Origin of the sequence: Mesorhizobium sp. M8A.F.Ca.ET.181.01.1.1 (assembly GCF_004792025.1) — a bacterium.
Taxonomy (GTDB): domain Bacteria; phylum Pseudomonadota; class Alphaproteobacteria; order Rhizobiales; family Rhizobiaceae; genus Mesorhizobium.
In genome coordinates this window covers 562,040-618,127 of record NZ_SRTV01000002.1, presented here as the reverse complement: position 1 = coordinate 618,127, position 56,088 = coordinate 562,040, and the positions used below count along the sequence as shown (strand labels likewise).

The following is a 56,088-nucleotide window of genomic DNA, read 5'->3' as shown; positions in this document are numbered from 1 at the left end:
GTCATGTCGATCTTGACCGAACGGTCGTCCTCGATGTCGATCTTGTAGACGAGGCCGAGCTCGTAGATATCGGCCGGGATTTCCGGGTCGTAGACCGTCTTCAGCGCCGAGACGATGTCGTCGGTCAGTCGCGCCAGTTCGTCCGCGGGGATGGCCGAGGCGGAAACGACGCTGTTGCCGGCCGATACGGTCTCTGCGGTGGTGCTCACATCATCCATGGTCGTCACCCGAAAAACTTGCGCGCTTTTTCAAGCGCCTCGGCCAAAGCGTCGACTTCGGCCCTGGTATTATACATGCCGAACGATGCCCTGCATGTGGAGGTTACGCCAAAGCGTTTCAACAGCGGCTGCGCGCAATGGGTGCCCGCGCGGACAGCCACGCCTTGCCTGTCTATCACCATCGAGACGTCATGGGCATGAATACCTTGCAGCTCGAAGGAGATGATGGCGCCCTTGCCAGGCGCATCGCCGAAGATGCGCAGCGAATTGATGGCGCGCAGCCGTTCATGGGCATAGGTCTTGAGGTCTTCTTCGTGAGCCGCGATGCGCTCACGGCCGACAGAGTCCATGTAGTCGAGCGCCGCACCCAGCCCGATCGCCTGGACGATCGGCGGCGTACCCGCCTCGAAGCGATGCGGCGGCTCGTTGTAGGTGACGATGTCTTCCGTGACCTCCTCGATCATCTCGCCGCCGCCCATGAAGGGCCGCATGCCGGCGAGACTATCCTTCTTGCCGTAGAGCACGCCGATGCCCGAGGGGCCGTAGACCTTGTGGCCGGTGAAGACGAAGAAATCGCAATCGAGATCCTGAACGTCCACGGCCATGTGCACGGCGCTCTGGCTGCCGTCGACGAGTACGGGAATGCCGCGCGCATGCGCGATCCGGACAATCTCCTTGATCGGCGTCACCGTGCCAAGCGCATTCGACATCTGCGTGATGGCGACCAGCTTCGTCCTGTCGGTCAGGCGCTTTTCGAATTCCTCGATGTGGAAGACGCCGAGGTCGTCGACCGGCACCCAGACCAGCTTGGCGCCCTGCCGTTCGCGGATGAAATGCCAGGGAACGATGTTGGAATGATGCTCCATGATCGACAGCACGATCTCGTCGCCCTCGCCGATATTGGGCATGCCATAACCATAAGCAACGGTGTTGATCGCCGAGGTCGTGTTCGAGGTGAAGACGATGTTGTCGGTGCTTGGCGCGTTGATGAAACGGCGCACCGTTTCCCGCGCCTTCTCATAAGCGTCGGTGGCGGCATTGGAGAGGAAATGCAGGCCGCGATGAACGTTGGCGTATTCCTGGGAATAGGCGTGCTGGATCGCATCGAGCACGACCTGCGGCTTCTGTGCCGAGGCGCCGTTGTCGAGATAGACCAGCGGCTTGCCATAGACTTCACGCGACAGGATCGGGAAATCATGGCGGATCGCCTCGACGTCGTAGAAATCTCCGATCTTGCCTGGAGCGTTCATCAGGATCACCCGTGCGTCACAAACCACTCATCAAGCCGCGCTTCCAGCGCCTCGACGATCGCTTCGTCGTCCAGCTCCTCGATCACTTCCGCCACGAAGGCTTTGACGAGCAACCCCCGCGCGCTCTTTTCGTCGACGCCGCGCGCCATCAGGTAGAACAAATGGTCGTGGTCGATCTCCGTGACAGTCGCGCCATGGCCGCAGATGACGTCGTCGGCGAAGATTTCAAGCTCCGGCTTGGTCGAGAACTCGCCATCGTCCGACAAAAGCAGCGTGTTGCAGGCCATCTTGGCGTTGGTCTTCTGCGCATATTGGTGAACGTTGATGCGACCCTGGAACACGCCCCGCGCCTTGCCCGTCACCACATTGCGGATGACCTCCGTCGATGTCGTATGCGGCACGGCATGGTCGAGCACCATGGTGACATCGGTATGGGTGTCGCCGGCCAGAAGATTGATGCCGCGCAGCTTGAAGTCGGCGCCTTCGCCCGTCGTCTTGATCATGATCTCCTGGCGCACCAGCCTGCCGCCGGCGTTCATGACGAACAGCGTCAGTTTCGCATTCTTGCCGATATGGGCCTTGAACTGCGCCAGGTGTGTCGCCGTCTCCGGCTGCTCCTGGACGATCAACCAGGTCACCTCGGCGCCCTCGCCGAGCACGAGCTGGCTGACCGAGCTCGTCAGCGCAGCGCCCTCGCCGGCCTGACGCTCGACGATGACCGCCTTGGCGCCGGCGCCGACACGCACCGGCAAGCGCACATGGGTCTGGCCACCCGCCTGCAGGTTCTGCAGCTCGACCGGCCTTTCCAGTTCGGCGCCATCGGCGATGTCGACGAAAAAGCCGTCGGCGACGAAAGCGGTGTTCAGCGCACCAATGGCATCGTCACTGCCATAGGGGTCGAGCCCCGGCGCGATGCTGCCGTCGGTCAGCTTTTCGGACAGACGCTGGACGCTGACACCCTCGACGTCCGGCGCCTTGGCGCTCGACACGCCGTTCAACAGAGCGAGAACCGTCGAACCGTCGACGATTGGCGCGATGGCTTTCGCTGCGGCGGCCGGATCGAAGTCCGGCACCGCATTCAAAAGCCGGCGCAGATCGGTGTAGTGCCAGGACTCGATGCGACGCGTCGGCAGGCCGTGCTTGATCGCTTCGATGGCGTCGTCGCGCTTCAGCATCACCGCGCCGTCGCCCGGCAGCAGCGACAGCCGGTCGCCGAAGGCGTCGATCAACGCTGTCTCGGCCGGTGTCCGCTGCGGTTGTGTGTGCATATTCATCAGTCTCGCCTGTCTTTTGGAACAAAATGACTTGGCATCTCAAGCGGCTTCGCCGATCACACCGGCATAGCCATTGGCCTCGAGGTCGAGCGCCAGCGACTTGTCGCCCGACTTGATGACCTGGCCCCTGTAGAGCACGTGCACGCTGTCCGGCACGATGTGTTCGAGCAGGCGCTGGTAATGGGTGATGACCAGGAAAGCCCGGTCCGGCGAACGCAGCGCGTTGACGCCATCCGAGACAATCTTCAGCGCGTCGATGTCGAGGCCGGAATCGGTCTCGTCGAGCACGCAGAGTTTCGGCTCCAGGAGCTTCATCTGCAGGATTTCGGCGCGCTTCTTCTCGCCGCCGGAGAAACCGACGTTGAGCGGCCGCTTCAGCATCGCCATGTCCATGCTGAGCGATGCGGCGGCTTCCTTCACGCGCTTCAGGAATTCCGGGATTTTCAGCGGTTCCTCGCCACGCGCCTTGCGCTGCTCGTTCATCGCTACTTTCAGGAATTCCATGGTGGCGACGCCCGGTATCTCCATCGGATACTGGAAGGCGAGGAAGATGCCTGACGTGGCGCGCTCGGCCGGATCCATTTCGAGGATCGACTGGCCGTTGTAGAGGATGTCGCCCTCGGTCACCTCATAGTCCTCGCGGCCGGCGAGGATATAGGACAGGGTCGATTTGCCCGAGCCGTTCGGCCCCATGATGGCGGCAACCTCGCCGGCTTTCACCGTCAGGTTCAAGCCACGGATGATTTCGGTGCCGTCATCGACGATGCGGGCATGCAGGTTCTTGATCTCAAGCATTTTCGTTTCCTGAATATTTGTCTGGGCCGGTCAGCCCACCGAGCCTTCCAGCGAGATGCCGATCAGCTTCTGCGCTTCGACCGCGAATTCCATCGGCAGCTGCTGGATGACGTCCTTGACGAAGCCGTTGACGATCAGTGCGATCGCCTCTTCCTCTGGGATGCCGCGTTGCATGACGTAGAACTTCTGGTCCTCGGAGATCTTCGAGGTCGTCGCTTCGTGCTCGAATTGCGCGGTCGAGTTCTTGGCTTCCATGTAGGGCACGGTGTGCGCGCCGCACTGGTCGCCGATCAGCAGCGAGTCGCAGTTGGTGAAGTTGCGGGCGTTGGTCGCCTTGCGGTGCGCCGAGACCTGGCCGCGATAGGTGTTCTGCGAGAAGCCGGCGGCGATGCCCTTGGAGATGATGCGGCTCGACGTGTTCTTGCCGAGATGGATCATCTTGGTACCGCTATCGACCTGCTGGTAGCCGTTCGAGACGGCGATCGAATAGAACTCGCCCGAGGAATCGTCACCGCGCAGGATGCAGCTCGGGTATTTCCAGGTGATCGCCGAGCCGGTCTCGACCTGCGTCCACGAAATCTTCGAACGGTCGCCACGGCAGTCGCCGCGCTTGGTGACGAAGTTGTAGATGCCGCCCTTGCCTTCGGCATCGCCGGGGTACCAGTTCTGCACCGTCGAATATTTGATCTCGGCATCGTCGAGCGCGACCAGTTCGACCACTGCGGCGTGAAGCTGGTTCTCGTCGCGCTGCGGCGCCGTGCAGCCCTCGAGATAGGAAACGTAAGCCCCCTCCTCGGCGATGATCAGCGTGCGCTCGAACTGGCCGGTGTTCTTCTCGTTCATGCGGAAATAGGTCGACAGCTCCATCGGGCAGCGCACGCCCTTGGGCACGAAGACGAACGAACCGTCGGTGAAGACGGCCGAATTCAGCGTGGCGTAGAAATTGTCGGAGGTCGGCACGACCGAACCGAGATATTTCTGCACCAGCTCCGGATGTTCGCGGATCGCTTCCGAGATCGAGCAGAAGATGACGCCGGCCTGCGCCAGTTCCTTCTTGAAGGTGGTGACGACGGAGACGGAATCGAACACGGCGTCGACGGCGACGCGGCCTGATTTGTAGACGTTGTCGCTGACTTCCTCGAGGTCCGAGGCGTCGGTCTTCTGCACGCCGGCGAGGATTTCCTGCTCCTTCAACGGAATGCCGAGTTTCTCGTAAACCTTCAATATCTCGGGATCGACGTCGCTGAGCGAAGTCGGTCCTGGCGTGCTCTTGGGCGCCGCGTAATAGTAGATGTCCTGGAAATCGATCTTGGGATAGTCGACGCGCGCCCAGGTCGGCTCTTCCAGCGTCAGCCAGCGGCGATAGGCTTCGAGGCGCCATTCCAGCATCCAGGACGGTTCGTCCTTCTTGGCCGAAATGAAACGGATGATGTCTTCGCTCAGGCCCTTGGGAGCTTTGTCGACGGCGATCTCGGTCTGGAATCCGTATTTGTATTGGTCGACGTCGATCTTTCGGACCCGATCGATCGTGTCCTGCACAGCAGGCATATGCGTTCTCCATCCACGCCGGGGTCAAGGCCCGACAGTTTTCAAACTATGGCACCACCAAATGAACGCCCGAGCAGCGTCCGCGGCAGCGTAAGTTCCATATAGTGCGCCTCGACCGGAAATTCACCCGGCCAATATGAAACGCACGGCTCTACCAGGCCGAAGCCCAAATCCGTTTTTCTCAAGCATCGGATTCCGATGCTCCAACCGCTACGCGGCCTTCTCTCTGCCCGCCCTCCGCGCGGCGATGCCTGCCAGCGCGGCGCGGAACAGTTCGATGTCCTCGGCGCCGGTCTCTGCACCGACCGATACGCGCAGGGCGCCAAGGCTGTCACCGTGCCCCATGGCCTTGAGCACATGGCTCGGTCCGACCTTGCCCGACGAGCAGGCGGAGCCGGCGGAAAGCGCCACGCCCGCCAGATCGAAGGCGATCTGGGCGGTTTCGGCTTTGACCCCGGGAATAGCGAAGAATGTCGTGTTGGCAAGCCTTGGTGCGCCGGCTCCGAAGATTTCGACGTCCGGCACCAGGGTCTTGATGATGGTTTCAACCTCGTCGCGACGCTGACGCACGGCACCGATGGTGTTCAGCCCGGCCAGGGTTTCCCGCGCAGCGGCGCCAAAACCGACGATGCCAGGCAGGTTTTCGGTGCCGCCACGGTGGCTCTTTTCCTGGCCGCCACCATTGATCAGCGGCCTCGGCATCATCAGGTCGGCAGCGGCAACGAAGGCGCCAGCGCCCTTGGGGCCGCCGAGCTTGTGCGAGGACAGAACCACATAGTCGGCATATCCAGCCGACATATCGATGGAAACGCGGCCCGCGGCCTGGACCGCGTCGACGACAAGAATGCCGCCCGCCGCCCTGACGATCTCCGCGATGCGATCGATCGGCTGGATAACGCCAGTTTCGTTGTTGGCGGCGTGGATCGCGACCAAGGGCAAGCCATCGGCCTTGTCGTGACCGGCCAACGCCGCCATCAAGGCTTCGAGATTGACGATGCCATCAGCGCCGACACCGATCCGCGTCACCAGGTCTGCCGGGAAGCGTCCGCCATTCAGCAGGCACGGATGGTCGGCCTCGCACACGTAGAGCCGGCTCATGCGAATGGCGCCGCGCCCCATCTGCCAGTCCGGCGTCAGAAGCGTCGATGCGGCCTCGGTCGCGCCCGAAGTGAAGACGACATGTTCGGCCTTGCCGTTGACCAGCGCCGCCACGTCGCGCCTGGCATTGTCGATCAGCCTGCGCGCGGCGCGCCCTTCGGCATGGACCGACGAGGGATTGGCCGCATCAAACGCCGCGACCATGGCCTCGCGCGCCGCGGAAAGCAGCGGCGCACTGGCATTATAGTCGAGATAGGCGCGTATCGCGGCCATTTTCGTCCAGTTCTTCCCGTCAGAAGCCATTCCGCCGACGTATGGCGTTATTTCCTTGAAATTCCAAGGCAAGCCGTCCTATTTACGCGGCTTGCGGCGAGGCGATCGGGCGATTGCGTTTCGGCCACCCAGTTTTGAACAATTCTAAACTAGCTTCTAGGAAGACGCTCGCCCTGCGTCAAGGTCTGTGGAAGCGGAGCCAGAGGAAGAGTGTTCCGGGCGCCGCGCACTTGTATATGTCACGTGGAGTATTTCATGCCTGAGGTCATTTTCACCGGTCCTGCCGGCCGTCTGGAGGGACGCTACCAGCCCTCGAAGGAAAAGAGCGCGCCGATTGCCATCGTGTTGCATCCGCATCCGCAGTTCGGCGGCACGATGAACAACAAGATCGTCTATGACCTCTTCTACATGTTCCAGAAGCGTGACTTCACCACGCTGCGCTTCAATTTCCGCGGCATCGGCCGCAGCCAGGGCGAATTCGACCATGGCACCGGCGAGTTGTCGGACGCAGCGGCGGCGTTGGACTGGGTGCAGTCGCTGCATCCGGATTCCAAGAGCTGCTGGGTGGCCGGCTACTCCTTCGGATCCTGGATCGGCATGCAGCTCCTGATGCGCCGGCCCGAGATCGAAGGCTTCATCTCGATCGCGCCGCAGCCCAACACCTATGATTTCTCGTTCCTGGCGCCCTGCCCGTCCTCGGGCCTGATCATCCATGGCGATGCCGACAAGGTGGCGCCGCCGAAGGACGTGCAAGGCCTGGTCGACAAGCTGCACACGCAAAAGGGCATCACCATCACGCAGAAGACCCTGCCCGGCGCCAACCATTTCTTCGCCAACGACGCCGATATGCTGATCGAGGAATGCGCCGACTATCTCGATCGCCGGCTGGCCGGTGAATTGTCCGATCCGCGACCGAAGCGGCTGAGATAAGACATTGGGCGATCCGTATTCGCCGGGCTAAGGGCGGGCGGGCAATGCCCGCCTCCTCGACGCAAGGCTGCCGCGGCGCGGATTATCCGGCATCGGCCTATTTTTCCGGGGCAATAAGTCGGAACGATGCCTTGCGGACCGGCAATCCTGAAGGTGCCGGCCGGAAGATGAAGCCGAGCCTGGCAAAGACCAGTCCGCACGCCAGCGCGAAGGCGCAGCCGAGGCCGAAGCCGGCAACGGTGTCGCTCGGATAGTGCGCGCCGACGAAGACCCTGGTCGAGGCGATGCAGGCCGTGACCACCAAAGCGATGTACCAACGCCGCGGAAACAGAAGCATTAGGATACCGAACACGGCGCCCATCGTCGTGGCATGGCCGGAGGGAAAGCCGGCAAAGCGCGCATCGAAGGCAAAAGGGTGCAGCGCAAGGACGCCAAAATCCTGGAAGTAGAGCGGGCGGGCCCTGCCAATGGCATATTTCATGACATTGACGGTGATGCCGGACAGGCCAACCGCGCTCAGCACCAGGAAAGCCAGACAAGTCCAACTGTAGACCAGCATCAGCGCGCGCCGCGAAAGGCTTCGCCAATCCGTCAGGTTGGCCGCGACAAGCAGAAGCGCGGACGGAATAAGATACCAGCCGCCCAGCCCGAACTGCGTGAAGAACTCGGCAAGCCTGGCCACATCGGGCGACCATTGACCATGCGCCACCCCCGCCGGCGTATCGAGACGAACAAAGGCTGCTGCCGTCAGAAAGACCCAGACCAGGCCCCACGGCCACCATGAGATGTTGGGATAGCGAGCGGGGCGAACGGCAAGGCGCCGTCTTGCGAGTTGCAGGGTGTCGCGAAAATTGCCGAGGGATCGGCGTCCTATCCCGAGGAGCGAGCTGGAAACGGGTGGGCGCGATTTCACGAGCATTGGGAACACGACGCCATCATCGAAGTCATTGGCTCACACGATAAAGACCGAGCGACAGTTTGTCTCCCGATGAGTAGTTGAGGCCGTCGACTTCGGCGACGCGGTTGGCCGACTTGCCTTGCACGGACAGCATGCCATTCAATTTCTGTTCGTCACCGATCGGCACTAGGCCCAAGGAGCAAGCAGGATCGGCGAGCAGATGCTCCGCCACGCCACCGACATCGGTCAGCACCGTCTTCGTGCCGACCAGGAATACCAGGCTAGGCTCCTGATAGCGCGCCGAGGCCAGCACGGTCGTGTCGCAAGGTTTGTTGGCGCGCACGGCTTCCTTGATCGCCGGGCTCAGCCAGATCGGCTTCAGGGACGGGGCGATGACACCGAACAGCAAGGCATAGGTGATGCCCGCACAGGCGGCGGTTGCGCCGATGCGGGGCAGCGGCACCTGCAACTGCCGTGAGAAGGCGAGGTAGCCGGCGCAAAGCGCTGACGCTGCCGCCGGGATGCTCCACCACGAGAAGCTGTGCGTAAGGTAGATCGGTGCCCCGATACAGACCGCCGCCAGGCCAAGGCTGACCACCACCAGACCGAATGCGGTCGACCACCACAGCCACTGCTGCCAGGGTCTGAGCGGCGCATTGGCGTCCTGCGGCTGCAATGTCAGCAGCCAGCCAATCAGCAGCGCCATGCCGGGATAGGCCGGCAGGACGTAGTGCGGCAGCTTGGTCGGGATGAGTTCGAACACGAGCCAGAACGGAATGTACCATGCCAGGCAAAAGCGCAGCCTGAAATCGTCACGCACCCGATTGAGGGCCTGCAGCCCGGCGCCGACCGCGATCAGGCCGAACGGCCACATGAACAGCGAATAGGTCAACATGTAGAAACCCGGTGGCAGGCCGTGCGATTCCTCGCCCGAAGCGACCTTGTTCAGCATATCCTTGCCAACGGCTTCCTGGAAAAAGGCGCCGCCGCTCTTCCAGCCGATAAAAGCGACCCAGGGCAGCACGATGAGCAATACCAGCGCCACGCCGCGCACGAATTTCAGCTTCAAAAGCCAGCGCCAGTCGCGTTCGAAAGCAATCAGGGCCGCCGCCGTCAGCAGCGACAGGAGCGGAGCCACGGGCCCCTTGATGAGGATCCCCACGCCTTGCGCGAACCAGAATATCCACGGCAGATGGCCCGCCACCGGCTCGTTGCGGCGCGCCGCCAGATAGACCTGCGCCAGCGCGCCCTGCGCGGCCACGCAGCAGGCCAGAAGCATGGCGTCGGTTTTGGCGTCGCGTCCCTCGAAGGCGGTCGCGAAAATCGCCGCCATCATCAGGCCGGCGGCAAGGCCGGCATTGGCGCCGAACATTTTTGTGCCCGTCCAGGCGATGCCCAGAACAGCGAGCGCGATTCCGAGCATCGAGACAAGGCGGTACACCCAGATCGGCGCGGCCGCGCCCTCGCCGCTCAATGCGACAGCTGCCGATTGTAGCCAGTAGATGCCGATGGGCTTCTTGTAGCGTGAGACATCCTGGAAGCGAATGTCGATATAATCGCCAGTTTCGACCATCTGCTTGGTCGCCTGGACAAAACGGGATTCGTCGCGGTCGATCGGCGGAAGGCTCGCCAAGCCGCTGAAACTCATTAGCAAGCTGAACAGAAAGAGGAAGAGGTAGTTTCTGTTCATCGCGGGAGCTTTCCGGATCTGATCTGCGGGACGACCCCGTCGCGGCGTGCGGGCGCTGCCCTTGCGCGGCGCCTCATTACGCCAGCGGCATGAATGAGGCAAGGATTCGCAATTGCCATCCGCGGGCAGCAAGACCAGGTTCCGCCTTTGCTGATCGCGAACTCTTGGTTGGCGCGCGATCCGGCGCAAAACCGGATTCCACTTTTGCTGATGCCACTTGAGTGCTAAACGCGCGCGTTCACATATGCCCGCGACGGACCGGGCGTACGCTTTCGGGAAAGAAAACATGCCTGCCTTCAAATCCGATTTCCTGCGCACGATGAGCGAGCGCGGCTTCATCCACCAGACCTCGGATGATGCCGGCCTCGACGCTATCTTCGCCAAGGAAACCGTGACGGCCTATATCGGCTTCGACGCCACGGCCAAGAGCCTGCATGCCGGCTCGCTGATCCAGATCATGATGCTGCACTGGCTGCAGCAGACCGGACACCGGCCGATCGCGCTGATGGGTGGCGGCACCTCGATGATCGGCGACCCGTCCTTCAAGGACGAGGCGCGCAAACTTTTGACGCCCCAGGACATCGACGACAACCTGGCCGGTATCCGCCGCAACTTCATGCCCTACCTCAAATTCGGCAGCGGTCCGAACGACGCGGTCATGGTCAACAATGCCGACTGGCTGATGGAGATCAACTACGTCAATTTCCTGCGTGATGTCGGTCGGCATTTTTCGGTCAACCGGATGCTCGCTTTCGATTCCGTCAAGTTGCGGCTCGACCGCGAGCAATCGCTGTCGTTCCTTGAATTCAACTACATGATCCTGCAGGCCTATGATTTCGTCGAACTCTACAAGCGCCTTGGCTGCCGTCTGCAGATGGGCGGCTCCGACCAATGGGGCAACATCATCAACGGCATCGATCTCGGCCGCCGCATGGAGGATGCGCAACTATACGCACTGACCACGCCGCTGCTCACCACCTCGTCCGGCGCCAAGATGGGCAAGTCCGCCTCGGGCGCGGTCTGGCTCGATCCAGAGATGTTGAGCCCCTACGAATTCTGGCAGTACTGGCGCAACACCGAGGATGCCGACGTTGGCCGTTTCCTGAAGCTCTACACCACGCTGCCGCTGGACGAGATCGCACGGCTCGAGCGGCTGGGCGGCTCCGAGATCAACGAGGCGAAGAAGATCCTCGCAACGGAGATCACCGCCCATCTGCACGGCCGCGCGGCCGCCGAACAGGCCAGCGAGACGGCGCGCAAGACCTTCGAGGAAGGCGCTCTCGCCGACACGTTGCCGACCGTCGAGACGGACAGGGCCGCGCTCGAATCCGGCGTCGGCATCCTGTCGCTATTGGTCAGCGCGGGGCTGGCATCGTCCAATGGCGAGGCAAGGCGGCACGTCCAGGGTGGCGCCGTGCGCCTGAACGACCAGCCGGTAAGCGACGACCGTCGACTGGTCACGCTTCAGGATCTGAGTCCGGAAAATGTCGTAAAGCTTTCATTGGGCAGGAAAAAGCACATCCTGGTGCGGCCGGCCTGAGGACCCTCACCGGTACTCGAAGATCGACCTGAATATGCCCGGCGCGATCACCGACAGCGGATTGACGTCGAGCACCGGCTTGTTGGCATTGCCCCTGAGCCGGTAGGTGACGCCGATCAGGCCGCGGTCGCGGCCATTGCCCAGAAGCGCGCCGACGATGGGCAGTTCGCCGAAAATACGGTTGAGGCCGTAGACCGGCATGAAGGTGCCGGTCATGTCCATATTGTTGTTCTGGTCGTAGAGGATGCCCTGGAACGTCGTGCCGATGCGCGGGCCACGCAGCACGCCATTGGTCAGCTTCAGGTAGCCGCTACCCTTGTCGATCTCGGCGTAACCCCGTTCGAACTTCACTCGCGACGTGTCGAGCTTGCCCTTCACCGCCTGGTTGAGGCTGCGGCTATCGCCGGCCGGCGTGGTCGAGACGGTGGAGGCGAGTTTGGGTTCGTTGACGACGAAGAAGTTGCTGGTGTCGACCTTGCCCTTCATCGGTCCATCGCTGGCTCCCGACAGGGCCAATGTGATCGCGCCGCCTTCCATGTGCTCATAAATGTTGAGGAACCGCAGGATGGCGCCGGCGTCCGCCGACTGCACGTTGAGCGAGCGTCTGTCGTCGGCGGTGGTGTTGCTGATGGCGATGGCGGCGCCGGAACTCGCCGTCGCGCTCACCTTCAGTCCGTTCACCCTTGAACCGGCCGCACTGTAGTCGAGCTTCAGGTTGGACAGTTGCTCATCGTGGAAACCGGTCAGCTGATTGACATCGGCGCTGACGGAAATGTTGTCTGTTCCCGTCGTCTTCGTTGCGGTGTCCACATCGGACGTGAACTGCTTGATGAGCGAACGAGCGTCGAGCGCACTGCCATTGATGTCGACCGCGTAGCCCTTGCCCGATCGCTTGACCGAAACAGCCACGTCGTCGCCCCTGTTCAAGGTGACCTTGCTGAACTTGGCCGAAGACAAGGCGCCGTTGACCAACACGATACTGCCGTCGACGGAGAACGTCTTGCCGTCGAGCTCGAAGTCGGACAGCGTCGTGGTGTCGCCGGACTTGGTCATGACGAATGTGGCGCTGGCGGGAACCCCCGCCCCCTTGCTCCAGCCGGCCCAGGGAATGTCCAGCCTGGCGTTGGTCAGGTCGGCCGAGACGTTCTGGTTGCCGTTGCCGCTCTTGTCGATCGCGACCTTCACCGTTCCGCCAAGCAGCGGCGTCAGGCCGGGCATGGCGGCGGCGCGGATCTTGTCGTCGAGCACCAGGGCTACCTTGCGGCTGCGCGCCGGCCCGTCATCCGCCAGCGGCTCGACGAGGTCGAGTTCGGCCGGAATGCCATTCAGCGATGCCTTGGCCGAAATGACAGCCTTTTGCGGGTCGACGGTGATCGAGCCATCGGCATTGGTTACGGCCTGTCCCTCGAACGGCTTGGCCAAGGACAGGCCGGTATAGTCGAGCGACACCAGCCAATCGAGCTTCGCGGTATCGACGCCCGACTGCAGCGGAATGTCCGCCTTGACGTGGCCGGTAACGCTGCCGGAAAGATCCTCCGGCAGAAGGCCGACATGGCGCATGGCATTGATCGGTTCATAGGATGCAAGTTCGGCGACAGCGGACGCATCGCCGGCAACGTCGATATCGAGAGCGCCGATGACCGGCGGGCGGTTGGCCGCCTTGACGGTCAATGTCCCGTTGCTGGCCGCAACCACGCGGCCACTGGGCATGAAGACGGTGCCCGAGGACAATGAAATGTCGACGTCGTTGCCGTGGAATCCGACGACGCCCACCGCGTCGCGGATCGGCGGAATGCGCCCGGCCGTGTCGAAGCGCGCCCCCTCGATCTGGAAGCGGCCGAAGACCTCGTCGGCGGAAAGCGGTACCCCATTGCCGAGGCGGTCCGGCACCACCTGGAATTGGAGATTGGCGTCGACCACGCGGCCGCCGAACAAATTGTTCAGCACCCAGAGCCGCGCATTACGCGCCGAAAACCATGGCCAAAGCTGTTTGACGTGCGAGACCGGCATGTCATGGACGCTGAGCGCCAGATTGATCCCGGGAGCCTTGCCGTCAACGAATTCCACCGTTGAGGTACCAAGCACCTCGCCGGAACCAGAGGACCGAACCGCGATCTGCTCGGCCACCAGTTTACGGCTTTGCGGCTGGTAGACGCCAGCAATCCGCGCCAGGAAGATCAATGCGGGTTCAGGCGATTCCGACGGTGCCAAGGTCGAACCGTCGCTGGTCAGATCGTAACGGTACGAGGGTTCCTCACCCGCTACCCCGGTTGCCGGTTTTGGGCCGATCGAGCCGCCGAAATCGAATGAAGACCGGCCGGTTTTCAGCAGCAACCTGTCCACCTGGATCTTGTTGGAGCCGTAGACAAGCGTCGCATTGACATCGGCATCCGCCGGCAGCAGCCCGCGCGCGCCAAGATCGAGCACCGAGCCGGTGGATGAAAGGGCGGCGGCCAGGCGTGATGCGGTGGCGCCTGAGCCTTCCGATCCCGTCAGCTTCAACGCGACGGCACCAAGCTTCCCGGAGCCGGCAGCGGTGGCGCCGGCATCGGCCAGATTGATGCTGGCATCCAGGCTTGTTACCCGGTGCGCCGCGACATCGCGGATGGCGGCGGCGGCAACCGTGACTGTCCTGCCGTCGACATCCGCCTCGGCGGTGAACTTCATGCCGCCCGGCCCCGACTGAACCACGGTGGCGTCGGCGATCTTGACCAGCTTGATCGATCCGGCGTCGGGCAGCACGAACTCGACATTGCTGAGATCGATCCGGCGCATCGAGTCTTCCCGCACGGCATCGAGCGCGCGATGGATATTGCCGAACACCGCGTCCGACAGTTTCTCCGGATCGACGAGGCCGTCCTGGTTGCGCAGCGCCGCGGTCCAGTCGCCGCCGGACGGCATCGCCGCCATGACGACACGGGCATCGGAGATCCTGGCACTGGTCAGCCGCACCTCACCCCATAGCAGCGGCACCAGACGCACGCCAAAGCGCACGCGACCGGCATCCGCCATCGGCTTGCCGTCTGATGTCTTCAGGCTGACATCGCTCACCTGGAGGGCGACGAAGCTCGAACTGTCGAGCGTAATGCGCGCGGGCCCGACCGCGACATTGACGTCAACGCCCGCCAGCCTCTCTATGGCGCTCTCCGCCTCGACGCGCAGCCGGTCCGAGCCGATGCCGGAAAGGCCGATGAGATAGACGGTCACCGCGACCAGCAGCATGAACGCGACCAGGCCGGCAAACAGGCGTGAAAGGATGCGAACGCCGCGGCCGATGGCAGCCTGACCGAGAGGCGGGACGCGGCACGCGGACGGCAAAGCCCCCAGGTCGGTGATCTCGTCCCGCCTGAACCTGATCTTCTCGTGCTGCGGTTGCTCCTGATCCACGCAATCTTCCGTTGTACGAATTCGCTCGTGGACGAATCCCCGCTCGACACTATATCGGTGTGGCTTCGCGCGTAACCTCAAACAAGGGCATCGATATGGCCGACCTCGACGTAGGCGATCCCGCGCCGCAATTCGACCTGCCGCGGGACGGTGGCGGATCGCTCAGCCTGGCGGCATCCGCCGGCAAGCCGGTGGTGCTCTATTTCTATCCGCAGGACGACACGACAAGCTGCACGCAAGAGGCGATCAGCTTCTCACGGCTGAAGCCGGAATTCGAGAAGGCCGGCGCCGTCGTCATTGGCCTGTCGCCCGACAGCGCCAAGAAACACGACAAGTTCAAGTCGAAATACGATCTCACCATCGATCTTGCCGCCGACGAGGAGCGCAAGGTGATCGAGGCCTACCATCTGTGGGTCGAGAAATCGATGTATGGCCGCAAATACATGGGTGTCGAGCGCGCGACGTTCCTGATCGGACGCGACGGACGGATCGCCAGGATTTGGCGCAAGGTCCGCGTCAAGGGCCATCCCGAGGCCGTGCTGGAAGCCGTTCGCGCGCTCTGAACGTCGCCAAAGCCCACCAAAGCAATCGACAATTATGACGCTACTCGTCAGGGGCCTCAGCCTTCGGCTGCCGCCGCGTCCTCCAGGATTTCGAAGCATGGCTCACTTGATCGGCCAGCGCGGCAAGATGGCCACGCAAGCCGCGCGCGCCCATCATCGACGACAGCGTGACTGATTGCGTGGCGAAGCGCCGCTTGAAATCCTCGCCGCCGCAGAGAAAATCAATCGTGGCAAGGCCACGGTCGAACGACCACTGGATATAGTCCATCATCAGCACCATACCCGGCGAGGCGCGCTCGTATTCGGGATCATAGGTGGTGACGAAAGCCATCATCGTGCCGCGCTGCTCGAAATTGATCGAGACGGCGACGATCTTGTCGTCAAGCTCCAGCACGAAGATGCGCAACAGCCCGAGGTCGGCCAGCACCGAAATAAGCGCGGCGAGAACGGGCGAGCCCTTGTCGAACAGATCCGAGGCGCGGCCATGGCGAGCGAGCCAGAGGCGCTTCAACGTCGCGACCCGCTCGAGCACCGGTTCGCGCGGCTCATCCGGATCCAGCAGCCGGAAACGCAATGCGCCGCTTTCTTCCATGAACTTGCGGCCACGACGATAGTTCTGCCGGCCCTTCTTGGACAACGTCTCGAACCATTCCGCCCCACGCTGCCAGGAGCCGCCGACACGATAGCTGATTTCAGTGCGGTGGTTGGGCCGAAGCGCCTTGCCATGGGCCGGTTCCAGCAGGGCATGAACACCGGCATCCGGCAGCAGACGGTTGAGATAGATCAGGTCGAAGCCGCCCTGGTCAAAAACATGCTGCCAGAGGCGGGAGATCGCCCGCGGGTCGCTGTCAGGTGCAACCAGCGCGTCGCCATAGTCACTGTGATCCTTCGCTGCCCATTCGAGTATGCGGATGCCGGAGCGCCTGAAGGTCGCGAGCGCTATCACGCCGTCGAGCCGGTCGCCGTTCCAGGCAAGGCCAATCCTGAGCGCGCGCCGTTCCTGATGCGGGGTGGTTCGCCACCAGGCCGCGATCCAGTCCGGGTGCTGGAAGACAAGCCCGCCGGCCCGCTGCCAGAGCGCGCTCCAGGCCGGTGCGATCTCGGCCAGGCGCACCGCCGATGTCACGATTTCGAAGGTGCGTGTCCGCGGGATGGCGAGCACAACGGGAGCGTTCATGGCCGTGTCCCTTCCGAGGATCGCGAGGTGCGTGAGCGTGATTTTCCGGGCCGGATGCGCCTGGCGATATGCCCCCACATCCGCTTCAACGGCATGACGTAAAGGCCGGCGAGCGACTGGTAGTCACGTACATCGCGGTCAACCAGCCCGAACTTGAAGTCCTCGTCGGGCCTCGGCACACACAATGTCCCAAAGAGCCGATCCCAGAACGAGAAGAGCAGCCCGAAGTTCTTGTCGTAGTGGCGCGGATCGGTGCTGTGATGCAACTGGTGCCAATGAGGACACAGGATCAAATTGTTGAGCGGGCCGAACGAGATCTTGAAATGCGTGTGCCTGACGAAATCCATCATCAGGATGTTGCGCATGACATAGACGTTGACGCCAAAAACGGTCAGTTCGACAAGGTTCAGCGAAATCAGCGACCAGATGCCGAAGCAGAGCCCCACGATGAGGCCGTCCCAGGCCCGGTTCATCAACTCGTCGAGCGGATGGACCCGGTCCTTGGTGATCCCGACCATCACCTCGGCCGAGTGATGCACCTTGTGCAGTTCCCAAAGCAGCGGATAGCGATGCTGGGCGACGTGATAGAGATAATAGGAAATGTCGTAGGCAAGCAGCATGCTGACGGTGAAGATCAGCACCGTCACCGGCCCTGCCGGCCCCTCGATCAGAGGCGGCTGGAACTGGAACAGTGTGGAAAACAGCCAGTTGGTCCCGTAGCCCACCGCCGTGACGAAGACGATTCCGGCGGGCAGCATCAGGAAGGGCATCAGGGCCTTCTTCGTGACCCAGAACAGCAGGTCGGCCTTCGCGGACGGATGGGTGATGACCTCATGCGGGATGACGAACTCGAAAAACTCCTTCCAGCTCTTCTCCTCGACCGTGCGCCAATAGGCCACGAGGGCGCTGACAAAGGCCGTCAGCAGCAAAAGCCCGGTCGCCAGCAGACTGGTGCCCGAAATCTTGTCGAGGATCTTGCCAACCAGATCGTCCAGCATTCCTACCGCCACGGTGAATCCCAAATACCAACACGCCTTTACTCGAAAAGCGTCAACTAAATGCAATCGAAGACAGTTAAGAAACCCGAGCCTTGCTCTGCGAGCTACTGGATGCTCCCGACAGAACATGAGTGTTCATCGCCAACGATTCCGCGGCATAGGGTCCGCGTCCTGGAGATTTTCGCGCAACCTCGTGCCCGCGCTGCGTCCATTCGGCGCCGCGCGGCCGATAGGGCAATCCTTTGTTAACCCTAATAATGTGTAATCAAGCTCTCGTGGTGTCGTAAACGAAAGCTTGGTCCCGTGAACGCAACCGGTCAGTCCGCAGTCTTCGGCAGGCGCAAGGAACCACATACGGTCATCATCGCCCGAGGCAACGAGATCAGGCACTTCACGGTCCGCCCCTGGCTGGCGGCATTCATCGGTTCAGCACTCGCCGCCATTGCCATCGGCTACCTCCTGGCCACATCCTATCTCGTGCTGCGCGACGACCTGATCGGCGCCACCACCGCACGCCAGGCGCGGATGCAGCAGGCGTACGAGGACCGCATTTCGGCGCTTCGAGCCCAGGTCGACCGCATCACCAGCAGGCAGCTGCTCGACCAGCAATTGATGGAAACCAAGGTCAGCGAACTGCTTCAGCGCCAGACGCAGCTCAGTCAGCGGCATGGCCGTCTCGGCCCGCTGCTCCAACGCGCCGAAAACGACGCCGGAGCGGTACCCGCCGACGATCCAGCCGCGGCCGCCAAGACGGACAAGCGCGCCGAGGTGACCGGCAGCATCAACCAGCCCGCGCAGACCTACGTGGTTGCCAGCCTGGGCGCCGACCTCGGCACCGCCGACACCAGGCCCTTCTCCTTGTGGTCGACCCGCACCGATCCGCTGCCCAGCGATTCAGCGGCAGATCGTGCCGACAAGCTGTTCGTCTCGATCAACCAGTCGCTGAAATCCATCGAGAATGAGCAGCTCAGCCGCATCAGCACGCTCGCGGACAATGCCTACAAAAGCGCGGATGCCATCCAGCAGGCGCTGCAGGCAGCCGGACTGCCGGTCGACAGTGATTTCGGCAAGAACGAAAGCGATGTCGGCGGACCGTTGATCCCGCTCAACTCGTCGATGATCTTCGACAGCAAGGTCAAGGAGCTGGACGAGGCGCTGGACACGCTCGACCAGCTGAAAAAGGAAGCGCGCCGGCTGCCGCTTGCCAATCCCGCCCCCGGCCACTCCGTCACCAGCCCGTTCGGTGTGCGCACCGATCCCCTTCTCGGCACGGCCGCGCTGCATTCGGGCATGGATTTCAGGGCGCCCATCGGCATGGCGGCGCGGGTGACAGCGCCCGGCGTCGTCACCAAGGCCGGCTGGAATGGCGGCTATGGCCGTATGGTCGAGATCGACCATGGCAATGGTTTTGCCACGCGCTACGGACATCTCAGCGAGATCGACGTGACGGTAGGCGAAAAAGTCGACGCCGGCGCCATCATCGGCAAGACCGGCAGCAGCGGACGCTCGACTGGCCCGCATCTTCACTATGAAGTGCGGCACAATGGCGAGGCGATCGATCCGCTACGCTTTCTGACCGTCGGAAGGAAAGTCGCGCAGTATCTCTGACAAGGGCAACCGCTCGCCCGCCAGCTGAATCCCGAGCCACCGGCCGAGCGACGCCTCTCCCTCACCAGGCAGTCTCCCGCCTCATCGCTGATCCACCGAGGATGAGACACCACGGATCTTCAGTTCCGTCCGCGCTCCGATTATTTTTGAATTCCATTTGACTGAATAAATATTTGATGCGAACCTTACGTCACGTGAGGGCGCAAGGCATGGCATTGCGGGGGACCAATCAGGAGTTCGGGCGGCCGTACAACCGGCGCATCGTGCTGGAGTCCATCCGCCGTCATGGCCCGATCGCACGTAGCGACATCGCCAGGCATGTCGGGCTCACCGTCCAGACCGTGTCGACCATCGTTCGCGAACTGGAGGAACAGGGCTACATCCTGTCCGTACGCGAAGAGCCGAAGGGCCGTGGCCTGCCACCCGCGACGCTGCGCATCAACCCGGAAGGCGGCTATGCCGTCGGCATCCACCTGACGCCGCTTGGAATAGACGCCGCACTGATCAATCTCAGCGGCGACGTTATCGAGAGTTCACGCCGCGAAGCCCCCAACGCGGCGCCTGATCATGCGTTCGACCAGATTGGCGCCATGGTTCGCGACCTGACGGGCAAGCGGCCCGGCGGCCGCGTCATCGGCATCGGCATGGCGCTTCCCGGTCCGTTCGACGTGGACTCCATGAGCTTTGTCGGCCCGACCACGATGACCGGGTGGAAGCACGTGGCGCTGCGTGAACGGCTGACGGCCGCGACGGGATTGCCGGCGTTCTTCGAGAGCGACATGGCCGCCGCCGCGATGGGCGAGAGGCTTTATGGCATCGGAGCCCGCCATTCCGATTATTACTATCTCTATTTCGGCGTTGGGCTCGGCGGCGCCATGATGCATGACGGCAGCGTTCTGCGCGGCGCTTGGGGCAATGCGGGCGAGATCGGCCACATTCCCGTGGTCCCTGATGGCGAGCTTTGCCCCTGCGGCAACCGCGGCTGCCTCGAGCGCTACCTCTCGCTCGAAGCGCGGGGCCGCCGGGCCGGCGGCGACGCCGATTGGGTGGCGCAGGTCGGCCCGATCTTCCGCAATGCCATCGCCATCATCGAGAACCTTTTCGACCCAGAGACGGTCGTGCTCGGCGGCCTGGCGGCGTCGGAGTTGCTCGAACGCCTGGCGGACGCGGCCGAACCGCTGCACAATTCGGTTTCGGCTCGCGCTGATCGCAAGACGCCGCGTGTCATCGTCGCCAGCGGCGGCCAGCATGCCGTGCTGCGCGGCGCGGCGGCACTCGCCGTCTCAGGGGTGTTGTCGCCACGCTTCGGCCAGATGTTCGCCGCCGAACGCGAGCGCGGCCGCGACATCCTTTCGGCCAGGGAGATTGCCGCATGAGCGAACCCCTGCTGGTGCTCGACAACGTGACCAAGAACTATGGCGCGATCGAAGCGCTGAAGGGGATCAGCTTTTCCATCGGCAAGGGCGAGGTGGTGGCGCTGCTCGGCGACAACGGCGCCGGCAAGTCGACGTTGGTCAAGATCATTGCGGGCGGTCTCGAACCGACATCCGGCCGCATGCTGTTCGAGGGCAAGGAGTTCCTGGCCCGTTCGCCGGCGGAAGCCAAGGCGGCCGGCATCGAGACCGTCTACCAGGACCTGTCGCTCTGCACCAATGTCGACGTGGTGGCCAATTTCTTCATGGGCCGCGAGATCACGAGGAAGGTGCTCGGCATTCCCGTGCTCGACGAACGCGCCATGGAGGCTGTCGTCGGCAAGGCGCTGGCCAGCGCCGGTACCCGCATTCCTTCACTGCGCACCAATGTCGAGCACCTCTCGGGCGGCCAGCGCCAGGCCATCGAGCTTAACCGCTTCGTCCACTGGGGCGGCAAACTCGTGCTGCTCGACGAACCGTTCGCCGCACTTGGCGTCGAACAGACGCGGCGCGGTCTCGACATGATCCGCCAAGTGGCGAGCCAGGGTATCGGCGTCGTCATCATAACCCACATCATGCAGCAGGCTTTTCAGGTCGCCGACCGGATCGTGGTGATCCGGCAAGGCGTCGTGGCGGGCGATGTCGCACGCAACAAGACAAGTCCCGATGCGGTGATCAACATGATCACCGGGGAGACGCTTGCCGGTGCCGGACCGGCGGGCTGAGGGACAAAGAGGGGTCCGGCTTAACAGGGAGCCAACGACATGAAGCGAATACTTCTTGCTGTCTTCGGTATCCTGGCACTGGCCTTTGCCACGCTCACGCCGGCATTCGCCCAGTCCAAGGGTATTGTCTACTACTTGGTGCCGACATTGCTCGACGAGTTCCAAACCGGATCGGTGAGCGCGCTGGAGCTGTTCCTGAAACAGACCGGCTACGAGATGAAGACGCTGAACGCCGACAACAAGACCGACGCGCAGCAATCGCAGATGAACGACGTGATCGCGCTGAAGCCGGCGGCGATCATCCTGGCCGCCGTCGATTTCAATGCGCTGAAACCATCGATCGAGGCCGCCCGCGCCGCCGGCATTCCGGTGGTCGAATTCGATCGCCAGATCACGTCGACACCGTCCGATTTCACGTCGGTCGCGGGTACCGTCGAGATCGGCTATGTCGCCGCCGATCAGGCCGAAAAGCTTCTGAAAGCCAAGAACGGCTCGGTGAAGGGCAAGGTCCTTCAGGTGCTTGGCGACCCCGGCGATCCTTACACGCTCGACATCCAGAAGGGTTTTGAAGAGAAGATGAAGGCGTTCCCGGACGTCAAGATCATCTCGCTGCCGGCCATGCAATGGGAGGCCAGCAATGCCGGCACCATCGTTGCCGACCAGATGCTGGCCAATCCCGACATCGACCTGATCTTCAGCCATGCCGCGCACCTGTCGGTCGCCGCCGTCGCTTCGCTAGAGGCCGCCGGCAAGAAGCCGGGCGACGTGATGCTGATGAGCTCGAACGGCGCGCCGGTCGGCCTCGACCTGATCCGCAAGGGCTGGCTCAATGTCGAAGTAGAGCAGCCGCTTTACGCACAGGCCGCGGCCGTCGCCATGTTCATGGACAAGGTCGCGAAGAAGCAAGAGATCAAGCCCGGCGAATACGACGTGCTTGGCCTGAAATCGACCGTCACCAAGGAAGCGTGGGGCCCGAACATCAAGATTCCGGGTGCCGCCATCACCAAGGAGAACGTCGACAACCCGGCCTTCTGGGGCAACCAGAAGCCGCCGACCGATACGGTCAAGTCGGTCGAATAGGCATGTCGCCTGAACGCTCCGGGCCATACCTGGCCCGGAGCCCATCCCTGCCCGCATGAAACGAGACGCAGACAATTCGCTGCGGCCTTGATTGCGCATGCCAACCGGATCGACACATGAACCCTCGCACGCGTCACGCCCTGGAGTTCGTCCTCGACAACCTCGTCTGGTTCATGCTGCTCCTTGTCCTGGTCGTCTTCTCGCTGTTCATCCCGAACTATTTCCAACTCGGCATCTTCGCCAACATCATCGAGGCGTCGAGCGTGCTCGGCGTCATGTCGATCGGCCTGGCGCTGGTCATCATTGCCGGCCACATGGACCTGTCGGTCGAATCCGTCGCCGCACTCAGCGCCATGGCGGTGGGCATCCTGTTTTGCTCCTCGGGCATCGGCCTCGGTGTTCAATTGCACCCGGAATGGCTGATGGTTCCGGTCTCGCTGCTGCTGGCGCTGGCCGTCGGCGGCCTCATCGGCGCCTTCAACGGCTATCTTGTGGTCAAGGTCAAGATGAGCGCCTTCATCATCACGCTCGCCTCCTACATCTGGGTACGCGGCCTCGTGCTGGTCATTTCGGGCGGCCGCTCGGCACAGGATCTGGCACCCGCCATCCGGTGGTTCGGCATCCAGCGCCTGATCGGCCTGCCGCTTACCGCCTGGATCGCGGTGGCCTGTTTCGTGGTCTTCTCGCTGATCATGGCCAAGACGCCGTTCGGCAGGCACTTGGTGATGATCGGCGGCAATGAAACCGCGACCTTCCGCGCCGGCATCCGGGTGAACCGCAACCTGATCATCGCCTTCGTGCTCGCCGGCGCCATCGCAGGGCTCGCCGGCTGGCTGCTGGCGATCCGCACCTCCGGCGCCACCGCCAATCTTGGCGTCGGCCTGCTGTTCAATGCCTTTGCAGCCGTGGTTATCGGCGGCGTCAGCCTGAAGGGCGGCGTCGGCACCTTGCCGGGCGTCTATGCCGGCGTGCTCCTGCTCTCGGCCATCAACACGGCGATCAACCTGATGGGCCTGCCCGCCAATTTCACCCAGGTCATCCACGGCCTGCTGGTTCTGGCCGCGGTGCTGCTCGACGCATTCAAGCAAACCATTCGCCAAAGACTGGCGTGAGAGGGCGTGAGGCGAGGATTGGCATGACAGGACGACTGAAAGACAAGGTAGCGCTGATCATCGGCGCCGCGCGCGGCATCGGCAAGGGCATCGCGCTGCGCTTTGCGGAAGAAGGCGCACGGCTCGTGCTGGCCGACAGCGAGGCGGAGGCGGGGCAAGCAAGTGCGGATGAACTGGGCGTCCCCTTCATCCGCACCGACATCTCGCAAATGAGCGACGCCGAGGCCGCGGTGGCACTTTCGCTGAAACAGCACGGCCGCCTCGACATCATCGTGCAGAATGCCGGCATCTATCCCTGGCAGTTGATCGAAAACACCAGCGCCGACGACTGGGACCGCGTCATGGCCGTCAACCTGCGCGGCACTTTCAATGCCAGCCGCGCCGCCCTCGTGCCGATGAAGGCGCAGCGCTCTGGCCGCATGCTCTACACCTCATCGATCACCGGCCCCCACGTCACCAGCCCTGGCCACGGCCATTATTCGGCGACGAAAGCAGGCATTAACGGCTTCATTCGCGCGGCGGCGCTTGAATTCTCCGGCTACGGCATCACCGTCAACGGCGTCGAACCCGGCAATATCCGCACCGAAGCCATCCAACAGCATCGCGGCGCCGCCTATATCAAGAACATGGAGGATTCGATCCCGCTCGGCCGGCTCGGCAGCCCGCGCGACGTGGCCAACGCCTTCCTGTTCCTGGCCTCGGACGACGCCAGCTACATCACCGGCACCACCATTGTCGTCGACGGCGGGCAATTGCTGCCCGAGGGCAAGGATTTCCGGATGGTGCCGCCGTGAGCGGGCAGCCATACGCCAAGAAGCGTTTGCCTGTTGAGTTGCGATCGGGCTCCAGCGCTTCAGCGAATTCCAAGTGTCCGGCCGGCTTCATGCCCTTACGGATAGCTGAGGGCAGGCAAGGCTTTTGTCTTGCCGGACAATCTCGCGCCTAAGGTCAGGCTATTCGGGAACCAACCCACGAAGGCCTTCATCGCCGTATTAGAGTTGGGGAGGACGGCAATGCGCGCCAACAGTGCGGCGGCATGAATGCGAGTGGCAAATTGCCGGCTCCACGCTCTTGAATAGCGTTTGCCGACGGCGATGCGCGCCGTCCGGTCCCATTGTTCGAACCTTGCCAATTCGCCAGCGAGAAGCCAGCTGGACTGCAGGGCCATGGAGATGCCTTCAGCGATGATGGGATGAGACTCGCCGGCGATGTTGCCGACCCGAAATATGTCGTCGGCAAATCGTGGGCGCATCCCCGGACGTATGGGACCGGCGGCAAGCCATTCACCTTCGAGGCTGGCGTCGCCGATCGTGGAAACCGTGGCCGGACACGATGCCAGTATGTGCGCGTGAACGGCTTGGGCCGCGGACATCGCACCGCCCTCTTTGCGCAGCCTGGTCAACACGTCGCGGCGTATGCAGCACGACAGCGATATCCTGTCCTGATCCGCCCACACCATGCCACCATAGCCGCCCGGAAACACCAGGAGCGGCATGAGGTCTCGAGCGAGCGACGCTCCCCTGAAATGGGCCTTGAAGCCAAACAGATCGGATGCCGCGCTGCTCTTCGGGAGATTGGTTGGCAACCTGCCCTGCCCCCAGGAGCCATGCGCCGCAATCACCACCTGCCCGCTAAGACTTGTCTGACCCTCCCTGTTGGCGATCCGGACGATGGCACGATCGCCATTGCTGGCGATCTCCACCGCGCGCCACGGCTGAAAAACGTCGGCTCCGGCATTGCGCGCCGTGTCCAAGAGGATGCCATCCAGAACGTCCCGTCCAAGCGCCCGCCCGAAAGCATTTCCCGCGGCGCGCGGCATGCCCGCTATGATGCCAGGGCCCGACGCGAACAAGCCAACCCGCTTGACTTCCGGCCCTGCCTTGGCACGAACCGCCACGCCCGCCTCCAGACGGTCCAACAGCTCCAGATTGACCGCCGACATGAATTCGCCGCAGACCTTGCGGCGTGGAAACTCGCTTGCTTCGATGATGGCCACAGAACGACCTTGGCCGCGCAAGGCCAATGCTGCCGACGAGCCGCTTGGGCCGGCACCTATGACGATGGCATCGTACATCGCGCAAGTCCTTCCTTGGGGAAAACGCGGAAGGCGTGGGTAAACGGGCCAATTCTGCGCTCTTCACACTGCTGCGCGGAACCGAGAGGCCACAAACCGGAAAGTTCCTTGCCAGCGAAACCTGCGCGGACGCTTGCCGCCGCATCGTGCATGGTGACCTGGTTTGCACCGACAAGGCGCAGGAGCGGGCATGCTTTTAAAGCGACAATGTTTCGGCTCGGCTCGGCGGCGAGGAATACCGGCGCCAGACGGCATAGGGCTTCGAACAGGATCTTTAAGGCGGTGTCGGAAAAATGGTGCAGGAACAGATTGGCCGAGACAACGTCGTAGGCGGCACCCCCGGGTTTTGCGATCCAGTCGAAGATATTGTCGGTAACGGTTTCAACCCGCCAGCCCAGAGCCGCGAAATCGGCGCGCCGCCGGTCGGTGACGAGGTCAACCTGGTCGAGCATGACCAGCTCCACGTCGATCCACTTCGTGGCGAGGCGCCTTGCAACCGAGAGCATGAATGCACCGTCGCCGGACCCGACTTCCAAGATTCTGATCGAACCCTCGCGCACGCTGGCCTTCAGGAGGTTGGACATGATCGCATGTTGAAACATCAGCGAATTTATCCAAATCAGATCACGTCGGGAGCCAATCGCCCTGGGATCGTCGGGAGGCAAATGATCGAGCAGTTCCGGCTGGATAAGACGGCTGTCGAGACCGGTGGCCATGTCAGGCACGGCCGGCCGTGTGGAACATCATCGTCTCGGCCGTGAGGCCGGGGCCAAATGCCATTGCACAGCCCACGTCATCATCCGTGAACCCGCGAAGCATCCGCTCCAGCACGAACATGACTGTGGCGGAAGACATGTTTCCGTTTTCGCGAAGCACATCGCGCGACGGCAACAGCGCATCGGGAGGAAGATCCAGCGCGCGCTCCACGGCGTCGAGAATGGAACGCCCACCCGGGTGAACAGCCCAAAGGTCGATGTTGGCGGCGATCCTGTTTCCCAAGATGGCGCCGATCCCTTTGCCAAGCGCATTCTGGATTGCAGCAGGAATTTGCCCCGACAGAACCATGTCGAAACCGTCGTCGTGCAAGCTCCAGCTCATCAAGTCGCGGGCGTCGGCGTCCACGATCGCGTGAAAACTGTCCAGGCCGATGCCGAACGGGCGGGAGGTCACCGACGCGGCCGCGCAGCCATCGCCCCAGAGGGAGAAAGATAGCAGTTTTTCGAGGTCGGCCGTCTCCTTGAGATGGAGCGTACAGAGTTCGATGCAGACGATCACAACATGGGCCGCAGGTTCCGACAGAACGATGTGCCGCGCCAGTTTGAGCGCATTGATTGCCGCATAACATCCCATGAAGCCGATGATCGTGCGCTCCACGGTGGTGGGCAGATTGCATCGGGCGATTATTTCCAGATCGATGCCGGGGGCGGAGAAGCCCGTACAGGTGGTGACAATCAGATGCGTGACACCTTTCCTGTCTTCGCCCTCCAGGAGTCGCTCCAATGCTCGCTCGGCCAGCGCGGGCGCGGCAGTGGAATACATTTCCATGCGTTTGGCCGTACCCGGAAACGCACCGCGCTTGAAAACACCCGCCAGGTCGACGCTCAGCCCCTCAGGATCACCAGCGGGTGCGAAGCAGGAATAGCGATGTTCGATGCCGCCCTTGTCGGCCATGCGATTGAAAATTGCGCGGCGGCGGGGATCTGCCAACTGGGAGCCCGCAAATTGAAGGAAGAATTCGTGAACGCCGTGATCAGGGACGGCCGTGGCAATTCGGTTAATGAAAGCTTGAACGGGCATTTTCCCTTGACCTGCAGCCACAAACCCGCGGTCGCGAGCCGAGAGGCCCAGTTGCCCCCGGCGGGAGCTGTAGCTCCACGGCAATGGCTATCTCTATTGAGATAAACGCCCGAGGCCTAAAAAACTTCCTGCGAAAATGCCGCTCACCCGTGAAAAAGCAATGCACCGCCCGCACGAAGGACAACAGGTGAGCTATTGCCCGTTGTCGACGTGGCGATTTCGTGGCGCCCGCAACCGGAAAACATCAACTGGGGGAAAGATATGGTGGGCGATGACGGGCTCGAACCGCCGACATCTTCGGTGTAAACGAAGCGCTCTACCAACTGAGCTAATCGCCCGCTCCGGGCCGGACCTTTAAGCGGTCGGGACTTGCTTCGCAAGGCCAAATGAGCGCGAGGCGCCCTGTTCGCAGGCCGGATTTGCGAACAAAATGCCGGCTGTCAAAAAACCTTCTCCTGTTTGGCGTTATGATGGTTTGGTGCGCTTGACACCCGGTAGCGAACCCCTTATCCAGCGCCCCAACGACGAACACGGCTGACACGTGCTCGTCAATGCGCGGGTGTAGCTCAGTTGGTTAGAGTGCCGGCCTGTCACGCCGGAGGTCGCGGGTTCGAGCCCCGTCACTCGCGCCATTTCTCTCAAGGGACACAAACCCTTGGCTTAGTAGAAATGTCGACGTTGTCTGTCAAAGATGCATGTATGCGGATGTGATCCAGAACCTTTCAAATCTGGGTTCAATCTGCCATGCATGGGCTTGCGGCCATGATCGTGGTGCCGGATGAGATTTGCCTCCTGTCAGCTCGGAACGTCGGCTGCCGGCCTGTTTCGGCTCCTGCGTTGACAGATATCTCCCTTGGCCTGACGTTTGCGCCAGGCAAACCGCTTGGGGCTTGCGCTTCCGCCTAAAAAAACGCTTGATTCTCCTCTGAAATATCCTGGCCTGAGATAATCCGGCTACCATAACCATACAGCCTGAACGACCCGGGAGGACTTACAGTGTCTATCGCCTCAACCACCTCGATGAGCACGGTGTTCACGGCCATAAGCCTTGCTGGCCTTACAATGGTTGCTTCCACCATCTTTCCCGCCACTGCTTCGGCTGCTCGGCTTCAGCGATGTGCAAGGGAGGGCGGCATTTGCCGACTGCCATTTCCGGCTGAAGTGGTTTTTGGCGACGGGGGCCGCACTACATCGCGCTTTATCGACCGTGACGCGGTCCCCTGCTCAACCCGCGTTTTTGGCGACCCTGCGCCCGGCCACGAAAAGACGTGCTATATCGTGTTACGCGGTCGTGGCGAAGCCGATGGCGGTTACGATGAGCCTCGCCGCGAGAGATGGGTGGCCTGTGCCGACGAAGGCGAATTCTGCGATTTCTATGGCCGCAAGGTGGTCAGGTATGGCGCGCGCGGCCGGTTCACGCAGGACGTGTTCCGGGATGGCGTCGAATGCGACAATGAATCCTTCGGCGATCCCGCTCCCGATGCCGGGAAGCGTTGCTATATCAAGCAGTAGCTTCTCGACGCCCATCGAACACGAGACATCGGAGGCCGAACAGTCCGGCCTCCGGGGTGGCCTGCGAGCCCCGTGCAATTGCCTCAGCTCTTGGCCAGCAGCGCCTCGACCTCCTGCACTGTCGGCATAGACGGTGCGGTGCCTGGACGGGTCACGGAAATGCCGGCAACGGCGCAGGCGAAGCGTACCGCCTCCAGAGGCTCCACGCCGCGCGAAAGTGCCGCGGCAAGGCCGCCATTGAACGCATCGCCAGCTCCCGTCGTCTCAACCACAGGCCCCGCGCTGATGGCGGAAACATGCTCGGAGCGATCCTTCGTGTGCAGGAGCGCCCCCTTGTCGCCGAGCGTGACGATGACTGTGCCAACGCCCTTTTCCAGCAGCTTGCCGGCGGCGGCGCGCGCTTCATCGACCGAGGAGACTTTCAGCCCGGTCAATTCCTCGGTTTCGGTCTCGTTCGGTGTTAGATAGTCGCAGAGCGTGTAGACGCGGTCGGGAAGCTTTGCCGCCGGTGCCGGATTGAGAATGGTCGTCACCCCTGCCCCGCGCGCGATCTCCAGCGCCCGCAGCGCGGCGTCGATCGGCTGTTCGAGCTGCGTGACGAAAACACCGGCACCACGGATCAGCTCGGCATTGGCTTCGACATCGTCCGGCGTGATCAGCATGGCGGCGCCGGGACTGACGATGATGGCGTTGTTGCCGCTTCCCTCCTCGACGAAGATGTAGGCGGCACCGGTATAGCTGTCCGGCGTATCGATGGCGGCGCTCTTCACGCCGGCATCCTTCCAGGTCCGCTTGGCCATTTCGGCGAAGGCATCGACCCCGAGCCGGGTCAGGAAGGTGACGTCGGCCCCCAACCTGCCGGCCGCCACCGCCTGGTTCGACCCCTTGCCGCCTGGTCCCAGCTTGAAGGAGTTGCCGAGGATCGTTTCGCCCATGCGCGGCTGGCGCTGCGCCCTGTAGGCCGTATCGGCGACGAAGACACCGAGGATGACGATCGGCTTGCCCGAGGCCATGCCGCTACTCCGCATCCGGCGGCACGACGCCCTTGCGGAAGGCAAAGCAGCCATAGAATCGGCGTTCGCCGGTCTGGATGACGCAATAAGCCTGCTTGGCGCGCTCGTAGAAGGCGTAACGCTCGACCGGCACCATCGGCCAGGATTTGCCCTCGGCGGCATCGATCTCCTTCTGCACTTCCTTTTGCACCGCTGGGATCTCGTCGGATTTGCCGACGATCTCCATGCGGGCGGCCGAGTCGTCGACAAACGTGTCCAACGGGTAAAGCGACAGCACCGCCTTCACCACCTGTGCCGCCGAGGCATCGATGCGCAGCACCCGACCGAGCGCCGTCCGGCGCGCGACCGAATCGGACGGGAAGTTGGTGTCGGCGATGATCAGGTCGTCGCCATGTCCCATCGCCCGCAATGCCTGGAGCACGTCGGCGTTGAGCAACGGATCGATCCCTTTGAGCATGATGGTCCTCGTGAAGTGCGTTTGAGATCAGAGACGCTTGCCGGTCTCGGCGTCGAACAGATGGATATGGTCGAGCCTTGGCCGAAGTTTCAGCGTATCGCCGGGCTTGAAGTCATGGCGTTCGCGAAACAGCGCCACCATCTCGCCGTCACCAAAACGCAGGAAGACCAGGGTTTCCGAGCCGGTCGGCTCGACCACGGAAATCTTCGCCGGCACTCCATCGGGATGGATCTCGAGATGCTCGGGGCGCACGCCATAGACGACGGCGCGCCCCTCCTCGACGGCGTTGTTCGGAGCGACCGGGAACAGCGTCCCGGCGATGTCGACGCCGCCCTTGCGCCCGGTACCCTTGAGCAGATTCATCGACGGCGAGCCGATGAAACCGGCAACGAAAAGGTTCGCCGGCCGGTCAAAAAGCTCCAGCGGCGCGCCGACCTGTTCGATGCGGCCGTCGCGCATGACGACGATCTTGTCGGCCATCGTCATGGCTTCGATCTGGTCGTGCGTGACATAGATGGTGGTGGTCTTCAGCCGCTGGTGCAGTTCCTTGATCTCGGTGCGCATCTGCACGCGCAGCTTTGCGTCGAGGTTCGAAAGCGGCTCGTCGAACAGGAATACCTGCGGGTTGCGCACGATGGCCCGCCCCATGGCGACGCGCTGACGCTGGCCGCCGGAAAGCTGGCGCGGATAGCGCTTCAGATAGGGGCTGAGGTCGAGGATGTCGGCGGCGCGCTTGACCCGCTCGGCCACCACGGCCGGGTCGGTTTTCCGCAGCTTGAGGGCGAAGGCCATGTTCTGCTCGACCGTCTTGTGCGGATAGAGCGCATAGTTCTGGAACACCATGGCGATGTCGCGCTTTGCGGGCGGCAGGTGATTGACGACGCGATCGCCGATGGCGATCGTGCCGCCGGAGACGGTCTCGAGCCCCGCCACCATCCTGAGCAGCGTGGACTTGCCGCAACCGGACGGCCCGACAAGCACGACGAACTGGCCATCGGCAATGTCGACGCTGACTTCGTGCAGAACCTTGACGATTCCAAACGCCTTGGCCACATTGCTGATCGCGACTTGAGCCATCGTTCCCCCATCGGCTCCAACTGGCCGTAGGCGCAGAAGCTAACCAACGCGACCGGTCAGGGCAAGTCGGTCCCGTATAGATAAAAACCCGTCCTCGTTGACACGGCGTTTGGTTGTGAGAATAGTGACGAGCGCCAATCCGAACGCCGGTACTCTATCCGAAAAAACGGAACGCGAGGCGACGCAGGTTGGGGTCCTGGTTTCGCTTCTGAACACGGCCAGCGCCCGGCACGATTGGCACTTCGATTCATGACTAACGTTCTGGGAGGAATAGTCCATGCGAGTAGGTCTTTACGACAAACTGGTCCGTGCCGGCGCGACAAGGCGCGACATATTGAAGGGCGCGGCCTCGATGGCCGCGATCGCGGCCGCATCCGGCGCCGGGCTTGGCGCCCTGACGCGCCCGGCTTCCGCCGCAAGCGAACTGCGCTCGAAAATCCTGCAGATCCCCGGGGTTGGCAAAGGCCAGCCGACCGACGCCGACTTCCAGAAGGTCGGCGAGCTTTGCCTCGAGGCGACCAAGGCCAATGTCAAGGAAGGCGAGTTCGCCGGCGTCGAACTCACCTTCATGGGCCTCAACAACCAGAACCTGCACAATGTGCTGTTCCGTGGTTTCCTGAAGCCATGGGAGACCTATACCGGCGCCAAGATCAGCTGGATCGACCTGGCGCAGGCCGACTACAACGCCCGGCTGCAGCAGTCGATCGCCACCGGCACCGTCGATTTCGACATCATCGAGATGGGCGCACCGTTCGAGGGCGACGTCTGCGGCAAGGGCCTGACTTCGGAAATGCCCGACTGGGTCAAGAAACAGATCGACTTCGACGATCTCGTCAACTACCTCAAGCCACCCGTCGGCACCTGGGATGGCAAGCAGTACCGGGTTACCATCGATGGCGACACGCACAACTTCAACTACCGCACCGACGTGTTTGCCGATGCCGACCTTGCCAAGCAGTGGAAGGATAGCGGGGCGACGAGCGAATGGGGCGTGCCGAAGACCTGGCAAGAGGTTCAGGCCGTGACCAAGTTCCTCAAGGGCAAGAAGTTCAAGGGCCAGGATGTCTATGGCTATCTCGACGCGCCCAAGCCCTGGGGCGGTTTCGGCTTCTACTTCCTCGGCAGCCGCGCCACCGCCTACGCCAAGCATCCCGACGACAAGGCCTGGCTGTTCGACGCCGACACGATGAAGCCGCGCGTCAACAATCCGGCCTGGGTACGCGCCATCCAGGACGTCATCGATGCCCTGCCGTCGGAACCCGCCGACCAGATCAATGCCGATCCGAACACCACCGCCTTCCAGCAGTTCCTGGCCGGCACCGGCTCGATGATCCCCTGGTGGGGCGACGTCGGCTCGAACGTCAAGACCAACGATAGCTCGGTTATCGGCGACGTCACCGGCTTCTCGATCCTGCCGGGCTCCGACGACGTCTACAACTCCAAGACCGGCAAGTGGGAGAAGCTCGCCAGCGGCCCGAACTATTCGCCCAACTGCGCCTATCTCGGCTGGGGCGTCTATGTCATGGCCCGCGTCGATAGCGACGAGAAGAAGAAGAAGGCGGCATGGTCGGCGGCCGCCCATCTCGGCGGCAAGGACCTGTCGATCTGGACGGCGATGTATCCGTCGGGCTTCCAGCCCTATCGCAACTCCCATTTCGACATTCCCGAATGGGTGGCGGCCGGCTACGACGAGGCTTTCATCACCTCGTACCTGAAGTCGGAAGGCGACAGCTACAACCATCCCAACGCGGCAATCGAGCCGCGCATCCCCGGCATCTTCCAGTACTACAGCGCCGCCGAGGATATCCTGGCCAACACCTTCGCCGGCAAGATGAAGGCGCAGGAAGGCGCCGACGCCATCGCAGCCGCCTGGGAGAAGCTCACCGACCAGATCGGCCGTGACAAGCAGGTCAAGCTCTACAAGGCCTCGCTCGGCATGTAAGCTGCCTTTGAACCGTGGTCCGGCGGCAACGCCGGACCACAGCCTTCCCTTCCAAACGGGCGAGATTTGTGGCTGACCAGACTTCGACCGCGACCCGGTGGCCGGCAGACGCCGCCCCCCATGATCTGATCCCGCCAGGCCGCCGGCGTTTGGGCTGGGCGCTGATGGCGATTGCCACGCTCGGCCTGCTGGCAACGATCGTGCTGCAGATCCTCTACAAGACCGAGGTCGATACGATCGGCTTCGAGACATGGCGGCCCGTGGTCTACGCCTATGTGCTGTGGGGCGTGGCGATCGGCATCGGCCAGGTTCTGACACGCGGCGAGGACGGCCAGCGCGCGCTGTTCCTGCTGCCCGCTCTTTTGTTCACCATCGCCATGGTGATCTTCCCGACGCTGTTCGGCTTCTACATCGCGCTCACCGACTGGAACCTCAGCTCCTTTAGCGGTCGCAGGTTCAACGGGCTCGACAATTTCTGGCAGATGCTCGCCGATCCCTACTACCGCAACGCCCTGTTCAACATGGTCCTCTACGTGCTGGCGGTGCTGGTCGAATATGTCGTGGCCTTTGGCCTGGCGCTGCTGCTCAACGCGCAGATTCGTGCCCGAAAATTCTTCCGGGTGGTGTTCCTGATGCCGCTGATGCTGTCGCCCGTTGCGGTCTCGTGGATGATCGGCAAGTCGCTGATGGAATATCGCTTTGGACCGGCGGCGACGCTGGCGCGCCATCTCGGCTGGGAAGACCCGGCCTTCTTCTCGAACCCGATCACCGCCCGCATCTCGATCATGCTGCTGGACGCCTGGACCTTCATTCCATTCATGATGATCATGCTGCTGGCGGGGCTGCAGGCGATGTCGCGCGAGGTGCTGGAGGCGGCACGTGTCGATGGCGCCACGGCCTGGCAGACCTTCTGGCAGGTCACTTTCCCGCTGATGCTGCCGGTGTCGGTAACGGCGGTGATCCTGCGCATCATCTTCAAGCTGAAGCTTGCCGACATCATCATCACGGTCACCTCGGGCGGTCCGGGCGGCGCCACCGATTCGGTGTCGAGCTTCATCTACCGCGAGTACCGAGACCGCTCGAATGTCGGCTACGGCACCATGCTGGCGATGGCCTATCTCGTCATCATCGTAGTGTTCGTGACCTGGCTGTTGAAATTCGCCAGCCGTTTCGTGCGCAATGTGAATTAGGGCAAGATGAGCGTTCAGACCACCGACTACGTCGCATCCGAAATCCGCTCGCCGGCGAGCTTCGTCGCCAGCCGCGTCTTCATTTACGGCGCGCTCGCCTGCTGGGGCTTCATCTGCCTGTTTCCGATTTATTGGACCATCACCACATCGTTCAAGACGGCGGTGGATGTCACCCAGGGCCACCTGATCCCGTTTGTCGACTTCCAGCCGGATTGGAAAGGCTGGCGATCGCTTGGCCTGTCGCCGGACTCGATCTTCCAGACATCGACCGTGCGCGACGAGTTCCTCAAGCGCTTCATGAATTCGGTCATCACCTCGGTTGGGGCGTCGAGCCTGGCGATCATTATCGGCAGCCTCGCCGCCTATGGCCTGACCCGCTATCGCTACCATTTCGCCTGGTTCAAGAACGAGGACATCTCCTTCTTCTTCCTGTCGCAGTTGATCCTGCCGCCGGTGGTGCTGGCCTTGCCGTTCCTGGTGCTCTACCGCGAAGTCGGGCTGCTCGATACGCGTATCGGGCTGATCCTGCTCTACACGCTGATGGTGCTGCCGATCGTCATCTGGATCATGCGTGACCAGTTCAATTCCATCCCCGTCGAGCTGGAGGAAGCAGCCCTCGTCGACGGCCTGTCGATCTGGGGCGCCTTTTTCCGCATCGTCATGCCGATCGCGCTGCCAGGCATGGTGGCAGCCTTCATCCTGGCGATGGTGCTGTGCTGGAACGAGTATTTCTTCGCCGCCCTTTTGACCTCGACGGACGCCAAGACAATCCCGGTCATGGTTGCCAGCCAGACGGGCTCGCAAGGCATCAACTGGTGGTCGATGGCCGCCCTTGCCACCGCCGCCATCGCGCCGCTTGCCGTCATCGGCATCGCGCTGGAGCGCTACCTGATCATGGGCATGACGGCTGGTGCGGTGAAGTAGCGTTTTTTCCTTCTCCCACAGGGGGACAAGGAAGAACCCGCGTTAGCGCCTCAGGATCGCCCTGAGGTGGTCCATGATCATGGCGACACCCTTTTGCCCCAACTCCACTGACGCCTCCTTGGCACTCGCCGTATACCAGCCCGTATTGTCCTCGAAACGCGCGGCATCCACCCCCTCCGGACATAGCGCCAGCATCAGCGATGTCTCGCCGATGCCGGCATGGTCGAAAGGATATTTGCCGTTCATCGCGGCCGGCATCAGCGGATGCACCTGCACCCAGTTGAAGAAATTCTCGCCCGCGGCATGTCCGGCATAGTAGTCGGCCATGGTGTCGGAGCCCCACCAGCCCTCGCCGCGCTGCTTCTCGAGAAAGCGGAAGATCGCCTGTCTGCCGGCGGTCTTGAAAGCGAGATCGGTCGGCATGCCGGCAGCGAAATTCTCGGTCTGGTGATGAATGATGGCGTGGATGTTGCGAAAGCCGATACGCAGCAGGCTGTAGAACAGCTCCTCGCCGAACGGCGCCAGTTGATTGCCGCCGACCTGCACCGAGCCGCTGCCTTCCGGCGGCACCACGGCATAGCTCGCCGCGCCATAGTAGAAGGGCGGCAGGATGACGATGTCGCTCTCCTTTTCGAACAGCTCCAGCGTCTTGATGACGGCCAGTGTGTCCATGCCAACAGCCATGTGCTCGCCATGATATTCCAACACGCCGAGCGGCAGTGCGACCGGCCAATTCTGCGCGATCGCCTTGCGGATCTGGTGCGGCAGCATCAGTTCATAGCGCATGATCTATTCCATGTTGGTGTGGCGGGCGCGCATGGCTTCAGGCGAGGCCGCGGTCAATTCCCTGAGTTTCAGCACCATGATCTCGAATAGCAGGAACAACGCACCCTCGAAAACCGAGCCCATCGGCAGCACCGACGTCTTTTGCGATCCCTGGTCGTTGGCCATGGTCTGCGCCGGCACCAGCAACGTCAGATCGGCCAGGCTTGCGGCGCTGCCGCCCGCCTGGGCGGTCACGAGTAGGACGGTCGCGCCTGCCTCACGCGCGATGCGCATCAGGGTGAGTACGGTCGAGGTTTCGCCGGGCCCGGAACTGACAAGGAAGACGTCGCCCTGCCCTACCGGCGGCGTGGTCATGTCGCCGACGGCCGAAACCGGCAGGCCCAGATGATAGAGCCGCATGGCGAAGCCCTTCACCTGCAAGGCCTCGCGGCCGCAGCCATAGACGACGATCTGCCTGGCACCAACCAGCATCCCGCAGGCGGCGTCGATCCGGTCGCCATCGACGCGCGCCAACACCGCGCCAAGCTCGTCGAGCGCGGTCTTGAACATCTGCGAGCCGGAGTTGTTCACGGCGGCGCCACCGCCGTGCCGGCAATCGAAGATGATTGGCAATTCCCGATCACGCTTTTCCCCGGAACAGCTTGATTTCGTTCATGCTAGCAACCGCGAAAATGCGTGTCCAACGCTCAGCGGCGCTTTTGCCGAGCCACGAGCATGATAGTGTCATGTCAGACAAATCAGCAAGGCAAACGGGCAGGATATGAAGACACGGAATTTCGACCGCATCGGCAATGGCGGCATCACCTTCACGGAGTTGGGCTTCGGCACGGCGCCGCTCGGCAATCTTTACCGCGCGGTCTCCGACGAGGACGCCAATGCGACGCTGGAGGCCGCCTGGGCGACCGGCTGCCGCTACTATGACACCGCGCCCCTCTATGGGCTCGGCCTGTCGGAAACGCGCCTTAACCCGTTCCTGCGCTCCAGGAAGCGCGACGACTATGTGCTGTCGAGCAAGGTCGGCCGCATCATGCGCGCCTGCCCGCCCGAGGAGCGCACCGGCATCGGCAAGTTCTTCGACACGCCGTCGCGCAAGGAGGTCTACGATTACAGCTATGACGGTGTCATGCGCTCGTTCGAGGCCTCGCTGGAGCGGCTGGGCGTCGACCGCATCGACATCCTGTTCGTGCACGATGTCGACATCTTCACCCATGGCAGCAAGGAGGCATCCGACCAGCGCATCGATGAGTTCATGCGCTCGGGCTATTATGGCCTGCTCGCCTTGCGCGACCAGGGCGTCATCAAGGCATTCGGCGGCGGCATCAACGAGTGGCAGGTTGCGCAGGCCCTGGCCGAGCGCGGCGATTTCGACCTGTTCCTGCTTGCCGGGCGCTATACGCTGCTGGAACAGGAGGCGCTGACGTCTTTCCTGCCGCTTTGCCAAAAACGCGGCATCGGCATCGTTCTCGGCGGCCCCTACAATTCCGGCATCCTGGCGACCGGACCGAAGCCCGGCGCCTATTACAACTATTCCGAAGCGCCGCAGGATGTCATCGACCAGGTGACGCGCATCGAGGCCGTCTGCAAACGCCACGGTATCAGGCTGATCGAAGCCGCCCTGCAGTTCCCGCTGTTGCACCCTTCGGTGGTTTCAGTCATCCCTGGCGGTCAGCGCCCGGGCGAAGTCGAGAGCAATCGGTCGCTGCTGGATGCGAAAGTCCCCGCAGCGCTCTGGGCCGATCTCAAGCAAGAGGGCCTGATGCGCGCCGACGCCCCGACAGTTTGAGGAGCTTCCGATCGGGAGATACGTGTCCAAAAATGAAAAGCCGGGCAAGCCCGGCTTTTCTGGTTTTTTGAAATAAAACGCGCTTAGTTGACGGCGTCCTTGAGGCCTTTGCCGGCCGAGAACTTCGGCACGGTGCGCGCCGGGATCTTCACTTCGGCGCCGGTCTGGGGGTTGCGGCCGGTGGACGCAGCGCGCTTTGACACGGTGAAATTGCCAAAGCCGACAAGCCGTACATCGCCGCCCTTCTTCAGTTCGCCGGAGATGACAGAAAACACTGCATCGACCGCCGACTGCGCGTCACCCTTCGAAATGCTCGCGGCGTCGGCGACAGCGGACACCAGTTCGTTCTTGTTCATAAAAATTCCCTTCCATGAGAACACCGGAACTTACGACTCATCCGGCAGGAAACGGACTTTAGAAAGAAGCGTTCCCGCAACCAAGTCGAAAAGGCAGGAAAAAAGCGGAAAAAGCCCGGAATTCCGGGGTTTTTCACATGAAAAAGCCGGGCGCGAGGCCCGGCTTTCTGTTTGTGCGCTGCAACCTTAGAAAAAACTAATGCGCAAGCGACTTTCCGGCATCGTCGGCACTATCGGTCGCGGCCGGCGGATTGACCGGTTCGACCCATTCGATCGGCTCCGGCATCCGCACCAGCGCGTGGCGCAACACCTCACCGACGCGTGAAACCGGAATGATTTCCATGCCGTTCTTCACGTTGTCCGGAATCTCCGCCAGGTCCTTGGCGTTGTCTTCCGGGATCAGCACCTTCTTGATGCCGCCGCGCAGTGCGGCGAGCAACTTCTCCTTCAGGCCGCCGATCGGCAAGATGCGGCCGCGAAGCGTTATCTCGCCAGTCATCGCCACATCGGCCCGCACCGGAATACCCGTCAGCACCGACACAATGGCCGTGGCCATGGCCGCGCCCGCGGACGGACCGTCTTTCGGCGTGGCGCCTTCCGGCAAGTGCACGTGGATGTCGCGCTTGTCGAACAGCGGCGGCTCGATACCGAAATCGATGGCGCGCGAACGGACATAGGAGGCCGCCGCCGAAATCGATTCCTTCATCACGTCGCGCAGATTGCCGGTCACCGTCATGCGGCCCTTGCCGGGCATCATGACACCTTCGACCGTCAGCAGCTCGCCGCCGACTTCCGTCCAGGCAAGCCCGGTGACGACACCGACCTGATCGTCAGCCTCGACCTGGCCGAAGCGGTAGCGCTGAACACCGAGATAGTCGGCGAGATTCGCCGCCGTGATGCTCACCGTCTTCTTCTTCGTCTTCAGGATCTCGGTCACCGCCTTGCGCCCGAGCTTCATCAGCTCGCGCTCCAGGCTTCTGACGCCCGCTTCGCGGGTGTAGGTCTGGATGATGGCGCGGATCGCGTCCTCACCGACGGAGAACTCCTTCGGCTGCAGCGCATGATCGCGGATCACCTTCGGCATCAGGTGCCGCTTGGCGATCTCGATCTTCTCGTCCTCGGTGTAGCCGGCGATACGGATGATCTCCATGCGGTCCATCAAGGGCGCAGGGATGTTCAGCGTGTTCGCCGTCGTCACGAACATCACGCTCGACAAGTCGTATTCGACCTCGAGGTAATGGTCCATGAACGTCGAGTTCTGTTCGGGGTCGAGCACCTCGAGCAGCGCCGATGACGGGTCGCCACGGAAGTCCTGGCCCATCTTGTCGATCTCGTCGAGCAGGAAGAGCGGGTTGGACTTCTTTGCCTTCTTCATCGACTGGATGACCTTGCCGGGCATCGAGCCGATATAGGTGCGCCGGTGGCCACGGATCTCGGCCTCGTCACGCACGCCGCCGAGCGCCATGCGGATGAATTCGCGGCCGGTTGCCTTGGCTATCGACTTGCCGAGCGAGGTCTTGCCGACGCCGGGAGGGCCGACGAGGCACAGGATCGGCCCCTTCAGCTTCTTCTGGCGGCTTTGCACGGCAAGGTACTCGACGATGCGGTCCTTGACCTTGTCGAGGCCGAAGTGATCGGTGTCGAGGACGTTCTGCGCGTAGGCCAGGTCCTGCTTGACCTTGGAGTTCTTGCCCCACGGTATCGACAGCAGCCAATCGAGATAGTTGCGCACGACGGTCGATTCAGCCGACATCGGCGACATCGTCCTCAGCTTCTTCAACTCGGCTTCCGCCTTTTCGCGGGCCTCCTTGGAGAGCTTGGTCTTCTTGATGCGCGCCTCGATCTCGGCGGCTTCGTCGCGGCCGTCCTCGCCCTCGCCGAGCTCCTTCTGGATCGCCTTCATCTGCTCGTTGAGGTAGTATTCGCGCTGCGTCTTCTCCATCTGGCGCTTGACGCGCGAGCGGATGCGCTTCTCCACCTGCAGGACGGAGATTTCGGCTTCCATGAAGCCCATTGCCTTTTCCAGCCGCTCCTTGACGGAAAGCGTGGCCAGCATTTCCTGCTTTTCAGGAATCTTGATGGCGAGATGCGAGGCAACCGTGTCGGCGAGCTTGGAATAGTCGTCGATCTGGCTGGCGGCGCCCACCACTTCGGGCGAGATCTTCTTGTTCAGCTTGACGTAGTTCTCGAAGTCGGTGACGACCGAGCGGGCCAGGGCCTCGACCTCGACCTCTTCCTCTTCCGGCTCGACCAGCGCCGTGGCTTTGGCCTCGTGGAAGTCGGGACGGTCGGTGAAGGAGACGATTTTCGCACGCGAGGCGCCCTCGACCAGAACCTTGACGGTGCCGTCGGGCAGCTTCAGCAATTGCAGCACGTTGGCGAGCGTGCCGATGTCGAAGATCGCATCGGGCTCGGGATCGTCATCGGCGGCATTCATCTGGGTGGCGAGCAGGATCTGCTTTTCCTGACCCATCACCTCTTCCAGCGCCTTGATCGACTTTTCACGCCCGACGAAGAGCGGAACGATCATGTGCGGGAACACCACGATGTCGCGCAGTGGGAGGACTGCGAAGACGCCGTCGCTGGGAGCCTTGGATATTTTGGCCATTGTCCAACCTTTCATGTCGCGGCCACCATCAGGCCAACCGCGAATCTTATATTAACGACCGGGGATCGTTCCGCCTACCACCGTTTGTGACGGGAGTTTTACAGCACAGAAATCGGGCACCTCGGCCTTCTGGTGTTAGGTGGATGCAAGCGGGGCAAAGATCAAGAGTTAACATCGTCCGCAAATCCACTCCATCGCTCAGGCCGTATACCCGTCACAGCAAAACGGCGCCGCAAGGGCGCCGTTCCACAAAAATATAGGGCCAAGTGCCATATCAGGCGCTGACATTGCCCTTCTTTTCCTTCTGTTCGGAATAGATGTAGAGCGGCCTGGCGCTGCCGGTCACCACTTCTTCCGAGATCACCACCTCGCGCACGCCTTCGAGCGCGGGCAGTTCGAACATCGTGTCGAGCAGGATCGCTTCCATGATCGAACGCAGGCCGCGCGCGCCGGTCTTGCGCTCGATAGCGCGCTTGGCGATCGCAGAAAGCGCGTTCTCGTGGAAGGTCAGGTCGACATTTTCCATTTCGAACAGGCGCTGATACTGCTTGACCAGCGCGTTCTTCGGCTCGGTCAGGATCTGGATCAATGCCGGCTCGTCGAGATCCTCCAGCGTCGCCAGGACCGGCAGACGACCGACGAACTCCGGAATGAGGCCGAATTTCAACAGATCCTCGGGCTCGACCAGGCGGAAAACGTCACCCGTGCGGCGATCCTCCGGCGACGCGACGATGGCGCCAAAACCGATCGAGGTCTTCCTGCCGCGATCCGAGATGATCTTGTCCAGGCCGGCAAAGGCGCCGCCGCAGATGAACAGGATGTTGGCGGTGTCGACCTGCAGGAACTCCTGCTGCGGGTGCTTGCGGCCGCCCTGCGGCGGCACGGAAGCGACGGTGCCTTCCATGATCTTCAACAGCGCCTGCTGAACGCCCTCGCCCGACACGTCGCGGGTGATAGAGGGATTGTCGGACTTGCGCGAAATCTTGTCGATTTCGTCGATGTAGACGATGCCGCGCTGGGCGCGCTCGACATTGTAATCGGCCGACTGCAACAGCTTGAGGATGATGTTCTCGACGTCCTCGCCGACGTAACCGGCCTCGGTCAGCGTCGTGGCGTCGGCCATCGTGAAGGGCACGTCGATGATGCGGGCCAGCGTCTGCGCCAGCAGCGTCTTGCCGCAGCCGGTCGGGCCGATCAGCAGGATGTTGGACTTGGCCAGCTCGACATCGTTGTTCTTGCCGGCATGCGCGAGGCGCTTGTAGTGGTTGTGCACGGCCACAGACAGCACGCGCTTGGCGTAAGGCTGGCCGATGACATAGTCGTCGAGAACCTTGAGGATCTCCTGCGGGGTCGGCACGCCCTCGCGCGACTTCACCATCGAGGTCTTGTTCTCCTCGCGGATGATGTCCATGCACAGCTCGACGCACTCGTCGCAGATGAACACCGTTGGGCCGGCGATCAGCTTGCGCACCTCGTGCTGGCTTTTGCCGCAAAACGAGCAATAAAGCGTGTTCTTGGAATCACCGCTGTTGTTGCCGACCTTGCTCATTTTCATGTCCTTTCATGGCCGCCCGCCGATGGTCTGGCTGAAAGGGCGCATACTCTATTTATCGCGGGAATCCGCCGCCGCCAGTCTTCCGGCTCCCCGCAACGTATTCCGTACGAAACACAAATCAGAAAACGTGGCAATGATTCGCAGCTTCCCCACGCAAAGCTAAGCCGTCGAAAATCAACATAGCCTTAACGTAGGCAATCCCGACCTCCGAGGGAACAGCCAATTGTGGCCGAAATGACGCAAGACACGCCAAAAGCGCGTGATGGTGCCATCCAACTGCCACCCAGCCTTTATGCCAACGCTCCCTCAGCCGCCTCGCGCGACGAAATGACCTTGTCGATCAGGCCGAAATCCTTGGCCTCGTCGGCGGTCATGAAATGGTCGCGGTCGAGGGTCTTCTCGATCTCGTCATAGCTCTTGCCGGTGTGCTTGACATAGACCTCGTTGAGGCGACGCTTCAGTTTGATGATGTCCTGGGCATGACGCTCGATATCCGACGCCTGGCCCTGGAAGCCGCCGGACGGCTGGTGAACCATGATGCGTGCGTTCGGCGTGGCAAAACGCATGTCCTTGTGGCCCGCGGTCAGGAGCAGCGAGCCCATCGAGGCCGCCTGGCCGATGCACAGCGTCGACACGGCCGGCTTGATGAACTGCATGGTGTCGTAGATCGCCATGCCCGAGGTGACGACGCCACCCGGCGAGTTGATGTAGAGGTTGATTTCCTTTTTCGGGTTCTCGGCTTCGAGGAACAGGAGCTGCGCGCAGACCAGCGTCGCCATGCCGTCCTCGACCGGACCGGTGATGAAAATGATGCGCTCCTTGAGGAGGCGCGAGAAAATGTCGTAGGCCCGCTCGCCGCGATTGGTCTGTTCGACCACCATCGGAACGAGGTTCATGTAGGTTTCGACGGGGTTCTTCATTCGATATCTCTTGTCTCGCGGTGGGATTCCGGCGCCGGACAGGCTGGCAGCTCGGGCAGAATCGGTTCTGGATCGTCAAGATGTAAATAGGATGACGGCTCATCCTTCTGCAAGGCCGACCCGTCCTAGCCATCTGGGTAAGTCGAATCAAGCTTCCGGGCAAGGATTAGCAGCAGCTGATGCCGCGCCGGCCCGAAATACCGAGCCAGCCCCGACAGGTAGCAGTTTCTTAACCTCGTCGCTTAACGAAATGCGCCGAAACCGCTTTTCTCCGCAACGGCTTCCCCTACAATTCTGCGTTGAACTTTTGCCTGCAGTCAAACGGGGGAGTGCCATGTCTGGGAAAACCGCACGCTTCGCCATTGCCGGGCTGACCCTGCTCGGCTCGATTTCGCAAACGGCGGCCGGCGGCCGCGCCGTCGAATGCTACGAGCCCGTCCGCACACCTGACGTCTATGACACGGTCTACGAGGACGTCATGATCAGCCCCCCCGGCCAGCAGGTCGTCGACTATGATCCGCCGATCTACGGCACGCGGGAGCGCGTGGTGATGACCGTGCCGGCCCAGGTTCGGTATGAAGTGGTGCCGGCAATCACCCGGACCGTCTACCACACCGTCAGGGTCGATGGCGGCGGCTATTCCTGGGAATGGCGCGTCATCCATGGCCGCCGTGTGCTGTGCAAGGTCTGGCACAAGGCACGCTACGAACGCGTCGCCGAGACGGTGGTGATCCAGCCCGAACGTACGCGCCGCGTCGTCATTCCTGCGCAATATGACAGCATCGCCGAGGAGGTGCTGGTGCGGCCCGAGCAAAGGCGCGTCATCGATGTTCCCGCTTCCTACCAGACCGTCGCGCGCCGCGTGCTGGTGCGCGAAGGTTCGTCCGGCTGGCGGCGCGTGCATATTCCCAGGCACTGCCAGAACTAGGGTTAGGCCACCTCGGCCCGCAGCCAGGCCTTGAGACCGGCGATATCGCCATCGCCAATGGCTTTGGCAACACGGCGCCCCACTGCCGCGCCGAATTTGTAGCCGTGACCGGAACATGCCGAGACGACCAGGCACTTGCCGGTCTCATGCGCCAGGAATTTCTCGTCATCGGTGAAGGTGTAGGCGCAGGTGACCACTTCGGTCACCTTGTACTCCGCGATGCGGGCGATCGGCGGCGAAAACAGGTTGCGGATCGCCTCACCCTCGCCCGGCACCGGCTCGCGGTTCCAATCGGCGTTGCTGGTCGGCACCTTGTGTAGGCCCGAACCGAACTTCATGCCGGCGCCCCGGGTGAGCGGGATCATGTAGCCGTCGGTCTTGCCGCCGACATCGAGAATGATGGGCGCAGCCTCCCATGCCGCCTTGAGATCGGCAGGCGGTTCGACATAGGCGAGTGCGGTGCGAAAAGTCCGCAATTCGCCGCCGAGCTCGGAGAATAGCTTCAGCACCCAGGCGCCAGCGGCTACGACGATGCGGTCGGCCTGCATCATCTCGCCACTTTCCAGCAGGATATGGCCGGCCTCGGCATCGATCTCCGTCACCTTGCTGTGCTCGTAGACGTTGGCTCCGTTGGCACGCAGCCATGTGGCCAGCCCAGCTGCTATTTTGCGGCAATGCAGTGCGCCGCCTTCCGTCGAGAAATAGGCGTAGCGGAACGAGCCAGCCTCGAAGAACGGCCAGCGCTCGACGGCCGCGTCTGGTTCCAGCAGTTCGAAAGGGAAATTCCCCTCTTCCAGACCCTCACGATATTCCTCGGCTTCATCGCCGGGCTCGCGCGAAACGCAGACGAATCCGCGCGCGTCGAGGTGGTTCTCGCCGAGATCAGCCCACATTTCGTCCCAGGCCTCATAGGCTTCGGTGATCAGCCGCCCATAGCCGGTTCCAGCGCGGTAGGCGCGGCGGATGATGCGGTGGTGGTCGCCGGATGCCGCCAGCGGATTGGGGATCGGCCCCTGCTCGACGATCGACACGCCGTGGCCGGCCTTGACCAGCGACCAAGCCGTGGAGAGACCGGCGATACCCGCGCCGACAACGATCACATTCATCCGTTCAGACTTTCCGCGACCCTACTGGCTGGCTCAATCAATCGGGCTGCCGCACGCAACATACGGTCTGGAACCGGGCTGGCAAGCCGCGCTATGGGTCTGGCATGACCAAATCGACGCTCTCCTATCTGGCCTTTGATCCGGCCACTCGCCGGCTTAGGCTCGACCCGCGCGAACCAGCCTTCTTCCTCAATCCGTACGAGGCCTACGCCTTCCTGCACAACGCATCGAATGCGTTTTTCTGGGAAGAATTCGGCTTCTGGTGCTTTGGCGGCTTCGGCGACGTCAACAGACTGCTGCGCGACCGCCGTTTCGGCCGCCAGAACCCGGCCGGCATTCCCGACAGCCGCGGTGCCGGCCAGGATAGGACCCATCTCAAGGCATTCGACGGTATCGAAGCCAATTCGATGCTGGAGCTGGAGCCGCCGGTACACACGCGCCTGAGGACATTGGTCAACCGTGCCTTCGTCTCGCGTCAGGTCGAACGGTTGCGGCCGCGTGTCGAAGCGCTCGCCAAGGAGTTGATCGACCGTTTCGAACCAGGCAAGGCCGTCGACCTCCTGCCGGCCTTCGCCTCCCCCTTGCCGATCACCATCATCGGCGAAATGCTCGGCGTGCCGGTCGAGATGGGGCCGCAACTGCTCGACTGGTCGCATCAGATGGTCGCCATGTACATCCACGGCCGCACGCGCGAGACCGAGGAGACGGCCAACCGGGCGGCGGGCGAGTTCTCCAACTTCCTGCGCGCCTACGTGACCGAGCGCCGCAAGAGCCCGGGCGACGACCTGCTGTCGCTGCTGATCTCGGCCCAGGAAGACGGTGAGAGGCTGTCTGAAGACGAGCTGGTCTCCTCGGCCATCCTGCTGCTCAATGCCGGCCATGAAGCAACCGTGCACCAGACCGGCAATGCCGTCCATTCCATCCTGGCGCAAGGCGGTGACCCGCGCCGCTTCTTCACCTCCCCTGAAGCGACAGCGGCCACGGTCGAGGAATGCCTGCGTTTCGACGCGCCGCTACACATGTTCATGCGCTATGCCTATGAGGAAATCGAAATCGCGCCCGGCATCGTCGTCCGGCCGGGCCAGACGATCGGGCTTTTGCTCGGCATGGCCAATCATGACCCGCACGCCTTCGCCGAACCCCTTGCCTTCCAGTCCGGCCGACCGGACCAAAAGAACGTGTCGTTCGGTGCCGGCATCCATTTCTGCATCGGCGCGCCGCTCGCCCGGCTCGAACTGCAGGTTTCGCTCAAGACTTTGTTCGAGCGGTACCCGCAACTGCATCTTGCCGAACAGCCCCGCTTCCGCGACACTTACCACTTCCATGGGCTGGAGGCGCTCTCCGTGCGCTTCTGACCATAGTGGGCTGGGGCTTGCTATGAGATTGTTTTCGAGAGGCGCGATCGCGCTCGCCGTGACGATTCTGCTCGGCTGCATGGCTGGCGCCGTGGCCCAGCAGACGGAGAATATCCCGCAGCAAAACAGTGACGCCATCGCCAGGAAACTGGCCGGCGTGCTGCTCGAACGCCAGATTGGCGCGAAAGTGCCGGCGGAGAGGTTCGGCGCCTATGAGGTCGATTTCAACCTCGACGGATTTTCCGAGATCTATGTCTATGTGCAGGATCCCGCCTGCGACGGGGTCAAGTGCGGGTTGTTCCTGTTCGTGCTGGAGGGCGACGGCTATCGCGAGGTGCTGGGCGACATTCCGGGCGCCAGGCTGACGGACCCGGCCAAGGTCGGGCTCGGCGCCTTCAAGCGCAAAGGCTTTATTGACCTGCAGCTCAACCAGACGCTGGCCAGTTGGAACGGTGAGCGCTATGCCGACAGCTCGACTTTTCCGGCTTCTTCGCTCGACGGCACTGCCTTTATCGCGGCCTGCCGAAAAAACAAATCGAGCGAACAGCCCGAAGAGGGTGAGGCTGAACGGGTGACCAGCGAATGCCAGTGCCAGTTCAACCGGTTCCAGACGATCGGCTTTGCACAGGCCGATCTCGACACCTATGCGGCCTCTTTCAGTGAAAATTTTGCCTATCCGACCGGTGACAGGGAAAAGCCGTGGCAGGCTCTGGTCAAGGACGCGGAGGATGCCGGCACCGGCTGCGACGTCGCCAGCGGCAAAACCCAGTGGCAGCCGGCCTATTTCAACCATGGCGACCAGCAGCAGCAGCGACTTGACTTCGATGCCTTCCTCGACGCCTGTCCAGCGCAGGATTTCATCCTGACCAACCGCAAGACCGGTTCGCCGGACCGCGCGCTTGGCCTGTGCGGCTGCCTTGCCCGCGAGCTGCCGACGCAAGGCGTCACGCAAACAGGGATGGATCTCCTGACGCAATATTATCGCGACGAGATATCGGACGCGGACATCGATGCGCAGGACAGCGAATTGCTGGCCGCTCACGACAAGGCCTCGGACGCGTGCCTCGCCCAGTTCCCGGCGAAATGATCAAAGCTTGATCACATACTCCTTGCGAGTCGTTTCAAGCACTTCCCAGCTTCCCCTGAAGCCCGGCCGCAGCACGAAGCTGTCACCGGCTTTGACCGTGCGCGCCTCTCCGCCCTCTTCCGCGATCACCGAGACGCCAGAGAGAATGTGGCAGAACTCCCATTCGTCATAGACGATGCGCCATTTGCCGGGAGTCGATTCCCAGATGCCGGCATAGAGGCCGCCGTCGCGCTCCTCGACATTCCAGGTGCGGAATTTCGGATCGCCGGAGATCAGACGATCCGGCGCGGGCGCGCCGGATTCGGGCTCGACGCTTTTGGTGTCGACGGAAAGAAACGCGGTCATATCAGGTCAGACCTTGGCGAGTGCCTGTTCGAGGTCGGCGACGATGTCGGTGACATCCTCGATGCCGATGGACAGCCGCACCGTGTCCGGGCCAGCGCCGGCCTTGACCTTCTGCTCGTCGGAAAGCTGGCGGTGCGTGGTCGATGCCGGGTGAATGACCAGCGACTTGGTGTCGCCGACATTGGCCAGATGCGAGAAGAGTTCGAGCGCCTCGACGAATTTGATGCCCGCCTCGTAGCCGCCCTTGAGGCCGAAGGTGAACACGGCGCCGGAGCCCAGCGGCGAATATTTCTTCTGCAAGGCGTTGTTCTTGTCACCGGGCAGGCCGGGATAGTTCACCCAGGCGACCTTGGGGTGGTTCGACAGCCAGCCTGCGACCGTGATCGCGTTGTCGCAGTGGCGCTGCATGCGCAGCGGCAAGGTTTCGAGGCCGGTCAGGATGAGGAAGGCGTTGAACGGCGAGATCGCCGGGCCGAGATCGCGCAGGCCGAGCACGCGGGCAGCAATGGCGAAAGCGAAATTGCCGAAGGTCTCATGCAGCACGAGGCCGCCATATTCGGGGCGCGGTTCCGACAGCATCGGGTATTTGCCCGATTTCGACCAGTCGAAAGTGCCGCCATCGACGATGACGCCGCCGATCGAATTGCCATGGCCGCCGATGAACTTGGTCAGCGAATGGACGACGATGTCGGCGCCGTGCTCGATCGGCCGGATCAGGTAGGGCGAGGCCAGCGTGTTGTCGACGATCAGCGGCAGGCCGTGCTTGCGGGCGATGTCGCCGATCTTCTCGATATCGACGAAGGTGCCGCCAGGATTGGCCAGGCTCTCGATGAAGATCGCCTTGGTCCTGTCGTCGATCTGGCTTTCGAAGGTCGAGACGTCATTGGCTTCGGCCCAGCGCGCCTCCCAGCCAAAATTCTTGAAGGCGTGCCCGAACTGGTTGATCGAGCCGCCATAAAGCTTGTTGGCGGCGACGAAATTGTCGCCCGGCTGCATCAGATTGTGGAACACGATCACCTGCGCGGCGTGGCCGGATGCCACAGCAAGGGCAGCCGTGCCGCCTTCGAGTGCGGCGACGCGCTCTTCAAGCACCGCCTGCGTCGGGTTCATGATGCGGGTGTAGATGTTGCCGAAGGCCTTCAGGCCGAAGAGAGAGGCGGCATGGTCGGCATCGTCGAAGACGAAGGACGTGGTCTGGTAGATCGGCGTGGCGCGCGCGCCGGTGGCCGGATCGGGCTTGGCGCCGGCATGGACGGCGAGCGTATTGAAACCGGGCGTACGGGTCACGGATACCTCCCTAAAAAACCTTCTGAAAATCGCCGGGCATTCTTGGCGAAGCCCGGCCCGGAATGCAAAGAAGAAAATACCCTTTGGCGTGGGACCTTCGACCAAGCCGAAGGGAAATACGGCTTTTGCCGGAATAATTTTGCGCTTTTGCCTGTCGCCTATTTCTGGCGCACACCGAAACTCTGGAAGCCCTGGCGCATCAGCGGCTTCTTCGACGACAGCACCCCGGAATTGACCCCGGTCCAGCCGATCTCGCCGGAGAGCTTGCCATATTCGATCTTGGGGCAGCGGTTCATCACCACCTTGATTCCGGCTGCCTCCGCGCGTGCGGCCGCCTCGTCATGACGCACTCCAAGCTGCATCCAGACGACTTTGGGCAACGGATCGAGCTGCAAGACCTCTTCCACAATGCCCGGCACAGCCGATGGCGCGCGAAAGATGTCGACCATGTCGATCGGCTCTGGAATGTCGGCCAGCCTGGCATAGGTCATTCGGCCGAGGATTTCCTTGCCGGCCTGGCCGGGATTGATCGGGAACACCGAAAAACCCTTGGCCAGCAGGTATTTCAACACGAAATAGCTCGGCCTGACGTCATTGGCCGACGCCCCGACCATGGCGATGGTCTTCACCGAATTGAGGATGCCGCCGATATAGGTGTTGTCGTAACTATCGTGATTCATGCCTCGTCCTCATACAACGCCTCAGCGAGAAAACCATCCGGGTCATTGCTGAAATCGCGCAGCATGCGGAAATGGTCCGTATCGCGAAAGTCGGCGGGCTCAAGCCCGAACCTGCTGATGCGGAACAGCCGCGCGCCGGGACAGGCCATCAGCAGCGGCGAGTGCGTCGCCATGATCACTTGCGCGGTGCCCGACTGGTCCATGCGCCGCAGCATCTTGAGCAGTTCGATCTGGCGGGACGGCGAGAGCGCGCTTTCAGGCTCGTCGAGTATGTAGATGCCTTGCCTGCGGCAGCGCTCCTCGAAGAAGCGGATGAAGCCTTCGCCGTGTGACCATGACAAGAAATCCGGCGGCGGCGGCTTGAAAGGGTCTTCCAGCGCCGCCTGATCGAGATAGCGGGCGACGGAATAGAAGGATTCGGCGCGAAAGAACCAGCCAGCAGTGACTTTTGGCAGCCAGTGGCCCCGGAATGTGTCCGCCAGGGCGGCGCCGCTCTTGTCGATGGCGCTGGAATGGTCGACCGGGCGGTAGCCCTTGCCGCCACCTGCCTCGTCATAGCCTGCCAGCGCGCCAATCGCCTCGAGCAGCGTGGATTTGCCGGTGCCGTTCTCACCGACGATGATGGTGATGGGCGTGGTGAATTGGAGCTCGAACTCGTGGCCGCGAAACAGCGGCAGGTTCCAGGGATATTTTTCCCAGTCAACCACTCGCCCGGGGTCGAGCAGAACGCGCTTGAGATACGGTGCCTTGAGTCGTGTCAGCTGCTTGCGATAAGCCATCAGCCAGGCAGCGAAATCGTGCCATCTTCCGCGATCGGAAAGGCAGGATTGTGCGCGACTTCCCAGACATGTCCATCGGCATCGGCGAAATAGCCGTACCAGCCGCCCCAGAAGGCGCGGCCGGCCGGCTTGACGATCTTGCCGCCGGCCTGTTCAGCCATGGCCAGGACTTCGTCGACCTCGGCGTCGGAACGGGTGTTGTAGGCGAGGTAGACCGCTGACGGCGCCTTGGCGAAGACAATGCCGGAATCCTCCTCGGCGCTGGCGCGCGGGAACAGGCCCAGAATGGCGCCGCCCATCTGGAAGAAGGCGACACCATCGGTGATCCCGGCATGACGTTTCAGGCCCATCGCCTGGTAGAAACGCACAGCGCGGTCGAGATCGTCGGTGGCAACGGTGATGATGGAGATGCGCGGTTCCATGCTCCCGTCCTATTCGTCCGTCCATTCCGGCTTGCGCTTGCCGATGAAGGCGCCGATGCCCTCTTCCGCGTCCCTCGCCAGCATGTTCTCGACCATGACGCGCCCGGTATAGGCATAGGCATCCGCCAGCCCCATTTCGGCCTGCGCGTAAAAGGCTTCCTTGCCGGTCTTCACGACCAAGGACGATTTGGACGCAATGGTTTGCGCGTATTTGGTGACAATCTGATTCAGGTACTCACGCGGCACGACGCGGTTGACGAGGCCGAATTCCTTGGCCGTTGCCGCATCGATCGTCTCACCGGTCAACAGCATCTCCATCGCCTGCTTGCGCGAGACGTTGCGCGACAGCGCCACCATCGGCGTCGAACAGAACAGGCCGATGTTGACGCCCGGCGTGCAGAAGGTCGCCTCATGCGAGGCGATGGCCAGGTCGCAGCTCGCGACCAGTTGCAGGCCGGCGGCTGTCGCCAGGCCATCCACCTCGGCGACGACAGGCAGGGGGTGGCGCACGATCGTCTGCATCAGCGTGGCGCAAGCGGCAAAGGTCTCTTCGAAGAAGGCCTTGCCGCGATCGGCGTCGGCGCGCCGCGCGGTCATTTCCTTGAGGTCATGGCCGGCGCAGAACACCTTGCCGGCCGCCGAGAGTACGATGACACGAACGGCCTTGTCGGCCCTGGCGCGGTCGAGTTCCGCCGTCAGCGCCGCCATGACCGCCAGCGACAAGGCGTTGGCGGGCGGATTGGCAAGCGTCAGGCGCAACACGCCCTTGTCCAGCCTTGTCGTGACCGGGCCCTCTTCGGCGGCAGCAGGCTTGATGGCAAGGATTTCGGCCATGGCTAAGGTCTCCGCGACTCCGATCGTGTTGGCAGAGTATCTAATATCGGTTCGGGTTTCGTCCAACACCCATCGCTTGCGCCAGGGCGATGTATATGTTGCCAGAAACGCCCGGCTGCGCCCATACAAGCATGCGCAGAACGAGAGACCGACATGCCCGCCCAGACCAATCTCAAGCCGGTGCTGACCGCAGTGCAGATCAACGTGTTGATGGAGAGCGTCTTTCCGCAACTCAATGAGAGTTCCGCCGCCTATGAGGCGATCGACGTGTTTCCCGGCGGCTGTATCGTGCGGCTCAATGCCGGCGAGCGGCATTTGCGCCCCGGCGGCACGGTGTCCGGCCCCGCGCTGTTCACGCTGGCCGATATTGGCGGTTATGTCTGCGTGCTCAGCCATGCAGGGCCGGATGCGCTCTCGGTCACCACCAACCTCAACATCAACTTCGTGCGCAAGGCGGAGGCCGGGCCGATCTACGGGCATTGCCGCATCCTGAAGCTAGGAAAGAGCCTGATGGTGTTCGATATCGACATCGTCGCCGGCCCCGATGGACAGACAGTGGCGCATGCGACAGGCACCTATTCGATCCCGCCGAAGCGGGGATAAGCTGCCAGGCCGGTTCGTGCTTTGCGTGGAACGCCCGGCCGACTAGATCGTTCTGCCGCATGCCCGACGTGACAACCTACCTTGCGTTCCTCGCTGCCGTGCTCACCTATCAACTTTCGGGCGTCGGTCCCGACATGATGCTGGTGATCAGCCGCGGCGTGGGGCAAGGCTGGCGCCATGCCCTGTCGACTGCGGCGGGATGTGTATCGGCCGGCGTCGTCCAGATTCCGTTGCTCGCAATGGGACTGGCCTCGCTAGTCACGTCCTCGCCATCTCTCTACTCCATCCTTCAGGTCGTCGGCGCGGTCTATCTGATCGCCATCGGTATCAAATTCCTGTTGGCGCGCCGGCAGGGCGAAGATGGCGGCGTCTTTGCCACCAAGAGCAGCATACCGGCCGCTTTCCGGCAGGGCTTGGTCTGCAACCTCACCAACCCGACGACGCTCGCTTTCATGCTTGCGGTTCTGCCGCAATTCGTTCACCCGTCGGCCGGGTCACCTGCGCTTCAGTTCATCGTTCTCGGCGCGACCATGAAGATGACGGGAATGGTCGTTCTCGGCGCTGTCGCGCTGACCTCCGGCGCGATCGGCGACTGGCTGGCGCGCCGAAGCTCGCTCCTTATTTGGCAGCAAAGGCTGAGCGGAGCCCTGATGGTCGCCATCGGCATCAGGCTCCTCCTTGCCGCCGTGAGCGGGCGGCGGTGAGCGGGATATAAGCTATCAAATCGAGCGTGCTAGTGAGGTAAAATAATACCGTTTCATCTACTCTTTGAAATTAAAAGGTTTTTCCGGATCTTCAATCACCACCGATACTTGACGCACCCACCGCCCTCGCCTATAAGCCCTCACGAAGCAGCGGCCCGCAAAGGCCGCCGTTTTGTTATTGGCTGATGACAAGCGTCTTTCGCCAATCCAAGCAACAAGAAACGCCTTCCCCGTGAAGGTCAAAACCGAGAGCAGAAAACATGACAACCTTTTCGCAGAAGCCTGCGGATGTGGTGAAGAAGTGGATCCTGATCGACGCCGAGGGTCTCGTCGTCGGCCGTCTTGCCACTGTCATCGCCAATCATCTTCGCGGCAAGCACAAGCCGACCTTCACCCCGCATGTCGACGACGGCGACAATGTCATCGTCATCAATGCCGACAAGGTGGTGTTCACCGGCAAGAAGTTCACCGACAAGGTCTATTACTGGCACACCGGCCACCCCGGCGGCATCAAGGAGCGCACCGCGCGCCAGCTGCTCGAGGGCCGTTTCCCCGAGCGTGTCGTCGAGAAGGCCGTTGAGCGCATGGTTCCGCGTGGCCCGCTCGGCCGTCGCCAGATGAAGAACCTGCGCGTCTATGCAGGCGCGGAGCATCCGCATGTCGCCCAGCAGCCAGAAGTCCTCGACGTGGCCAAGCTGAATTCCAAGAACAAGAAGGTCGCATAAGATGGCTGAGCTTTCCTCGCTCGCAGAACTGGGCGCCGCCACCGGGAACACGAACACCCAGGCCGCGGCCCCCGTCCATGTCCAGAAGCTCGACAAGTCGGGCCGCGCCTATGCCACCGGCAAGCGCAAGAACGCCATCGCGCGCGTCTGGGTGAAGCCGGGTTCCGGCAAGATCGTCGTCAACGACAAGGAATTCGCGACCTATTTCGCGCGTCCGGTCCTGCAGATGATCCTCAACCAGCCGATCATCGCGTCCAACCGTTCGGGCCAGTACGACATTGTCGCCACCGTCGTCGGTGGCGGCCTCTCCGGCCAGGCCGGTGCCGTTCGTCACGGCATCTCCAAGGCGCTGACCTACTACGCGCCGGCGCTGCGTGCCGTGCTCAAGAAGGGTGGCTTCCTGACCCGCGACAGCCGCGTCGTCGAGCGCAAGAAGTACGGCAAGGCCAAGGCCCGTCGCTCCTTCCAGTTCTCGAAGCGCTAAGCGTTTCGAATTTCCGATATCAAAGGCCGCCTCCGGGCGGCCTTTGTTTTTCGGGCCGCGGATTTCAGTGATCGACAGGTTGTGGGACGGCGCCCCTCCGACCTGCCGGGCAACAGTCACGAGAGGGAGATCGGCAGCTTCAGCCCTAATTGATGCTGGCCGTATGCGTCGGTTCGGCCGGCCGCTTCTCGTCGGCATAAGGCACACGATAGCCGTTCGCCGCCAGCCAGGCGATCGCCGCCTTCGGCTCGTCGGTCTGGATGATGGTGGCGCCGCGATCGGCCCAGAAGCCCCAGGCTTCGCGCGGCGAGCTGGCCTGGACCGCCAGTTCGTCGCCGCGGCCGCCGGCGAGGAAGCCGCCCGGCTTGTTGACGATGGCATAGGTGTCGGCCCAAATATGCCAATCGCCCCTCACCGCCTCGGCGCGCATACGCGTGCTGAACAGCGGCCCGCCGGTTTCGGTCAACGTCTCGGCGCCCGCCCGCCAGTTGATCAACTCGATCGCGCCCGGCGCGAAAGCGTGGTCGACCGTCGAGGCGAAGCCGGCATCATGCACGGCGTCATCGGCGATGATCGGCATGAACTGGAAGCCACCGCCGGCCGCGGCCATGGCGGCTTTCACCGTGCTGATCCTGTTCTGGTTCCAAAGGTTTTCCTTGACGATGACCTGCTCGGCCATGCCGAGATCGCGAGCCACCGCGATCATGCCCGGGAGGTCGCCGACTTCGAGCTTGTTGTCGAGATTGATGAGGATTCTGTCCCTAGTCGTCATCAGCATCTCGCGCAATGTCGAGACGGTCTCGTTGGTGACAGCATGGGTGCCCTCGATCACCAGCCGGCATCTCTTCAGTTCGGCCAGCGTGTAGTTGATGACTTCGCCCTTGCAGGTCGTCGTGCGGTCGAGCCGGCTGTCATGCATGACGATGAGCTCGCCGTCCTTCGAGCGCCTGATGTCGACCTCGACGATTTCGGCGCCGATCGCGATCGAGCCTTCGACGGCCGCGAGCGAATTTTCCGCATGGAGCGTCTTGCCGGACTGCATGCTGCCGGCCCTGTGCGCGGCCACCATGACATGGTCGCGCCACTGGTTGGCATGTTCGAAGCGGTCGAGGATCTGCCTGGCGCGTGCTTCGCCGGCCAAGGCCTGGCCGGAGACGGCCGCCAGCGCGGTGGAAAGCA

52 protein-coding genes and 2 tRNA genes (2 of these 54 only partly in view) are annotated in these 56,088 nt (G+C 62.5%); 21 read left to right on the top strand and 33 right to left on the bottom strand.

The annotated features are described in order from the left end of the window. From EN824_RS11375 to EN824_RS11350, 6 genes are all read right to left on the bottom strand, one after another. Positions 1–218, bottom strand: the 5' portion of a protein-coding gene (locus tag EN824_RS11375) for an SUF system Fe-S cluster assembly protein (protein WP_127278937.1). It extends 169 nt beyond the left edge of the window; only the first 218 of its 387 coding nucleotides appear in the window; it begins with the start codon at positions 216–218; its stop codon lies off the left edge, out of view. Positions 219–223: 5 nt separating this feature from the next. Then, entirely contained in the window at positions 224–1,468 is a 1,245-nt protein-coding gene (locus EN824_RS11370) for a cysteine desulfurase (protein ID WP_135932261.1), read from the bottom strand. Between the two features lie 5 nt (positions 1,469–1,473). After that, a complete protein-coding gene (gene sufD / locus EN824_RS11365; protein WP_127869567.1) occupies positions 1,474–2,742 on the bottom strand; it encodes a Fe-S cluster assembly protein SufD in 1,269 nt (422 codons plus the stop codon). 39 nt (positions 2,743–2,781) lie between these two features. Then, on the bottom strand, positions 2,782–3,537 hold the full coding sequence (sufC, locus tag EN824_RS11360; RefSeq protein WP_127279011.1) for a Fe-S cluster assembly ATPase SufC: 756 nt from the start codon (positions 3,535–3,537) through the stop codon (positions 2,782–2,784). Positions 3,538–3,567: 30 nt separating this feature from the next. After that, positions 3,568–5,085, bottom strand: coding sequence for a Fe-S cluster assembly protein SufB (gene sufB / locus EN824_RS11355; protein WP_127279010.1), 1,518 nt, complete (start codon positions 5,083–5,085; stop codon positions 3,568–3,570). Between the two features lie 210 nt (positions 5,086–5,295). After that, complete coding sequence (locus EN824_RS11350) at positions 5,296–6,456, bottom strand: cysteine desulfurase family protein (RefSeq protein WP_135864133.1); 1,161 nt, start codon at positions 6,454–6,456, stop codon at positions 5,296–5,298. 255 nt (positions 6,457–6,711) lie between these two features. Between EN824_RS11350 and EN824_RS11345 the strand changes: the two genes are divergently transcribed. Then, positions 6,712–7,386 (top strand): alpha/beta hydrolase, encoded by a 675-nt coding sequence (locus EN824_RS11345; protein WP_127869569.1) that lies wholly within the window; start codon positions 6,712–6,714, stop codon positions 7,384–7,386. Between the two features lie 97 nt (positions 7,387–7,483). Here EN824_RS11345 and EN824_RS11340 read toward each other — a convergent pair whose 3' ends face one another. Continuing rightward, positions 7,484–8,305 carry a phosphatase PAP2 family protein gene (locus EN824_RS11340; protein ID WP_135928844.1) on the bottom strand — a complete coding sequence of 274 codons (822 nt, stop codon included), beginning with the start codon at positions 8,303–8,305 and terminating at the stop codon, positions 7,484–7,486. Positions 8,306–8,330: 25 nt separating this feature from the next. Next, positions 8,331–9,974: a glycosyltransferase family 39 protein gene (locus EN824_RS11335; protein WP_127869571.1), complete on the bottom strand. Its 1,644-nt coding sequence runs from the start codon at positions 9,972–9,974 to the stop codon at positions 8,331–8,333. A gap of 286 nt (positions 9,975–10,260) precedes the next feature. Between EN824_RS11335 and tyrS the strand changes: the two genes are divergently transcribed. Continuing rightward, positions 10,261–11,514, top strand: a complete 1,254-nt coding sequence (tyrS, locus tag EN824_RS11330) for a tyrosine--tRNA ligase (RefSeq protein WP_135864129.1) — start codon at positions 10,261–10,263, stop codon at positions 11,512–11,514. Between the two features lie 6 nt (positions 11,515–11,520). On the opposite strand, the gene EN824_RS11325 is transcribed toward tyrS, so the two are convergent. Beyond that, the gene (locus EN824_RS11325; RefSeq protein ID WP_135932260.1) at positions 11,521–14,901 is read right to left on the bottom strand and encodes a DUF3971 domain-containing protein; all 3,381 of its coding nucleotides are present in this window, start codon (positions 14,899–14,901) and stop codon (positions 11,521–11,523) included. Between the two features lie 95 nt (positions 14,902–14,996). On the opposite strand from EN824_RS11325, the gene EN824_RS11320 reads away from it, so the two are divergent. Further along, positions 14,997–15,464 carry a peroxiredoxin gene (locus EN824_RS11320; RefSeq protein WP_135932259.1) on the top strand — a complete coding sequence of 156 codons (468 nt, stop codon included), beginning with the start codon at positions 14,997–14,999 and terminating at the stop codon, positions 15,462–15,464. 40 nt (positions 15,465–15,504) lie between these two features. On the opposite strand, the gene EN824_RS11315 is transcribed toward EN824_RS11320, so the two are convergent. Both EN824_RS11315 and EN824_RS11310 read right to left on the bottom strand, forming a co-directional pair. Next, the gene (locus EN824_RS11315; RefSeq protein WP_135880170.1) at positions 15,505–16,641 is read right to left on the bottom strand and encodes a GNAT family N-acetyltransferase; all 1,137 of its coding nucleotides are present in this window, start codon (positions 16,639–16,641) and stop codon (positions 15,505–15,507) included. After that, positions 16,638–17,639, bottom strand: coding sequence for a sterol desaturase family protein (locus tag EN824_RS11310; RefSeq protein ID WP_127280699.1), 1,002 nt, complete (start codon positions 17,637–17,639; stop codon positions 16,638–16,640). Before EN824_RS11310 ends, EN824_RS11315 begins: the two co-directional genes overlap by 4 nt. Before the next feature lie 303 nt (positions 17,640–17,942). Here EN824_RS11310 and EN824_RS11305 point away from each other — a divergent pair, with 303 nt between their 5' ends. The 6 genes from EN824_RS11305 to EN824_RS11280 all read left to right on the top strand — a co-directional run bounded on the left by EN824_RS11305 (position 17,943) and on the right by EN824_RS11280 (position 24,370). Further along, positions 17,943–19,247, top strand: a complete 1,305-nt coding sequence (locus tag EN824_RS11305; protein ID WP_135864123.1) for a M23 family metallopeptidase — start codon at positions 17,943–17,945, stop codon at positions 19,245–19,247. Positions 19,248–19,456: 209 nt separating this feature from the next. Continuing rightward, positions 19,457–20,623: an ROK family transcriptional regulator gene (locus EN824_RS11300; RefSeq protein WP_135864121.1), complete on the top strand. Its 1,167-nt coding sequence runs from the start codon at positions 19,457–19,459 to the stop codon at positions 20,621–20,623. Beyond that, positions 20,620–21,384 carry an ATP-binding cassette domain-containing protein gene (locus tag EN824_RS11295; protein ID WP_135864119.1) on the top strand — a complete coding sequence of 255 codons (765 nt, stop codon included), beginning with the start codon at positions 20,620–20,622 and terminating at the stop codon, positions 21,382–21,384. Before EN824_RS11300 ends, EN824_RS11295 begins: the two co-directional genes overlap by 4 nt. A 39-nt stretch (positions 21,385–21,423) precedes the next feature. Next, a complete protein-coding gene (locus tag EN824_RS11290; RefSeq protein ID WP_135864116.1) occupies positions 21,424–22,464 on the top strand; it encodes a sugar ABC transporter substrate-binding protein in 1,041 nt (346 codons plus the stop codon). A 116-nt stretch (positions 22,465–22,580) separates the two neighbouring features. Continuing rightward, positions 22,581–23,576, top strand: a complete 996-nt coding sequence (locus EN824_RS11285) for an ABC transporter permease (protein WP_135864114.1) — start codon at positions 22,581–22,583, stop codon at positions 23,574–23,576. A gap of 23 nt (positions 23,577–23,599) precedes the next feature. Continuing rightward, the gene (locus EN824_RS11280; protein ID WP_127278873.1) at positions 23,600–24,370 is read left to right on the top strand and encodes an SDR family NAD(P)-dependent oxidoreductase; all 771 of its coding nucleotides are present in this window, start codon (positions 23,600–23,602) and stop codon (positions 24,368–24,370) included. Positions 24,371–24,465: 95 nt separating this feature from the next. On the opposite strand, the gene EN824_RS11275 is transcribed toward EN824_RS11280, so the two are convergent. The 4 genes from EN824_RS11275 to EN824_RS11260 all read right to left on the bottom strand — a co-directional run bounded on the left by EN824_RS11275 (position 24,466) and on the right by EN824_RS11260 (position 27,785). Continuing rightward, a complete protein-coding gene (locus tag EN824_RS11275) occupies positions 24,466–25,650 on the bottom strand; it encodes an FAD-dependent monooxygenase (protein WP_127278874.1) in 1,185 nt (394 codons plus the stop codon). Then, positions 25,629–26,366 (bottom strand): methyltransferase domain-containing protein, encoded by a 738-nt coding sequence (locus tag EN824_RS11270; protein WP_127278875.1) that lies wholly within the window; start codon positions 26,364–26,366, stop codon positions 25,629–25,631. Before EN824_RS11270 ends, EN824_RS11275 begins: the two co-directional genes overlap by 22 nt. 1 nt (position 26,367) lies before the next feature. Then, positions 26,368–27,447: a type III polyketide synthase gene (locus EN824_RS11265; protein ID WP_135932258.1), complete on the bottom strand. Its 1,080-nt coding sequence runs from the start codon at positions 27,445–27,447 to the stop codon at positions 26,368–26,370. Positions 27,448–27,709: 262 nt separating this feature from the next. After that, positions 27,710–27,785, bottom strand: a tRNA-Val gene (locus EN824_RS11260). A gap of 217 nt (positions 27,786–28,002) precedes the next feature. On the opposite strand from EN824_RS11260, the gene EN824_RS11255 reads away from it, so the two are divergent. Continuing rightward, positions 28,003–28,079, top strand: a tRNA-Asp gene (locus tag EN824_RS11255). Positions 28,080–28,728: 649 nt separating this feature from the next. Here the strand turns inward: EN824_RS11255 and EN824_RS36645 are convergent. The 4 genes from EN824_RS36645 to ugpC all read right to left on the bottom strand — a co-directional run bounded on the left by EN824_RS36645 (position 28,729) and on the right by ugpC (position 31,506). Beyond that, positions 28,729–28,974, bottom strand: a complete 246-nt coding sequence (locus EN824_RS36645) for a hypothetical protein (RefSeq protein ID WP_167531215.1) — start codon at positions 28,972–28,974, stop codon at positions 28,729–28,731. Positions 28,975–29,042: 68 nt separating this feature from the next. Continuing rightward, a complete protein-coding gene (rbsK, locus tag EN824_RS11245; protein ID WP_127869584.1) occupies positions 29,043–29,972 on the bottom strand; it encodes a ribokinase in 930 nt (309 codons plus the stop codon). A gap of 4 nt (positions 29,973–29,976) precedes the next feature. Beyond that, positions 29,977–30,429 carry an RbsD/FucU family protein gene (locus EN824_RS11240; RefSeq protein ID WP_127869585.1) on the bottom strand — a complete coding sequence of 151 codons (453 nt, stop codon included), beginning with the start codon at positions 30,427–30,429 and terminating at the stop codon, positions 29,977–29,979. A 27-nt stretch (positions 30,430–30,456) separates the two neighbouring features. Further along, positions 30,457–31,506 (bottom strand): sn-glycerol-3-phosphate ABC transporter ATP-binding protein UgpC, encoded by a 1,050-nt coding sequence (gene ugpC, locus EN824_RS11235; protein WP_127869586.1) that lies wholly within the window; start codon positions 31,504–31,506, stop codon positions 30,457–30,459. Positions 31,507–31,783: 277 nt separating this feature from the next. On the opposite strand from ugpC, the gene EN824_RS11230 reads away from it, so the two are divergent. From EN824_RS11230 to EN824_RS11220, 3 genes are all read left to right on the top strand, one after another. Further along, on the top strand, positions 31,784–33,448 hold the full coding sequence (locus EN824_RS11230) for a sugar ABC transporter substrate-binding protein (RefSeq protein WP_135864108.1): 1,665 nt from the start codon (positions 31,784–31,786) through the stop codon (positions 33,446–33,448). A 68-nt stretch (positions 33,449–33,516) separates the two neighbouring features. After that, complete coding sequence (locus tag EN824_RS11225) at positions 33,517–34,638, top strand: sugar ABC transporter permease (RefSeq protein WP_127869588.1); 1,122 nt, start codon at positions 33,517–33,519, stop codon at positions 34,636–34,638. A 6-nt stretch (positions 34,639–34,644) separates the two neighbouring features. Continuing rightward, positions 34,645–35,562, top strand: a complete 918-nt coding sequence (locus tag EN824_RS11220) for a carbohydrate ABC transporter permease (RefSeq protein WP_027143632.1) — start codon at positions 34,645–34,647, stop codon at positions 35,560–35,562. A gap of 42 nt (positions 35,563–35,604) precedes the next feature. On the opposite strand, the gene EN824_RS11215 is transcribed toward EN824_RS11220, so the two are convergent. After that, on the bottom strand, positions 35,605–36,348 hold the full coding sequence (locus EN824_RS11215; protein WP_135864106.1) for a creatininase family protein: 744 nt from the start codon (positions 36,346–36,348) through the stop codon (positions 35,605–35,607). Positions 36,349–36,351: 3 nt separating this feature from the next. Beyond that, positions 36,352–36,897, bottom strand: a complete 546-nt coding sequence (locus EN824_RS11210) for an SIS domain-containing protein (protein ID WP_127869728.1) — start codon at positions 36,895–36,897, stop codon at positions 36,352–36,354. Between the two features lie 211 nt (positions 36,898–37,108). Here EN824_RS11210 and EN824_RS11205 point away from each other — a divergent pair, with 211 nt between their 5' ends. After that, positions 37,109–38,131 (top strand): aldo/keto reductase, encoded by a 1,023-nt coding sequence (locus tag EN824_RS11205; RefSeq protein ID WP_127869590.1) that lies wholly within the window; start codon positions 37,109–37,111, stop codon positions 38,129–38,131. A gap of 83 nt (positions 38,132–38,214) precedes the next feature. On the opposite strand, the gene EN824_RS11200 is transcribed toward EN824_RS11205, so the two are convergent. From EN824_RS11200 to clpP, 4 genes are all read right to left on the bottom strand, one after another. Then, positions 38,215–38,487, bottom strand: coding sequence for an HU family DNA-binding protein (locus EN824_RS11200; RefSeq protein ID WP_015318196.1), 273 nt, complete (start codon positions 38,485–38,487; stop codon positions 38,215–38,217). Positions 38,488–38,683: 196 nt separating this feature from the next. Further along, positions 38,684–41,095, bottom strand: a complete 2,412-nt coding sequence (lon, locus tag EN824_RS11195) for an endopeptidase La (protein ID WP_127869591.1) — start codon at positions 41,093–41,095, stop codon at positions 38,684–38,686. 274 nt (positions 41,096–41,369) lie between these two features. Then, positions 41,370–42,644 (bottom strand): ATP-dependent Clp protease ATP-binding subunit ClpX, encoded by a 1,275-nt coding sequence (gene clpX, locus EN824_RS11190; protein ID WP_023759839.1) that lies wholly within the window; start codon positions 42,642–42,644, stop codon positions 41,370–41,372. A 296-nt stretch (positions 42,645–42,940) separates the two neighbouring features. Next, entirely contained in the window at positions 42,941–43,570 is a 630-nt protein-coding gene (clpP, locus tag EN824_RS11185; RefSeq protein WP_027028064.1) for an ATP-dependent Clp endopeptidase proteolytic subunit ClpP, read from the bottom strand. Positions 43,571–43,904: 334 nt separating this feature from the next. On the opposite strand from clpP, the gene EN824_RS11180 reads away from it, so the two are divergent. Then, positions 43,905–44,498: a hypothetical protein gene (locus EN824_RS11180; RefSeq protein WP_135932257.1), complete on the top strand. Its 594-nt coding sequence runs from the start codon at positions 43,905–43,907 to the stop codon at positions 44,496–44,498. A 2-nt stretch (positions 44,499–44,500) separates the two neighbouring features. Here EN824_RS11180 and EN824_RS11175 read toward each other — a convergent pair whose 3' ends face one another. Beyond that, complete coding sequence (locus EN824_RS11175; protein ID WP_135932256.1) at positions 44,501–45,604, bottom strand: FAD-dependent oxidoreductase; 1,104 nt, start codon at positions 45,602–45,604, stop codon at positions 44,501–44,503. A gap of 104 nt (positions 45,605–45,708) precedes the next feature. Here EN824_RS11175 and EN824_RS11170 point away from each other — a divergent pair, with 104 nt between their 5' ends. Both EN824_RS11170 and EN824_RS11165 read left to right on the top strand, forming a co-directional pair. Beyond that, positions 45,709–46,959, top strand: a complete 1,251-nt coding sequence (locus EN824_RS11170; RefSeq protein WP_135932255.1) for a cytochrome P450 — start codon at positions 45,709–45,711, stop codon at positions 46,957–46,959. Positions 46,960–46,981: 22 nt separating this feature from the next. Continuing rightward, on the top strand, positions 46,982–48,046 hold the full coding sequence (locus tag EN824_RS11165) for a hypothetical protein (RefSeq protein WP_135918721.1): 1,065 nt from the start codon (positions 46,982–46,984) through the stop codon (positions 48,044–48,046). Here the strand turns inward: EN824_RS11165 and EN824_RS11160 are convergent, their stop codons facing one another. The 6 genes from EN824_RS11160 to EN824_RS11135 form a co-directional block, all read right to left on the bottom strand. Next, the gene (locus tag EN824_RS11160; RefSeq protein WP_127281240.1) at positions 48,047–48,391 is read right to left on the bottom strand and encodes a cupin domain-containing protein; all 345 of its coding nucleotides are present in this window, start codon (positions 48,389–48,391) and stop codon (positions 48,047–48,049) included. A gap of 6 nt (positions 48,392–48,397) precedes the next feature. Then, a complete protein-coding gene (locus tag EN824_RS11155) occupies positions 48,398–49,678 on the bottom strand; it encodes an O-acetylhomoserine aminocarboxypropyltransferase (protein ID WP_135932254.1) in 1,281 nt (426 codons plus the stop codon). A 158-nt stretch (positions 49,679–49,836) separates the two neighbouring features. Next, complete coding sequence (locus tag EN824_RS11150) at positions 49,837–50,358, bottom strand: CoA-binding protein (protein ID WP_135932253.1); 522 nt, start codon at positions 50,356–50,358, stop codon at positions 49,837–49,839. Next, positions 50,355–51,137, bottom strand: coding sequence for an AAA family ATPase (locus tag EN824_RS11145; protein WP_135932252.1), 783 nt, complete (start codon positions 51,135–51,137; stop codon positions 50,355–50,357). The genes EN824_RS11150 and EN824_RS11145 overlap by 4 nt, the downstream gene beginning before the upstream one ends. Next, positions 51,137–51,559, bottom strand: coding sequence for a VOC family protein (locus tag EN824_RS11140; protein ID WP_135932251.1), 423 nt, complete (start codon positions 51,557–51,559; stop codon positions 51,137–51,139). Before EN824_RS11140 ends, EN824_RS11145 begins: the two co-directional genes overlap by 1 nt. Before the next feature lie 9 nt (positions 51,560–51,568). Beyond that, complete coding sequence (locus tag EN824_RS11135; protein WP_135932250.1) at positions 51,569–52,393, bottom strand: enoyl-CoA hydratase; 825 nt, start codon at positions 52,391–52,393, stop codon at positions 51,569–51,571. A 153-nt stretch (positions 52,394–52,546) separates the two neighbouring features. Here EN824_RS11135 and EN824_RS11130 point away from each other — a divergent pair, with 153 nt between their 5' ends. The 4 genes from EN824_RS11130 to rpsI all read left to right on the top strand — a co-directional run bounded on the left by EN824_RS11130 (position 52,547) and on the right by rpsI (position 54,909). Beyond that, positions 52,547–52,996 (top strand): PaaI family thioesterase, encoded by a 450-nt coding sequence (locus EN824_RS11130; protein ID WP_135932249.1) that lies wholly within the window; start codon positions 52,547–52,549, stop codon positions 52,994–52,996. Between the two features lie 59 nt (positions 52,997–53,055). Beyond that, positions 53,056–53,700 (top strand): LysE family translocator, encoded by a 645-nt coding sequence (locus tag EN824_RS11125; RefSeq protein WP_135864085.1) that lies wholly within the window; start codon positions 53,056–53,058, stop codon positions 53,698–53,700. Between the two features lie 260 nt (positions 53,701–53,960). Then, on the top strand, positions 53,961–54,425 hold the full coding sequence (rplM, locus tag EN824_RS11120) for a 50S ribosomal protein L13 (RefSeq protein ID WP_010915638.1): 465 nt from the start codon (positions 53,961–53,963) through the stop codon (positions 54,423–54,425). 1 nt (position 54,426) lies between these two features. Then, positions 54,427–54,909, top strand: coding sequence for a 30S ribosomal protein S9 (gene rpsI, locus EN824_RS11115; RefSeq protein WP_135932248.1), 483 nt, complete (start codon positions 54,427–54,429; stop codon positions 54,907–54,909). A 145-nt stretch (positions 54,910–55,054) separates the two neighbouring features. Here the strand turns inward: rpsI and EN824_RS11110 are convergent, their stop codons facing one another. Next, positions 55,055–56,088, bottom strand: partial view of a glycerophosphodiester phosphodiesterase family protein gene (locus EN824_RS11110; RefSeq protein ID WP_135932247.1) — the 3' portion only. The gene runs 25 nt beyond the window's last position; the window shows 1,034 of its 1,059 coding nt (coding positions 26–1,059); the start codon falls outside the window, past its right edge — the gene reads right to left on this strand; the stop codon is at positions 55,055–55,057.

What these genes read in the sequence shown, in the direction of transcription:
- EN824_RS11340 (WP_135928844.1), bottom strand. Translation starts at nt 8,305, where the DNA reads ATGCTCGTGAAATCGCGCCCACCCGTTTCCAGCTCGCTCCTCGGGATA.
- EN824_RS11285 (WP_135864114.1), top strand. Translation starts at nt 22,581, where the DNA reads ATGAACCCTCGCACGCGTCACGCCCTGGAGTTCGTCCTCGACAACCTC.
- ugpC (WP_127869586.1), bottom strand. Translation starts at nt 31,506, where the DNA reads ATGGCTCAAGTCGCGATCAGCAATGTGGCCAAGGCGTTTGGAATCGTC.
- EN824_RS11350 (WP_135864133.1), bottom strand. Translation starts at nt 6,456, where the DNA reads ATGGCCGCGATACGCGCCTATCTCGACTATAATGCCAGTGCGCCGCTG.
- EN824_RS11370 (WP_135932261.1), bottom strand. Translation starts at nt 1,468, where the DNA reads ATGAACGCTCCAGGCAAGATCGGAGATTTCTACGACGTCGAGGCGATC.
- EN824_RS11240 (WP_127869585.1), bottom strand. Translation starts at nt 30,429, where the DNA reads ATGCTCAAAGGGATCGATCCGTTGCTCAACGCCGACGTGCTCCAGGCA.
- EN824_RS11200 (WP_015318196.1), bottom strand. Translation starts at nt 38,487, where the DNA reads ATGAACAAGAACGAACTGGTGTCCGCTGTCGCCGACGCCGCGAGCATT.
- sufC (WP_127279011.1), bottom strand. Translation starts at nt 3,537, where the DNA reads ATGCTTGAGATCAAGAACCTGCATGCCCGCATCGTCGATGACGGCACC.
- EN824_RS11220 (WP_027143632.1), top strand. Translation starts at nt 34,645, where the DNA reads ATGAGCGTTCAGACCACCGACTACGTCGCATCCGAAATCCGCTCGCCG.
- EN824_RS11280 (WP_127278873.1), top strand. Translation starts at nt 23,600, where the DNA reads ATGACAGGACGACTGAAAGACAAGGTAGCGCTGATCATCGGCGCCGCG.
- sufD (WP_127869567.1), bottom strand. Translation starts at nt 2,742, where the DNA reads ATGAATATGCACACACAACCGCAGCGGACACCGGCCGAGACAGCGTTG.
- EN824_RS11135 (WP_135932250.1), bottom strand. Translation starts at nt 52,393, where the DNA reads ATGGCCGAAATCCTTGCCATCAAGCCTGCTGCCGCCGAAGAGGGCCCG.
- rpsI (WP_135932248.1), top strand. Translation starts at nt 54,427, where the DNA reads ATGGCTGAGCTTTCCTCGCTCGCAGAACTGGGCGCCGCCACCGGGAAC.
- EN824_RS11270 (WP_127278875.1), bottom strand. Translation starts at nt 26,366, where the DNA reads ATGGCCACCGGTCTCGACAGCCGTCTTATCCAGCCGGAACTGCTCGAT.
- rplM (WP_010915638.1), top strand. Translation starts at nt 53,961, where the DNA reads ATGACAACCTTTTCGCAGAAGCCTGCGGATGTGGTGAAGAAGTGGATC.
- EN824_RS11315 (WP_135880170.1), bottom strand. Translation starts at nt 16,641, where the DNA reads ATGAACGCTCCCGTTGTGCTCGCCATCCCGCGGACACGCACCTTCGAA.
- EN824_RS36645 (WP_167531215.1), bottom strand. Translation starts at nt 28,974, where the DNA reads ATGGGCGTCGAGAAGCTACTGCTTGATATAGCAACGCTTCCCGGCATC.
- EN824_RS11125 (WP_135864085.1), top strand. Translation starts at nt 53,056, where the DNA reads ATGCCCGACGTGACAACCTACCTTGCGTTCCTCGCTGCCGTGCTCACC.
- EN824_RS11170 (WP_135932255.1), top strand. Translation starts at nt 45,709, where the DNA reads ATGACCAAATCGACGCTCTCCTATCTGGCCTTTGATCCGGCCACTCGC.
- lon (WP_127869591.1), bottom strand. Translation starts at nt 41,095, where the DNA reads ATGGCCAAAATATCCAAGGCTCCCAGCGACGGCGTCTTCGCAGTCCTC.
- EN824_RS11275 (WP_127278874.1), bottom strand. Translation starts at nt 25,650, where the DNA reads ATGTACGATGCCATCGTCATAGGTGCCGGCCCAAGCGGCTCGTCGGCA.
- EN824_RS11335 (WP_127869571.1), bottom strand. Translation starts at nt 9,974, where the DNA reads ATGAACAGAAACTACCTCTTCCTCTTTCTGTTCAGCTTGCTAATGAGT.
- EN824_RS11165 (WP_135918721.1), top strand. Translation starts at nt 46,982, where the DNA reads ATGAGATTGTTTTCGAGAGGCGCGATCGCGCTCGCCGTGACGATTCTG.
- EN824_RS11150 (WP_135932253.1), bottom strand. Translation starts at nt 50,358, where the DNA reads ATGAATCACGATAGTTACGACAACACCTATATCGGCGGCATCCTCAAT.
- EN824_RS11175 (WP_135932256.1), bottom strand. Translation starts at nt 45,604, where the DNA reads ATGAATGTGATCGTTGTCGGCGCGGGTATCGCCGGTCTCTCCACGGCT.
- EN824_RS11265 (WP_135932258.1), bottom strand. Translation starts at nt 27,447, where the DNA reads ATGCCCGTTCAAGCTTTCATTAACCGAATTGCCACGGCCGTCCCTGAT.
- EN824_RS11205 (WP_127869590.1), top strand. Translation starts at nt 37,109, where the DNA reads ATGAAGACACGGAATTTCGACCGCATCGGCAATGGCGGCATCACCTTC.
- sufB (WP_127279010.1), bottom strand. Translation starts at nt 5,085, where the DNA reads ATGCCTGCTGTGCAGGACACGATCGATCGGGTCCGAAAGATCGACGTC.
- EN824_RS11130 (WP_135932249.1), top strand. Translation starts at nt 52,547, where the DNA reads ATGCCCGCCCAGACCAATCTCAAGCCGGTGCTGACCGCAGTGCAGATC.
- clpX (WP_023759839.1), bottom strand. Translation starts at nt 42,644, where the DNA reads ATGAGCAAGGTCGGCAACAACAGCGGTGATTCCAAGAACACGCTTTAT.
- EN824_RS11295 (WP_135864119.1), top strand. Translation starts at nt 20,620, where the DNA reads ATGAGCGAACCCCTGCTGGTGCTCGACAACGTGACCAAGAACTATGGC.
- EN824_RS11230 (WP_135864108.1), top strand. Translation starts at nt 31,784, where the DNA reads ATGCGAGTAGGTCTTTACGACAAACTGGTCCGTGCCGGCGCGACAAGG.
- EN824_RS11320 (WP_135932259.1), top strand. Translation starts at nt 14,997, where the DNA reads ATGGCCGACCTCGACGTAGGCGATCCCGCGCCGCAATTCGACCTGCCG.
- clpP (WP_027028064.1), bottom strand. Translation starts at nt 43,570, where the DNA reads ATGAAGAACCCCGTCGAAACCTACATGAACCTCGTTCCGATGGTGGTC.
- EN824_RS11140 (WP_135932251.1), bottom strand. Translation starts at nt 51,559, where the DNA reads ATGGAACCGCGCATCTCCATCATCACCGTTGCCACCGACGATCTCGAC.
- rbsK (WP_127869584.1), bottom strand. Translation starts at nt 29,972, where the DNA reads ATGGCCTCGGGCAAGCCGATCGTCATCCTCGGTGTCTTCGTCGCCGAT.
- EN824_RS11145 (WP_135932252.1), bottom strand. Translation starts at nt 51,137, where the DNA reads ATGGCTTATCGCAAGCAGCTGACACGACTCAAGGCACCGTATCTCAAG.
- EN824_RS11215 (WP_135864106.1), bottom strand. Translation starts at nt 36,348, where the DNA reads ATGCGCTATGAACTGATGCTGCCGCACCAGATCCGCAAGGCGATCGCG.
- EN824_RS11345 (WP_127869569.1), top strand. Translation starts at nt 6,712, where the DNA reads ATGCCTGAGGTCATTTTCACCGGTCCTGCCGGCCGTCTGGAGGGACGC.
- tyrS (WP_135864129.1), top strand. Translation starts at nt 10,261, where the DNA reads ATGCCTGCCTTCAAATCCGATTTCCTGCGCACGATGAGCGAGCGCGGC.
- EN824_RS11290 (WP_135864116.1), top strand. Translation starts at nt 21,424, where the DNA reads ATGAAGCGAATACTTCTTGCTGTCTTCGGTATCCTGGCACTGGCCTTT.
- EN824_RS11300 (WP_135864121.1), top strand. Translation starts at nt 19,457, where the DNA reads ATGGCATTGCGGGGGACCAATCAGGAGTTCGGGCGGCCGTACAACCGG.
- EN824_RS11160 (WP_127281240.1), bottom strand. Translation starts at nt 48,391, where the DNA reads ATGACCGCGTTTCTTTCCGTCGACACCAAAAGCGTCGAGCCCGAATCC.
- EN824_RS11180 (WP_135932257.1), top strand. Translation starts at nt 43,905, where the DNA reads ATGTCTGGGAAAACCGCACGCTTCGCCATTGCCGGGCTGACCCTGCTC.
- EN824_RS11310 (WP_127280699.1), bottom strand. Translation starts at nt 17,639, where the DNA reads ATGCTGGACGATCTGGTTGGCAAGATCCTCGACAAGATTTCGGGCACC.
- EN824_RS11210 (WP_127869728.1), bottom strand. Translation starts at nt 36,897, where the DNA reads ATGTTCAAGACCGCGCTCGACGAGCTTGGCGCGGTGTTGGCGCGCGTC.